Raw genomic sequence first — 41,485 nt, forward strand, 5'->3', positions numbered from 1 at the left:
TCGCGCCTGAACGGCGCTCGTCCTCAATCGCCGGACAGGCTGAAGATGCCTCCGCTCGCACCCTGCCAGGGGCGCGGGGAACTGCGCGACCAGCCACGCACGGCGGCGCGGACGAAAGCCGGCCCTTCGAGGGGCGCGAGGAACTGCGCGAAAAGCGACCACGCCCCGCACCCGAAAACCGGCCCCTCAAGGGGCGCGAGGAACTGCGCCAAAAGCGATCACGCCCCGCACCCGAAAGCCGACCCCTCAAGGGGCGCGGGGAACTGCGCGAGAGGGGTTGGTGCGGGGGGCGTCGGCAGGGGGCAAGGGGCCGGGGTGGGAGCCCGGCAGGGCTTGCGCTTAGGGGGTGTGGGCGTCAGCCCGCCAAATGGACTTCCGTGCCGCGGCCCGAGAACCGCAGGCCACTCTCCCCCGCCACCACCTTGTCCAGCTTGATACTGGCCGGCATCCCGTCGATCTTCAGGTCGTAGTCGACCGCCTTGCGCAACCGCTGGTCGAACCCGGGCACGGGCAACGTCGGCAACGACTCCGCCCGCAACTGCACCGCCCCCGACCCGTTCAGCGCGACCGTGCTGTACGCCGTCACCTTCTGCCCCTGGAGCATCGCCTTGATGGACGCCGGCAGCGTCACACCCTGGCCCTCAAGGAGGTCCGTGAGCGGGCCGGTCACCTTGACCTGGCCCTTGGCCGCGCGCTCGGCCCCGGCGTACCCCACCGTCGCCCCCTTGGGCGCCGCCTTGGACAGGTCCGCGTACGAGATGTTCGCCGCGCCGTCGGCCCGCCCCGCCACCACCGAGGAGAAGCTGCTGTCGATCCGTACCGCGTACAGCTCGGCCGTCACCTCGGTGACGTTGACCGAGTGGCCGCCCGCCGTCGCGGTGACGCCGGACAGCGAGACGTCGACCTCGTCCAGTTCCCTGCCGAGCACCTGGGTCAGGAACGGAAAACCCTTGATGTCGACATCCGGCGTCGAACCGAGATGCTGACTGTTCCGGATCTTGTCGGCCGCCTTCGACTCGGCGATGTTCACCGCGATGCGGTCCGCCGCGACGAAGATGCCGCCGAGAACGATCACGATGATCAAAAGTATTCGCAGTGCGCGCATTGCCTACGTGTCCCCCACCCGTCGGCCACCACTCGGCCGTCGGCCCTCGATGTCGTCGTCGATCGCCTCGTCCGGGGCCGGTCTGCCCGCCACCGGTCCCTCGCCTGCCCGGTCCCGCCTGATCAATCCCCCGGAATGACGATCGCGAGCCTAGCCCCGGTTCCCTAGGCCACGGCACGCCCGATGAGATACAGCACAGGGACAGCCGCGGTGAGCGGCAGGGCCACACCCGCCGTCATGTGGACGAACCGGGACGGATAGTCGTACGAGGCGACCCGCAGCCCGATCAGCGCGCAGGCGCCGGCCGCGAGACCGAGCAGCGCGCCGGACGCGCCGATGCCGGTCAGTTGGCCGACCGCGATGCCCGCTCCCGCTGCCGCGAGCAGTGCGACCGCCACGGAGGCGACCGACGGCAGCGGCAGCGCCCGGGCGAGCACGGCGACGGCCACGGCCGCGGCGCCGACGCAGACCGCGTGCGGCGGCGCGGCGAGATACCCGCCGGCCAGGATCGCCAGCGCCGCGGCGGCGACGGTCGCCATCAGGCCGTACATCCGCTCGTCGGGGTCGGCGTGCGAGCGGAGCTGGATCACCAGGGTGAGCAGCACCCAGACGCCGAGCGTGCCCAGGATCGCGGCGGGCGCGTGCTCACGGCCGAGCGCGAGCAGGGCGACATCGGCGACGAGGGCGCCCGCGAAGGCGAGCGCGATGCCCTGCCGGGCCGGCCACATGCCGTTCAGGCGGAACCAGCCGGCCGCCGTCACGGCCTGGAGGACGATGAGCGGCACCACGAGGGAGTACGTGCCGAGCGGCGCCGCCACCGCGAGGAGCAGACCGAGTGCTGCGGTGAGCGCGGCGGGCTGCATGCCGGGCGCGATGACCGGCGAGCGGCCCTCCGCGCGGGCCCGCTGGGCGTCGGTGATCCGCGCGTTGCCGACCGTGGTGGGCGGGCTGTAGGCGGGGCCCCCGGTGGCTGCCGCGGCCGGCGGCACGAAAGCCCCGGCCGGGGCGGCGTCGGGGGACGACGACGATGCAGGCCCCGATGCCGACGTCGGCATCGGGGTCGGCGTGGCCGGCTCGTACGACGGCGTCGACGCGGGGCCCGACCCCGTCATCGGCATTTCCGGCGGCAGCGGCACCGACGTCGTGCCCGCGCCATGACCCCCACCACCCTGCGCCCCGCCACTCTGCGTCCCGCCACTGTCCACGCCGTACCGCGGGCCGTTCTCGGCGCTGACCTGACCGCCATACTGACCGCCGTACTGGGCCCCGTCCTGGGCGCCGTACTGGGGGCCGTACTGAGGGCCGCCCAGCGACCCGTCCTGCGCGCCGCCGTACGGCCCGCCCCCCTGCACGCCCTCGTCCAGGCCGCCGTACGGCGAGCCGTTCTGGGGCGGCAGGTAGGCCGTCTCCTCGACGCTCCCCGCCGCGCCCTCGTGCCAGGGCTGGGCCTGCTGCGACGCGTGCCGTGCCTGGTAGGGGGCGGGTGCGGGTGCGGGCTCCGCGGGCTGCTGCGGGGGCGGGATCGTGGGCTGGTACTGGGTGTCCCAGGTCTGGCCCTCCCAGGTCTGCGTGTACTGCTGCTGGTCCTGGTACGGCTCGTACGGGAACGGCGGCTGCGGCTCGGACGGCTGCGGCTCGGACGGCTGCGGCTGGGACGGCTGCGGCACGGGCTGCCCGTACTGGTCGTACTGGGGCTGCTGCTGATGGTGGTACGGGTACTGCTCGCTCATGACGTGGGGGTCACCCTCCTGCGAACGGCGGGAGCACCTCGACCGTGCCGCCCTCGGCAAGGCGTACGGTCTCATGCTTCCGCTTCCCGACGGGGTCGCCGTCGACCAGGAAGGAACACCGCTGGAGTACGCGTGTGAGCTCTCCCGGGTGCTGTTCGCGCACCGCGTCGAGGGCTTCGGCCAGCGTCGCGGCCGCGTACGGCTCATCGGCGACACCGGCGGCGGACTTGGCCGCGGCCCAGAAGCGGATGGTTCCCGCTGCCATGGTGAGGCTCCTTTCGTCGCCCTCCATGATGGGCTACGCGGCGGGCCGCGCGGCGATCAGCCAGTCCGCGATCCGGGCCAGGAGCTCGTCGCCCGCCGCGTTCTCGGCGTGCCCCATGCCCTCCTCAAGCCACAACTGCGCAGGTCCGGCCGCCGCCAGCAGGTACGGGTGGTCCACCGGGAAGTACGGGTCGCGGTCGCCGTGCACGATGAGCAGCGGGGTCGGCGCGATCAGCGGGACCGCCTCCACGGGCGAGAGCGGCACCGGGTCCCAGTCCTCGGTGTGGATCCGGGTGGCGAAGCCGAGGCGGCCCACGAGGCGCCCGGTGGGGCGGGTGATCAGCCAGTGCACCCGGCGCATCGGGGCCGTGCCCCGGTAGTACCAGCGGGCGGGCGCGCTGACCGCCGCCACTGCTTCCGTGCGCCCCGACGCGCTCCCCCGGTGGGTCGCGGCGTGGCGCAGCACCACCGAGCCCCCCATCGAGAAGCCGACGGTCACCACCCGTGCGTACCCGAGTGATCTCGCCCACTCGACGGCCGCCGCCAGGTCCAGCACCTCGCGGTCGCCGACCGTCGAGCGGCCACCGGACCTGCCGTGCCCGCGGAAGGAGAAAGTGATCACGGCCGCGTACTGGGCGAAGACCCCCGCGGCCCTTCGTACGGCGGGGCGGTCGGCCGATCCGGTGAAGCCGTGCGCGACCACGATCGCGGTGTCGCGGGGCCCCTTCGCACAGGGTTCGTAAACCGCCTCGATCCGGACACCGTCGGACGTACGCAGGGTGGCGCGCCGGGGGCCGGGAGTGATCGAGGAAACAGCTGAAGTGTGAAATCGGCCCTCTGCCTCGGCATTCATGTGGGCTATTCTCCTGGGCAGAGGATCCGGGCACCGTAGCCCCCGGGTCCTTTTGTGTTTCCCCGTCGTTGTTACGGACGGGTGAACAAACGCTCACAAAACGGCCCGCGCCCAGCGCGGGCCCCAGCCGGACCGTACGAAGCAGTGCCGCAACACCCCCGAGCTCTCACCGAGCAGGAGGAAACGACGTCATGGGCCAGCGAACCGGGCACGATACGAAGCGGACCATCCGGGTAGGAGGAGAGCGATGAGCTCCCTGCTGCTCCTGACCAATGCCCTCCAGCCGTCGGCGGAAGTCCTTCCCGCCCTCGGCCTGCTCCTGCACAGCGTGCGCGTGGCACCCGCCGAGGGTCCCGCCCTCGTGGACACCCCGGGCGCCGACGTCATCCTGATCGACGGCCGCCGCGATCTGCCGCACGTGCGGTCGCTGTGCCAGCTCCTGCGCTCCACGGGCCCCGGCTGTCCGCTGGTCCTGGTCGTGACCGAGGGCGGCCTCGCCGCCGTCACCGCCGACTGGGGCATCGACGACGTGCTGCTCGACACCGCGGGTCCGGCCGAGGTCGAGGCCCGGCTGCGGCTCGCGACCGGCCGCGCGCAGGCCACGTCCGACGACTCCCCGATGGAGATCCGCAACGGCGACCTGTCGGTGGACGAGGCGACGTACAGCGCGAAACTCAAGGGGCGGGTCCTCGACCTCACCTTCAAGGAGTTCGAGCTCCTGAAGTACCTCGCGCAGCACCCGGGCCGGGTCTTCACACGCGCCCAGCTGCTCCAGGAGGTCTGGGGCTACGACTACTTCGGCGGCACCCGCACGGTCGACGTCCACGTACGGCGGCTGCGGGCCAAGCTCGGCCCCGAGCACGAATCGCTCATCGGCACCGTGCGCAACGTCGGCTACCGCTTCGTGACCCCCGAGAAGCCCGAACGCTCGACCGAGGACGCCAAGGCGAAGGCCGTCGTCGACGCGGCCACCGCGCAGACCAGGGAGGCCGCCGCCCGCTCCTCCAAGCGGTAGCGGGCGGTGGCGGGGCGGTGGCGGGGCGGCCGCCGAACCGGTAGGTCACGCCTGGGGTACGACCTGCGATATGCCCTGCCCAGAGGTAGGTCACCCCGCGTAGACTGCCGCGCGTGGCCAAGGTGACGCGGGACGACGTGGCACGACTTGCGGGTACTTCGACCGCCGTCGTCAGCTATGTCATCAACAACGGACCCCGGCCGGTCGCCCCGGCCACGCGCGAGCGTGTCCTCGCCGCGATCAAGGAGCTGGGGTACCGGCCCGACCGGGTCGCCCAGGCCATGGCGTCGCGGCGTACCGACCTCATAGGAATGATCGTCCCGGACGCGCGCCAGCCGTTCTTCGCGGAGATGGCGCACGCCGTCGAACAGGCCGCGTCCGAGCGCGGAAAAATGGTCCTGGTCGGCAACTCCGACTACGTCGACGACCGCGAGGTCCACTACCTGCGGGCCTTCCTCGGCATGCGGGTCGCGGGGCTCATCCTGGTCAGCCAGGGCCCGAGCGAGCGCGCCGCCGCCGAGATCGACGCGTGGGACGCCCGCGTGGTGCTGCTGCACGAGCGGCCCGAGGCGATCGACGACGTGGCGGTGGTGACCGACGACATCGGCGGCGCCCAGCTCGCCACCCGCCATCTGTTGGAACACGGCCACGCGTACGTGGCCTGCATCGGCGGCGTGGAGAACACCCCGTCCGTCGGCGACCCGGTCGCCGACCACGTCGAAGGATGGCGGCGGGCCATGCTGGAGTCCGGGCGCTCCATCGAGGGCCGGGTCATCGAGGCCCCGTACAACCGGTACGACGCCTACCAGGTCGCCCTGGGGGTCCTGGCCAAGCCCGACCGGCCGACCGCCATCTTCTGTGCCACCGACGACCAGGCGATCGGCGTGCTGCGGGCCGCCCGCGAGCTGCGCATCGACGTGCCGGGCGAGCTCGCCGTCGCGGGCTTCGACGACGTCAAGGAAGCGGCCCTGACCGATCCGCCGCTCACCACGATCGCCTCCGACCGGCCCGCGATGGCGCGGGCCGCCGTCGATCTGGTCCTGGACGACGGGCTGCGGATCGCGGGCTCGCGCCGCGAACGCCTCAAGCAGTTCCCCTCGCGGCTCGTCGTGCGCCGCTCCTGCGGCTGCGGCTAGGACGTGCGCCGCTCCCTCGGCGGCTGCGGCTGCGGCCAGGACTGACGGCCTGCGCCCGCCGCCTGAACGGGCCGCGTTCGCCGCCACCGCTGTTCGGCAACGCCGCGCCCCCGCCCTTTATTTGGGGCAAACACGGTTCTGCCGGGCTTCTTACCCGGTCCTCAGACTGCTCTCATCATCGGTGGCGAAGGTCATAGACATGACCGAGAGCCCCCGCCACAGCGGCGAGTACCCCGAGCAGCAGCCGATCCACTCTGACGAGTCCTGGCAGCGAGCCAAGGACGACGCCCGGCGAGAGGGCGAGGCCCACGCGGCCGCCTACCCGCCCCCGCCCGCCTACGAGCCGGCCGCCCCGCTGACGACCGGCCCCGGCACCACGGTGTGGCCCGGTGGCGGCGCCCACTCCGGGCCCGGCACCGCAGGGTTCCACGGCGGCGGCGACGGCGGGTTCTACGGCGGCGAGCCGGCCCACCCCGCGGGTCCGCAGGCCCAGGCACCCAAGCCCCGCCGGGCCAAGCGCTCCGTCGGCCTGGTCGCCGCCGTCGCCATCGTCGCGGCGGTCATAGGCGGCGGCACCGCGAGCCTGGTCGAGCACTACGTCGGCAACGACACCGCCTCCGTCAGCTCCGGTGTCAGCGGCACCAACGCCGCGAACAGCACCAATGGCACCGTCTCCGGCGTCGCCAAGGCCGTCATGCCGAGCATCGTCGAGATCAACGCGACCTCCAACTCGGGCGAGTCGACCGGGGCCGGCGTGATCGTCAAGTCCGACGGCGAGATCGTCACCAACAACCACGTCATCTCGGGCGCGACCTCGGTCAAGGTGAAGCTCAGCAACGGCAAGGGCTACACCGCCAAGGTCGTCGGCACCGATCCCGACAAGGACCTCGCGCTGATCAAGCTGGACGGGGCGAGCGGCCTCAAGCCCGCCTCCCTCGGCGACTCCAGCAAGATCGCGGTCGGCGACCAGGTCGTCGCCATCGGCTCCCCCGAGGGCCTGACCGGCACCGTCACCAGCGGCATCGTCTCCGCCCTCGACCGGGACGTCACCGTCGCGAAGGAGGACGGCAACCAGGGCAGCCAGGGACAGGGCCAGGGTCAGGGCCAGGGGCGTGGCGGCGGCGGCTGGCCGTTCGAGTTCGGCGGGCAGCAGTTCAACGGGGACACCGGGTCGTCGAAGACCACGTACAAGGCGCTCCAGACCGACGCCTCGCTCAACCCGGGCAACTCCGGTGGTGCGCTCATCGACATGAACGGCAACATCATCGGCATCAACTCCGCGATGTACGCGCCGAGTTCGAGCAGCCAGAGCGGTTCGTCGGCCGGCAGTGTCGGGCTCGGCTTCGCCATCCCGATCAACACCGTCAAGTCCGACCTCTCCAGCCTGCGGGGCGGCGGCAGCGGCGGCGCGGACACCGGCGGCAACGACCAGGGCGGCGACAACTCCGGCGGGGCCTTCAGCGGCAGCTACTGACACCGCCCGGCGCGGGGCAGCGAGCCGCCCCGCGCCCCACCGTCCGCATGCGAGGCTGATGGTCCCGAGCCGACAGAGAGACAGAAGAAGGAACCCGCTCATGAGCCCCGCCGAGGACGACCCGCAGCGCATCCTGATCGTCGACGACGAGCCCGCCGTCCGCGAGGCACTGCAACGCAGTCTCGCCTTCGAGGGATACGGCACCGAGGTCGCCGTCGACGGCCTCGACGCCCTGGCCAAGGCGGAGGCGTACCAGCCCGAGCTCATCGTCCTGGACATCCAGATGCCCAGGATGGACGGGCTCACCGCGGCCCGCCGGCTGCGTGCGGGCGGCTCCACCACGCCCATCCTGATGCTGACGGCCCGCGACACGGTCGGCGACCGCGTCACCGGTCTCGACGCGGGCGCCGACGACTACCTGGTCAAGCCGTTCGAACTCGACGAACTCTTCGCCCGCATCCGGGCGTTGCTGCGCCGCAGCTCGTACGCCGTCGACGCGGGGGCGGCAGGTCAGGACGCCGGGAACGTCCTGACCTTCGCCGACCTGCGGATGGACCTGTCCACCCGCGAGGTCACCCGCGGCGACCGTCTCGTGGAGCTGACCCGCACCGAGTTCACGCTCCTGGAGATGTTCCTCACCCACCCCCGCCAGGTGCTGACCCGCGAGCAGATCCTCAAGGCGGTCTGGGGCTTCGACTTCGAGCCCTCCTCCAACTCCCTCGACGTGTACGTCATGTACCTGCGCCGCAAGACGGAGGCGGGCGGCGAGCCGCGCCTCGTGCACACGGTGCGGGGCGTGGGGTACGCGCTCCGGCCGGGCGGCGCCGAGTGAACCGTCTGGTCCGCCGCTATCGCGCGATGCCGCTGCGTTCCCGACTGGCCATGCTGGTCGCCACGGCGGTCGCCGTCGCGGTCGCGGCGGTCGCCGTCACGTGCTGGCTGCTGACCCGGGCCCAGCTGCGAGCCGAGCTCGACAACACGCTGCGCAACACCAGCGCGCCCTCCAGCCTGGTGCAGGCCGCGCTCCAGTCCTGTGTGTCGGACGGCAGCCTGCCTCCCGGCAAGAAGCCGTTCGCGTACATCCAGGTGGTGCTGCCCGACGGCACCCGCTGTGTGGCCCCGGACTCCCCGCCCGTACGGGTCACGCCCCAGGACATCGCCGTCGCCCGCAGCCTCGGTCTGAAGGCCGAGGCCCTGCACACCAGCACCACCGACGACGGGATGGACGTACGGGTCCACACCCAGCGGCAGGACTTCGCGGGCAGGTGGGCCACCGTCTCACTGTCCCGCCCGCTCACCGAGATCGACTCCGCCCTCAACCGGCTCGCCCTGCTGCTGACCGGGCTCGCCGGCATCGGCGTCATCGCGGCCGGAGCGGCCGGTCTCTGGGTCGCACGGACCGGCCTCCGGCCGGTGGACAAGCTGACCGGGGCCGTCGAACATGTGGCGCGCACCGAGGATCTGACCGTACGCATCCCCGTCGAGGGCGAGGACGAGATCGCCCGGCTCTCGCGGTCCTTCAACGCGATGACCGCCGCGCTGGCCTCCTCCCGTGACCGGCAGGCACAGCTCATCGCGGACGCCGGTCACGAGCTGCGCACCCCGCTCACCTCGCTGCGTACCAACATCGAACTGCTCGCGAGGAGCGAGGAGACCGGGCGGGCCATTCCGCCCGCCGACCGCACGGCCCTGATGGCGTCCGTCAAGGCGCAGATGACCGAACTCGCTTCCCTCATCGGGGACTTGCAGGAACTTTCGCGTCCCGACGCGGTGCGCGAGGGCCCGCTCGAAGTGGTCGGGCTGCACGACATCACCCGGGTCGCCCTCGACCGGGCGCGGCTGCGCGGGCCGGAGCTGACCATCACGGCGGAGCTCGCGCCCTGGTACGTGCGGGCCGAGCCGGCCGCGTTGCAGCGGGCCGTGGTGAACGTGCTGGACAACGCCGTGAAGTTCAGCCCGCCGCACGGGACGATCACGGTCACCCTCGACCGGGGTCTGCTGGCCGTACGCGACCAGGGGCCGGGCATTCCCGCGGAGGATCTGCCGCACGTCTTCGAGCGGTTCTGGCGGTCGCCGTCGGCGCGGGCGCTGCCGGGGTCGGGGCTCGGGCTCTCCATCGTGGCCCGCACGATTCAGCATGCGGGGGGTGAGGTGGCGCTGGCCCGCGCGGAGACCGGTGGCACGCTGGCCACCATCACCCTGCCGGGCGCCCCAACCCCACCCCCCACCTGACCCCCTCCCACCCGGCTCGACCCCGGGCGCCCTACCAGGGTCACGGACCCGCCCCGGTGGTCCCGCCCGGTGCCGGGCGCCCTACCAGGGGCGCGGGGCTGTGCCCTTTGCGCGGCTCCACCGCGGGGACCTGACCGGTGCCGGGTGCCCTACAGGGGCGCGGCCTGCCCCTTTCGCGCCGCTCCGCCACGGGGGCGCGACTGCTCGACGCCGGGTGCCCTACTAGGGGCGCGGGGAACTGCGCGGGTGCCCCAGCACGGTCCGCACCCGAAAGCGGCGGGGTCGCTGGGGCTCCGCCCCAGACCCCGGGGGACGCCCCACCCCACCCCTTCCCGAAACCCTCCGGGGGCGGGAAAGGGGCTGAGGTCCAGACCCCTGGGGCTCCGCCCCAGACCCCGTTCGCGCCTGACCGGCGCTCGTCCTCAAACGCCGGACAGGCTGAAAATACCCATGCCGCCCCGCACCGAGTAGTTCAGGGGCGCGGGGAACTGCGCGAGCAACCCAGCACGGCCCGCACCCGAAAACAGGGTCGGGGGCCCGGGCCCGCACCCGAAAACAGGGTCGGGGGCCCGGGTCCGCACCCGAAAACAGGGTCGGGGGCCCGGGTCCGCACCCGAAAGCGGGATTGGAGGCCCGGGGCCGCAACGGAAAGCGGGGTCGGGGGCGTCGGGCCGCACCCGGGGCAGGGCCGGGGTTACTTCAGGAGCGTGATTCTTCCCGGCGCCGGAGGCGAAAGCGGGGCCGCCGCAGACGAGTTCGCCGCCAGGTACGCGTCGAACACGTCCAAGTCCGACGCCCCAACCACCTTGTTCGTACCGACAAGCGCCGGGAACCCGTCCCCCCCACCCGCAAGGAACTCGTTCATCGCGACGCGATACGTCTTCGCGGGGTCGAGCGCCGCCCCGTTCAACCGCACCGTGTCGGTCAGCACCCGCGCCGCCCCCGACTTCGTCATGTCGAGCGTGTAGGTGAAGCCCTTCGAGATCTGGAGGATCTTCGGGTCGGCCGCGTTCGGCCCGCTGACCTGCTGCTGGAGCGCGGTGAGCAGCTGCGCGCCGGTGAGGTCGACGACGTTCATCATGTTGGTGAAGGGCTGGACCGTGAAGGCCTCGCCATACGTCACCACCCCATCGCCCTCGCTCCCGCTCGCCTTGTGGACGAGGTCGGCACGGATGCCGCCGGGGTTCATGAGGGCGAGCTGCGCGCCGCCCTTGTCGGGTGCGGACAGCCCGGCCAGCTGGGCGTCGGCGATCAGGTCGCCGAGCGGCTTCTCGGGGGCGTCCGAGCCGCGGCCGTTGATGTCGGCGGAGATGTAGCCCTGCGGACGGTTCGCGACGGGCGCCGCCAACGCGCCCCAGCGGGCGATGAGTCGGGTCATGTCGGCCGCCTTGGCCTGGTCCCGGCTGACGATGTGGTTCGCGGACTTCGGCGACGTCACCGCCGTCCGCACGACGTCGTTCGTACGGCGGTCGTAGGTGAGCGTCGTGTCGGTGTAGAGCTTGCCGAACGAGGCCGCCGATGTGACCATGCGCGGGTTGCCCGCCGGGTCCGGGATGGTGCAGACGTACGCCTGGTGGGTGTGGCCGGTCACCAGCGCGTCCACCTTGGGCGATATGCCCTTGGCGATGTCGACGATGGGCCCGGAGATGCCGCTGCCCGGCCCGTCGGTGTCGCAGCTGTCGTTGTACGCGCCGCTGACGGGCATGCCGCCCTCGTGGATCAGCGCGACGATGGCCTTGACGCCCTGGCGGTCCAGTTCCTTGGCGTACTTGTTGATCGTCTCGATCTCGTCGGCGAACTTGAGGCCCTTGACGCCGGACGCGGTCACCACGTTCGGGGTGCCTTCGAGCGTCACGCCGATGAAGCCGATCTTGACGCCGTTCTTCTTCCACACCGTGTACGGCTTGAGGATCGGCTTCCCGGTCTTCTCGCTCGTCACGTTGGCCGCGAGGTAGGGGAAGTCCGCGCCGCGGAACTTCTTCCCCTTCTCGTAGCAGCCGTCGGTGGGGTGGCAGCCGCCGTTCTGCATGCGGGCGAGCTCGGTGGCGCCCTCGTCGAACTCGTGGTTGCCCACGGCGGTGACGTCCAGCTTGAGCTTGTTCAGCGCCTCGATGGTCGGCTCGTCGTGGAACATGCCGGACAGCAGCGGACTCGCGCCGATCATGTCGCCGCCGGCCGCGGTGATCGAGTACGGGTGGCCCTGGCGGGCGGTGCGCAGCGAACTGGCGAGGTATTCCATGCCGCCCGCGGGAACGGACTTGGTCGTCCCGTCGGCCTGACGCTCCGTCACGGTGCCTGCGGAGCCGGCCGGGGGCTCCAGGTTGCCGTGCAGGTCGTTGAAGGAGAGGAGTTGTACGTCGACGGTGCGGTCCGGCTTCGGGTGGTGTCCGTGTCCGCGGTCGTGCGCGTCGGCGGGCATCGCGGCGACGAGCGCCCCGACGGTGGCAAGTCCGGCGGCCCCCGCCCACATGCGGGTGACGGCACGCTTCCTGTGGGATTTCGCTGGCATGTGTCCTTTGTGTCCCCTGTGAGATCCCGGTGAATTCCCGGCGCAGCCTAAGGTCAACGCGCGTAGCGCAACAGGGGTTCGCGGGTTACGAGCTGGTTGCCGTTGCCCCCGCGCGAGGCGTGGTCCCGGCCACCGGGCCGGCCCCGCCGCGACGCCCCAGCCGACGACGCCCGCCTGCGCGGGCCCCCGCCGTACCCTCGTAGCCATGACAGACGCAGCCGCCCCCACGCCGTCCTCCCGTGAGATCCAGACGCTCGACGAGCTCAGCCACACCCAGGCACAGGCCGTCCTCGACCTCATCGCCGAAGCCGCCCGCACCGACGGGCAGCAGGCCGTTTCCGAGCAGGGGCGGCTCCAGCTGCGCGGGGGCCGGCGCGAGGGCGTGCGGCATTTCCTGCTGATCGTGGGCGATGTGCTCGTCGGGTACGCCCAGCTGGAGGACACCGACCCGGTGGAGGCGCCGGCCGCCGAGCTCGTCGTGCACCCCGCGCACCGCGGCCAGGGGCACGGCCGGGCGCTCGGCAGCGCGCTGCTCGGCTCGACCGGCAAGCGGCTGCGGGTGTGGGCACACGGCGGCCACGCGGCGGCGCGCCATCTCGCGCAGGTACTCGGGCTCACCCTGTTCCGTGAACTGCGCCAGCTGCGGCGCCCGTTGAGCCCGCTCGACATCGCGGAGCCCGTCTGGCCCGCGGGCGTCACCGTGCGCGCCTTCACGCCGGGCGAGGACGACACGGCGTGGCTCGCGGTCAACGCGGCCGCCTTCGCGCACCACCCCGAGCAGGGCTCCCTCACCCAGCGCGACCTGGACGACCGCAAGGCCGAGCCGTGGTTCGACCCGAAGGGCTTCTTCCTGGCCGAGAAGGACGGCGAGCTCGTCGGCTTCCACTGGACCAAGGTGCACGCCGAGCAACGCCTGGGCGAGGTGTACGTGGTCGGGATCCGGCCCGACGCACAGGGCGGCGGCCTCGGCAAGGCACTGACCGCGACGGGCCTGCGCCACCTCGCCGCCGAGGGCCTGCCGACGGCGATGCTGTACGTCGACGCGGACAACCCGGCGGCGCTCACGGTGTACGAACGCCTGGGCTTCGCCACGCACGAGGTCGATCTGATGTACCGCGCGGAGTCCTGAGACACCCGCCGGCGGGCAGGCCCCGCGCCTGTCCGCGGCGGCCGCGCGGCGGCGCCCCCGTGCGGGTCACCGCGGGGGCGGGACCAGGCCGGACTCGTAGGCGAGGATGACCAGGTGCACCCGGTCGCGTGCGTCGAGTTTGGTGAAGAGCCGCGCGACGTGCGCCTTGACGGTGGCCACGCTGATCGAGAGCTCCCGGGCCATCTCGGCGTTGGACAGGCCACGGCCGACGAGGGTCAGGACCTCACGTTCCCGGCCGGTGATGTGGTCGACCACTCCCCGGCGCGCGGCGGCGGGTTCGGGCCGGGCGGCGAATTCCACGATGAGACGGCGCATGACACTCGGAGGTGCGTCCACGTCGTTCTTCGCCACCAACGCGATGCTGGCCTCCCGCCACATCGGACTGTCGATCCACGACCCGGGCTGCCTGCGTGCGGTGACGGCCTACGCCCTGGTCGTCCCGGTCTGTGCGCTCATCGGGCCGGCCTGGGGCGCCGTCCTTCGCCACGCCACGGCCTCGATCGTCGCGGTCGTGAGCATGCTCTTCATCCTGCCCCTGCTCTTCGGCGGGGAGCGCTACCGCTTCCTGAAGGAGATCGGCAACCATCTGCCGCTCGCCGCCGAGAGCAGGCTGGCCCTGAACCCCGGCTCCCACACCGGCCTAGGGGGTGTCTGGTGGATCAGGGTCGGTCAGGGTGCGGCGCCTGGTGCGGTGCATCGCAAGGCGCCGGAACGTCGTGATAGCGGAGCTATCGGGGCGTTTCGGCAACGCCGCGAGGTGCCGTGCCAGGCGCCGCACCCCCGGCCATGATCCACCAGACACCCCCTAGGCGCGTACCCGGCCACGGTCGTGGGTTCCTGGACAGCCCTCGCGGCCTGGGCCCTCGCCTCCGTGGCCGTAGCCGTCCTGGTCCTGCGGCGCCGGGACGTCTGACCGCTGCCGCCCCGGGGGCCGCCCCCGCCCGCTCGGCGCACCCCCGCCGCGAGGCCTGCCCCGTCGGCCCGGAACGGCCAGGCCCGGTCCCCGGCACGACCCCCCGGGGCCCGGGTCCGCTCTCTCGCACGTCATGTCCTCGTAACCGGCCATTCAGACACGCTTGCGACGCTCGCGCAATGAAGCCTCCGGCGCCCGCCACCCGGAACGGACCCGTTCCCCCGCCCAGAACCGTCCGGGCGCTCACTCCCGCCCGTTCCGACGCGCCGGCCCGGGCCGGTGCGCGGAACAATGGGGACATGAGCCAGCAGCAGCCCAGCGCCGAGGACACGCTCAAGACCGCCCAGCCGTCCGTGGCCTCCATAGCCGCGCACCGCCCGCACACGCTGGCGGCCGTTGTCTCCGATCTCGAACCGGACATCGACGCCGACCTGGACGCGTACGAAGACGAGAGCGAGGGCGACGAGCTGCCCTCGGGGCGCTTCCTCGACCGCGAACGCAGCTGGCTCGCCTTCAACGAGCGCGTACTCGAACTCGCCGAGGACCCGGCGACCCCGCTCCTTGAGCGGGCGAACTTCCTCGCCATCTTCGCCTCGAACCTGGACGAGTTCTTCATGGTCCGGGTGGCCGGGCTCAAGCGCCGCATCGCCACCGGGGTCGCCACCCGCTCCGCCTCCGGCCTCCAGCCCCGCGAAGTCCTCGACCTGATCTGGACCCGCTCGCGCGAGCTCATGGCCCGCCACGCCGCCTGTTACCAGCAGGACATCGCCCCGGCGCTCGCGGAGGAGAACATCCACCTCATCCGCTGGCCCGAGCTCACCGAGAAGGAGCAGGCCCGCCTCTTCACCCTGTTCCGGCAGCAGATCTTCCCGGTGCTCACCCCGCTGGCCGTGGACCCCGCGCACCCCTTCCCGTACATCTCGGGGCTCTCGCTCAACCTCGCCGTGGTGGTGCGCAACCCCGTCTCCGGCCACCGCCACTTCGCCCGCGTGAAGGTGCCGCCGCTGCTCTCCCGCTTCCTGGAGGCCTCTCCGCAGCGCTACGTCCCCCTGGAGGACGTCATCGCCGCGCACCTGGAGGAACTGTTCCCCGGGATGGAGGTCCTGGCGCACCACATGTTCCGGGTCACCCGCAACGAGGACCTGGAAGTCGAGGAGGACGACACCGAGAACCTGCTCCAGGCGCTGGAGAAGGAACTCATGCGGCGCCGCTTCGGGCCGCCGGTGCGCCTGGAGGTCGAGGAGTCCATCGACCCGTACGTACTGGACCTGCTGGTACGGGAGTTGAAGATCTCCGACGCCGAGGTCTACCCGCTGCCCGGCCCGCTCGACCTGACCGGCCTGTTCGGGATCTCCGCGCTCGACCGGCCGGAGCTGAAGTTCCCCAAGTTCGTCGCGGGCACCCATCGCGACCTCGCCGAGGTCGAGTCCGCCTCCGCGCCCGACATCTTCGCCGCGCTGCGCGAACGCGACGTACTCCTGCACCACCCGTACGACTCCTTCTCCACCTCGGTGCAGGCCTTCCTCGAACAGGCCGCGTCCGACCCCGACGTGCTCGCCATCAAGCAGACCCTGTACCGCACGTCCGGCGACTCGCCGATCGTGGACGCCCTGATAGACGCCGCCGAATCGGGTAAGCAGGTGCTCGTCCTGGTGGAGATCAAGGCCCGCTTCGACGAGCAGGCCAACATCAAGTGGGCCCGCAAGCTGGAGGAGGCGGGCTGCCACGTCGTCTACGGGCTCGTCGGCCTCAAGACGCACTGCAAGCTCTCCCTCGTGGTGCGCCAGGAGAACGACATCCTGCGGCGCTACTCGCACGTCGGGACCGGCAACTACCACCCCAAGACGGCCCGCCTGTACGAGGACCTGGGGCTGCTCACCGCCGACCCGCAGGTCGGCGCCGACCTCTCCGACCTCTTCAACCGGCTCTCCGGATACTCCCGCCGCGAGACCTACCGGCGCCTGCTCGTCGCCCCCAGGTCCCTGCGGGACGGCCTGATCTCGCGGATCACCAAGGAGATCGCTCACCAGCACGCCGGGCGCCCCGCCTACGTCCGCATCAAGGTCAACTCGATGGTCGACGAGGCCGTCATCGACGCCTGCTACCGGGCCTCCCAGGCCGGTGTGCCCGTCGACATCTGGGTGCGCGGCATCTGCGCCCTACGCCCCGGGGTGGCCGGGCTCTCGGAGAACATCCGGGTCCGTTCCGTCCTCGGCCGCTTCCTGGAACACTCCCGGGTCTTCGTCTTCGGCAACGGCGGCGAGCCCGAAGTGTGGTTCGGCAGCGCCGACATGATGCACCGCAACCTCGACCGACGCATCGAGGCACTGGTCAGGGTCGCCGACCCGGGCCACCGCGCGGCCCTCGGCCGGCTCCTGGAGACCGGCATGGGGCCGGGCACCGCGTCCTGGCACCTGGGCGCCGACGGCAACTGGACCCGGCACGCCACCGACGCCGAGGGCGCGCCGCTGCGCCACGTGCAGGAGATGCTGATAGACGCACGGAGGCGCCGGCGTGCAACAACCTGAGAACAGCACGGGCCAGGACCCGGCGGCCCGGATACTCGCGCACTACCTCCACGCGCAGGCGGGGGAATTCCTGCGCGGCCTGCGCCTTCAGCGCGAGGCGGGACCCGACAGCCGCACGGCCGACGAGGCCGCCCGCGCGCTGTGCGCGGCAGGACGCCGCATCGCCGCGACCCTGCACACCTTCCGGCCGCTGCTCGACCCCGTGTGGGCCGACGGGCTGCGCGGCGAACTCGGCTGGCTGTGCGCCACGTTGGACGGCGAGCACACCTGTGCCGCACGCCTGGCCCGGCTCCTTGACGCCCTGCACCGGCTCTCCGGCGGCCGGGTGGCACCGGCCCGCGGAGAGGCGGGCACCCTCACGGTGGGCGCGGCACGGGCCGGCGCCCTGCTCGACCGGCAGCTGACACCCGTACGCGCCCGGGCCCACTCGGCGGCGCTCCAGGCGCTCGGCTCCTCCCGCTTCCACGCGGTGGCGGACGCGGTCGCCCTGCTGGCCAGTGAAGTACCGCTGGCACCGGTGGCCGCCGCCCCCGCCGTGGAGGTCCTGACGCCCAAGGCGCTGGCCGCCGAGGCCCGCCTCGAACGGGCCGTGGCCGCACTCCCGCTGGCCCGCGCGGCCCGCCCGTACAACGCGGAGGCCCTGGTCCAGGAGAGCGAGAGCCAGGACGACCCCTGGCACCAGGTGCGGCGACTGCTGCGGCTGCACCGGTACGCCCAGGACGTGCTGCACCCCGAGCCCGCGGGCCCCGGCACGCAGGCGCAACTGCCCTACGCCAGCCGCGAGTTGGACCGCCACCGGGAGGCGGCGGGTGCGGCGGCGGCCGCTTCGGGCGCGGCCCGCACCCCCCGCATCGCGCCCGCGACCGCGTACGCGCTCGGTGTGCTCCACGCCGACCAGCGCCATGAGGTGGAGGCGGCCCGCTTCGCCTTCCAGCGGATCTGGCAGCCTGTGGCGGTGACGACAGCACCCACGGCGACCACGGCCGCGCCATGAGCACCGCATCCGACCACACCGTCCTCGCGGCGGGCTGCGTCCTGTGGCGCCGCGCCGACCGAGGTGAACGAGCGGACCGCCCGGACCGCTCCGACCGGGGCGAACACCGGGAACTAGCGGAACGGGCCCTGGAGATCTGCCTCGTGCACCGGCCCAAGTACGACGACTGGTCGCACCCCAAGGGGAAACTGAAGCGGGGCGAGGCGGCGCTGGCGGGGGCGCTGCGGGAAGTGCTCGAAGAGACCGGGTTCGCGTGCGTGCCCGGCCCGCGGCTGCCCACCGCCCACTACACGGACCCGCAGGGCCGCCCCAAGCGCGTCGCGTACTGGGCGGCCGAGGCGGGCGAGGGGCACTTCACGCCCAACGCGGAGGTCGACCGGCTGCTGTGGCTGCCTCCGGCGGCCGCCCACGACCGCCTCACCCGGCCCCGCGACCGCCAGTTGCTGCTCAGCATGCTCGACGGGCTCGCGCCGCACCCCGCCTGACCGGGTGAAGAGGGTGCCGAGGTGAACCCGGGCGAACCCAGCCCGACCTGGCGGCGAGAGCTCCCCCGGTCACCCCGGGCGCACCCCGCCCGACCGGGCGACGAGGGCCCCCTCCGGCGATCCCGGGCGCAGAAACGGTTCCGTACTCCGCGTGAACACGAACCGGTAACGACCGGCACCGCACTGCCCGCCACGGTTCACTTTCCGTTAACTCTCCCCCGCCGACCGCTTCACCTGTTCTGTCTAATTTCGGCCTTACACGGTGCTCGGCATCCCGCCCTCACCGCCCATCCACGCACGCCGCCGTACAACGAACGGAAACCGGCGGCTCCCGGAAGGAACACCCGACAGTGCAGCTTCAGCGCAAGAACCGGCTCCGCGCCACCGCCCTCGGCGTCATCGCCGTGTCCAGCGCCCTGGCCCTCACGGCGTGCGGCAGCGACAACAACAGCGGCGGGAGCACGGGCGGCAACGGCGGTACGACCACCGGAGCCGCCTCGGCCGTGAAGTGCGACGGCGCCAAGGGCCAGCTCCTGGCCTCCGGATCCTCCGCACAGAAGAACGCGATGGACCTGTGGGTCAAGAACTACATGGCGGCCTGCAAGGACGCACAGATCAACTACAAGTCATCCTCCTCCGGTGAGGGCATCGTCGGGTTCACGCAGGGCACGGTCGCCTTCGCGGGCTCGGACTCGCCGCTCAACCCCCAGCAGGTGACGGACTCCAAGAAGGTCTGCTCCGGCGGCGGCCAGGGCATCAACCTGCCCATGGTCGGCGGCCCGATCGCGATCGGCTTCCACGTCGAGGGCGTCGACAGCCTCGTCCTGGACGCCCCGACCCTCGCCAAGATCTTCAACGGCAAGATCACCAAGTGGAACGACGAGGCGATCGCCAAACTGAACCAGGGCGCCAAGCTCCCCGACCTCGCGATCCAGGCGTTCCACCGCTCCGAGGACTCCGGCACCACCGAGAACCTCACCAAGTACCTCGCCGCGACCGCCAAGTCCGACTGGACGTACGCGCCCGCCAAGAAGTGGGCCGCCCCCGGCGGCCTGGCCGCATCCGGCTCCGCCGGCGTCGCCGCCTCGGTCAAGCAGACCAACGGCGCCATCGGCTACTTCGAACTCTCCTACGCCGCCTCGCAGTCGATCAAGACCGTCGACATCAACACCGGCGCCTCCGCCCCGGTCAAGGCCAGCTCCGCCAACGCCTCCACCGCCATCGCCGCCGCGAAGGTCGCCGGCACCGGCAAGGACCTCGCGCTGAAGCTGGACTACACGACCAAGGCCGACAACGCCTACCCGATCGTCCTCGTGACGTACGAAGTCGCCTGCGACAAGGGCAACAAGGCCGCCACCCTCCCCGCGGTCAAGTCCTTCCTCTCCTACGCCGCGAGCGCCGACGGGCAGAAGCTGCTCACCGACGCCAGCTACGCGCCGATCCCGGCCGAGATCAACGCCAAGGTCGTCGACGCCATCAACTCGCTCTCGTAAGCCGCCAGTTGAGCGGCCGCGCCGAAGACGCGGCCGCTCGCGTGCGGCGGGGCACCGCTTCGGGCCCCGCCGCACACCATCCGGTGCACCGCCGCCAGGGGACCCACAGGCCCCCGCCCACAGACCGGAAAGACCATGGCTTCTTCCATAGCAACGGACACCCCGCCGCCACCCGCCCCCGCCCCGCCGGCCCGACGCACACAGTCCACCGGCCGGGCGGGCGACAAGATCTTCATCGGGCTCTCCCGGGGCTCGGGCATCTTCCTGCTCGTCGTCATGGCGGCCATCGCCGTCTTCCTCAGCGTCCGCGCCGGCGTCGCGCTCTCGAAGGACCAGGGCAACTTCCTGACCACCTTCGACTGGAACCCGGCCGGCGACCCCCCGGCGTTCGGCATCGCGGTCCTGCTCTTCGGCACCGTCGTCAGCGCGGTCGTGGCGATGGCCATCGCGGTCCCGGTCGCCATCGGCATCGCCCTGTTCATCTCGCACTACGCGCCGCGCAAGCTGGCCGCGCCCCTCGCGTACGTCGTCGACCTGCTCGCCGCCGTGCCCTCGATCGTCTACGGCATCTGGGGCGCCCTGTTCCTCGTGCCCTACCTCGGCGGCCTCAACGAGTGGCTCGACACCTACCTCGGCTGGACCTTCCTCTTCGAGAAGACCGAGGTCGGCGTCGCCCGCTCGATCTTCACCGTCGGCATCCTGCTCGCGATCATGATCCTGCCGATCGTGACCAGCGTCAGCCGCGAGGTCTTCCTCCAGGTACCGCGCATGAACGAGGAGGCCGCCCTGGCCCTCGGCGCGACCCGCTGGGAAGTCATCCGCCTGTCGGTGCTGCCGTTCGGCCGCTCGGGCGTCATCTCCGCCGCCATGCTGGGACTCGGCCGCGCGCTCGGCGAGACGATGGCCGTCGCCACGGTCCTCTCCCCGAGCTACGTCATCTCGCTGCACCTGCTCAACCCGGGCGGCGGCACCTTCGCACAGAACATCGCGGCCAAGTTCGACGAGGCCAACGAACTCGGGCGGGACGCCCTGATCGCCTCCGGTCTCGTCCTGTTCCTCCTCACACTGCTCGTGAACGGCGCGGCCCGCCTGATCATCGCGCGCCGCAAGGAGTACTCGGGGGCGAACGCGTGAGCCCCGCCCACCCCCGGCGGACACCCGCCGGGCCAACTCCCGTACCCCCGGCCGCAGTTCAGCAGCCCCGGCCCCACCACCACCGGCCCCGCCCCGCAGGCCGAACCCCTGAAGGGAGCCCCGCGTGAGTCACGTAGCCGTTCAGGACGCCCGGGCGGCCGCCCCGGCGCCGCGCAAGGGCAGCCTCAGCCACCGCGCGCTGCCCCGCTGGGCGGGCGCCGGGTTCGCCGTCGTCGCGATCGTCCTCGCGGTCGCCATCGGCCTCGCCTTCGACCTGCACAGCAAGGTCCAGTGGGGTCTGCTGGCCGCCCTGCTCTTCGTCGTCATCTCGTACGCGGTCACCTCCGCCGTCGAGAACAAGCGGCAGGCCAAGGACCGGGTGGCGACCTCCCTGGTCTGGGTCTGCTTCATCCTCGCGGTGATCCCGCTGGCCTCGCTCCTGTGGACGACGGTCAGCCGCGGCACCCGCGTCCTCAACGGCTCCTTCCTGACCCACTCGATGGCCGGCGTCCCCGGCTTCGAGACGGGCGGCGGCGTGTACCACGCCCTCATCGGCACCCTGGAACAAGTCGGCATCGCCACCCTGATCTCCGCGCCGCTCGGCCTGCTGACCGCGGTCTACCTGGTGGAGTACGGCAAGGGGGCGCTCGCCAAGGCGGTCACCTTCTTCGTCGACGTCATGACGGGCATCCCGTCCATCGTCGTCGGCCTCTTCATCCTCACCCTGATGCTGATGTTCGACCTCCAGCCCTCGGGATTCATGGGCGCGCTCGCGCTCTCCATCCTGATGATGCCGGTCGTGGTCCGCGCCACGGAGGAGATGCTGAAGCTCGTACCCAACGAGCTGCGCGAGGCCGCCCTCGCCCTCGGCGTGCCGAAGTGGCGCACCATCGTGAAGGTCGTCATCCCGACCGCGCTCGGCGGCATCACCACGGGCGTGATGCTGGCCATCGCCCGTATCGCCGGCGAGACCGCCCCGATCATGCTGCTCGTCTTCGGCAGCCAGCTGATCAACCCGAACCCCTTCGAAGGCGCCCAGTCCTCGCTCCCCTTCTACATCTGGGAGCAGTACCGGGTCGGCAGCGACGCGTCGTACGACCGCGCGTGGGCGGCCGCCCTGGTCCTGATCGCCTTCGTCATGATCCTCAACCTGGTGGCTCGCGGCGTAGCCCGCTGGAAGGCCCCCAAGACCGGTCGCTGACGCGACCCCCGCTCAGCGACCCGTCCCCCGGAAAGACAGTGAGTCACCCCATGGCCAAGCGAATCGACGTATCCGGCCTCTCCGCCTACTACGGCGCCCACAAGGCGATCGACGACATCTCGATGACCGTCGAGCCGCGCTCCGTGACCGCCTTCATCGGGCCGTCCGGCTGCGGCAAGTCCACGTTCCTGCGCACCTTGAACCGTATGCACGAGGTGACCCCCGGCGGCCGCGTCGAGGGCAAGGTGCTCCTCGACGACGAGAACCTGTACGGGTCCGCCGTCGACCCGGTCGCGGTACGCCGTACGGTCGGCATGGTCTTCCAGCGCCCCAACCCGTTCCCCACCATGTCGATCTTCGACAACGTGGCGGCGGGGCTGCGTCTGAACGGCTCGTTCAAGAAGAGCGAGCTCGCCGACGTGGTGGAGAAGTCGCTGAAGGGGGCGAACCTCTGGAACGAGGTCAAGGACCGCCTCAACAAGCCGGGTTCGGGGCTGTCCGGCGGGCAGCAGCAGCGCCTGTGCATCGCGCGGGCCATCGCGGTCGAGCCGGACGTCCTGCTCATGGACGAGCCCTGCTCGGCGCTCGACCCGATCTCCACGCTCGCGATCGAGGATCTGATCGGGGAGCTGAAGGAACGCTTCACGATCGTGATCGTGACGCACAACATGCAGCAGGCGGCCCGTGTCTCGGACCGCACCGCGTTCTTCAACCTCGCGGCGGTCGGGCAGCCCGGCAAGCTGGTCGAGATCGACGAGACCGCGCGGATCTTCTCCAACCCGTCCGTGCAGGCCACGGAGGACTACATCTCGGGCCGCTTCGGCTAGGCCCGACCCTGTGCCGTCTGCGGTGCTGCATGGCGGTGCCACCGCAAGACGAAGGGCCCGCCCTTTCGAGGGCGGGCCCACACCCATGTCCTGGGCGGCTACTTGAGAGTGCAGCCCCTGGGGCTCCGCCCCAGACCCCGGGGGGTTTGCCCACCCACCCGCCCGTGCAGCGGGGTTGAACCGGCTGACCCCTGGGGCTGCGCCCCAGACCCCGGGGACGTTTTCCCACCCACCCGCCCGTACAGCGCATTGAATGAGCCGACCCCTGGGGCTCCGCCCCAGACCCCATGCGGGGGCTCCGCCCCCTGCACCCCCGTTCGCGCCTGAACGGCGCTCGTCCTCAATCGCCGGACAGGCTGAAGATGCCCGAGCAACCCAGCACGGCCACTGCACCAGCGCCGCCAGGGGCGCGGGGAACTGCGCGAGAAGCGAGCACGGCCGACGGACGAAAGCGGGTTTAGGGGCGCGGCGCTGTGTCATTGCGCGCCTCCGCCGCGGCGGGCGCGAGAGGCGATTCCGGGTGCCCTACAGGGGCGCGGGGAACTGCGCGAGAAGCGAGCACGGTCCGCGGTCGAAAGCGGGTTCAGGGGCGCGGGGAACTGCGCAACAAGCGGGCACGGCCCGCGGCCGAGGACGGGTTACAGGGGCGCGGGGAACGGCGCGAGGAACGGGCACGGTTCGCAGGGGGCGGCGGGGTCAGGGGCGCGGGGAACTGCGCGAGTGGCCGCCCACCCGCGGGTGGGCCCCCGGCGGGTTTCGGGAAGGGGCGGGGTGGGGGAAACCAGAACCGCACCACCTACCCGAAGCACAGCTGCACCACGAGATAGCTCAGCGCAGCGACCAGCGCCGCCGCAGGCATCGTGATGAACCACCCCAGAATGATGTTCTTCGCGACCCCCCACCGCACCGCGTTGACCCGCTTCGTCGCCCCCACACCCATGATCGCCGACGTGATCACATGCGTCGTGGAAATGGGCGCCTGGAACAGGAACGAAGACCCGAACATGATCGACGCACCCGTCGCCTCCGCCGCGAACCCCTGCGGAGGATCAAGCTCGATGATCTTGCGACCCAGCGTGCGCATGATGCGCCAGCCACCCGCGTACGTGCCAAGCGACAGCATCGCCGCACACGCGATCTTGACCCAGATCGGGATCTCGTCGCCCGCCGACTGCACATCCGCGATGGTCAGCGCCATCACCACGATGCCCATGGTCTTCTGCGCGTCCTGGAGGCCGTGGCCGAGCGCCATGCCGGCCGCCGAGACGGTCTGGGCGATGCGGAACCCGCGCTTGGCCTTGTGCGGGTTGGACTTGCGGAACATCCACAAAATCACGCACATCACGAGGTAACCGACGACCAGACCGATCACCGGCGAGATGAACATCGGGATGACGATCTTGTCGAGCACCCCGGACCAGTACACCGTGATGCCGCCCGCGAGCGCCGCCCCGACCATGCCGCCGAACAGCGCGTGCGAGGACGAGGAGGGCAGCCCGAAGTACCAGGTGGCCAGGTTCCAGATGATCGCGCCGACCAGCGCCGCGAACAGGATGCCCATCCCCTTGTTGCCCTGGGGCGTGGAGATGAGCCCTTCGCTCACGGTCTTGGCGACACCGCTGCCCAGGAAGGCACCGGCGAGGTTCATCACTGCGGCCATGGCGAGCGCCGCACGGGGCGTCAGGGCACGCGTCGACACCGAGGTGGCGATGGCATTGGCGGAGTCGTGGAAGCCGTTCGTGTACGTAAATCCGAGCGCGACGCCAATGGTCACGATCAGTGCAAAGGTGTCCACGGAGGTCAGGACTCCTTGACGGCGATGGTCTCCACCGTGTTCGCCACGTGCTCGAACGCGTCCGCCGCCTCTTCGAGAACGTCCACGATCTGCTTGAGCTTCAGCACCTCGATGGCGTCGTACTTGCCGTTGAAGAGGTGGGCGAGCAGCTTGCGGTGGATCTGGTCGGCCTGGTTCTCCAGGCGGTTGACCTCGATCCAGTACTCGGTCAGATTGGACATCGTGCGCAGGTTCGGCATGGCCTCGGCGGTCAGCACGGCCGCCCGGTTCAGGACCTCGATCTGCTGCTCGACGCCCTTGGGCAGTTCCTCCACGTTGTAGAGGACGACCAGGTCGACGGCCTCCTCCATGAAGTCCATGATGTCGTCGAGACACGACGCGAGGTTGTAGATGTCCTCGCGGTCGAACGGCGTGATGAAGGAGGAGTTCAGCTGGTGGAAGATCGCGTGGGTGGCATCGTCCCCCGCGTGCTCCGCTGCCCGCATGCGCTCCGCGATCTCGGCCCGGGAAGCGGAGTCCGCTCCCAGCAGTTCCATGAGGAGCTTCGAGCCCGTGACGATGTTGTCCGCGGATGCGGAGAACATGTCGTAGAAGCTCGTCTCCCTGGGGGTCAGACGAAAGCGCACGTGGGGTCCTCGGAGTGCTTGGGATTCGGTCAGGCTGATGCTAGGCGCATCATCCGGCCACGGCTAACCGGCGTTCTTCAGTGTCGCCCATCATGCACAGTGATCAGCACGGACCCCCGCAAGGGATTCGGGAAATTCGTTACCATATACCCATGAGGGGTATCAAACCCCTTGCCGCACCTGGCACGCCGCTTGGCACATGGCAGACAACGGGAGGACGCGATGACCACCACCGAGGCAGCCGGCCCCCCGGTCGAGACCCCTGTGCCCGACGCCCCCGCCTCTGACGCCGCCGCCACCGACCACGACCGCGGCGTGCACGGCTATCACAAGCAGAAGGACGAGCACCTGAAGCGGCTGCGCCGCATCGAGGGCCAGATCCGCGGCCTCCAGCGGATGGTCGACGAGGACGTCTACTGCATCGACATACTCACCCAGGTCTCCGCGTCGACCAAGGCACTGCAGTCCTTCGCGCTCCAGCTCCTTGAGGAGCACCTGCGGCACTGCGTGGCGGACGCCGCGGTGAAGGGCGGCGACGAGATCGACGCCAAGGTGGAGGAAGCGACCAAGGCCATCGCCCGCATGATGCGCACGTGACCGTCTCCGATCAGCCGTGACGCCCGCGTCGCCACCGGCACCGCACGTCGGCACCGGCACCGGCACCGGCGCCCGGGGGGCCCGTAACCACGACGCGCGTACGCGGGCGCGTGAACACCCGCCAGCTTCCGCCCTGCCTCGGCCCGGCCCGGCCCGGCCCGGCCCGGCCGCTTGTCCGGGGAGGCCAAGGGGACGGGCGCCCTTGCGTGCGGGGCACGCTCTGCCGGGGAACGCGCAGTGACCGCAGCGGCTCACAGGCCCCGGGCGCCCGCGCTGGACCGCCCGCCGGGCCTCAGCCTCAGCGGCCCCGGCCTGCACGACCAGACCTGGGGCGGCGCCCGCCAGCCCCTGGGGCCGCCGCCACGGCCGTACGTGTCGCACGACCGTTCCTGCGCCTACCCAGCGTGCCCGTACTGCCCGAACTGCCCGGGGTGCCCCGGTTCTCCCACGTTCAGTACTTCGTCGATCAGGTCCGGGCTGAGACGGTCGCCCTCCGCGGCGGACGCCGCGATCATCAATTCCCCGCACAGCTCGATCTCGACGAGGGCCACGTGGTCCTGGACGGTCGCACCGCGAAGCGAAGCCACGCACATCACCTCTTCCTCGACCTCTTCCCACCGTCTGGTCAACCGTCTGGTCGGCCGTCTGCTCGGCCCGCTCGCTCGGCCCCTTGACCGGTCGCTCCCGCGGCCGCTTCCGCGCCGCTTGCGCGGTCACTTGCTCAACCGCCGTTCGGTCGCTTGCCGTTCGTCTGCCCGGTCGTCCGATCGCCGCCTTCCGTCCCGCACGGCGTCGTCCGCTTCCCAGCGTAGGGAGAGAGGCACGCACCGCGCATGGCACGGACGGACCATTTCCGCCACCACAGCCCCACCTGAGGGGGCCATTTCTGGCTGATTACGGCTGGATCTTCCCGTCGAAGATGTCCCGCGCCGCCGGAAGACGTACTTCCGCGGTCACACCGAACCCGTACAACAGCGTCGTCGATGCAACCGCGACGGGTCGCCCCCGGTTGACGTAGCTGAACTGGTGACGCACCTTGCACAGGCGTCCCGCCGCGTCGAGGTACGCGTCGAAGGGCACCGCCCCCTTGGAGAACCCTTTCGCCACCTTCGCCGGCAGCTCGGCACTTCCCCGGTAGTGCCGCACCTTCACCCCGGCAAGCTCTTCGTCGCCGACGTACGTCACGTTCTGGGCGGCGCGCAGGAGTTCGGCGGCCGTGTACGGGTCGGTGGCGCCGCCCGTGACCAGGTTGCCGTCGGCGAGCGAGGCGGTGTCGACCCGGACCCACTTGTCGGCGGGCACCCCCGCGCCCCGGTTCTTCATGTAGAGCGCGCCCGGCGCGAGGAGTTCGGTGATCGGCCTGCGCTCGTCCACCCCTACGGCGTCCTGGGGCAGGAGCACCGTCAACTGGCCGGTCCTGTGCCGGAAGTCGTACGCCCCCGCGCCGCGGATCGTCACGCGGGTGCCCCCGGTGGCCATCTCCATGGAGGTCGTGACCTGCGAACTGCCCGCCGCCACCAGCCGGTCGGCGGCCGTCCGCACCAGCGCCGCCGGATCGGCGGGAGGGCCGCTCGTGATCTCCGCGCTGTTCGCACCGCACCCGGCGACGGTCGCGAGCACTCCGCCGACCACCGCGGCGGCCACCATCGCGCCCGCTCGCCCGGCTCCGTTCCGCTGCACCACCATCGCCGCCAAACCCCCAACGCCCACTGGCCTAGCCCACACCTCCTAACGACCGCGGTGGGGCCACCGTCACGCCCGCAGTACGGTGGTGCGGTGCCTCACCAGACCGCCGTCACTGAGCGCGGCAGCTTCGCGATCGCCCGCTGCTCCTGTGGTTGGGCCGGGCCGGCACGGCGCAGTCGCGACAGGGCTCGCGCGGATGCCGACGTCCATGTCGGCGGCCTGCCCCTCGCCGCGCCGGGCCTGCCCGACGGGCCCGCGGGCGCCTGACCCCGTCGCCGGCTGCGGGCCGTGGTCGCTTCTTGCGCAGTTCCCCGCGCCCCTGGATGGGCCGGCTTTCGACTGCGGGCCGTGGTCGCTTCTCGCGCAGTTCCCCGCGCCCCTCAACCCCGCCGTCACCCGCAGGTCGTGCGTGGTCGCTCGCGCCGTTCCCCGCGCCCCTGATAGACCCGCCTCCAACTGCGGGCCATGGTCGCTTCTCGCGCAGTTCCCCGCGCCCCCTAACAGACCCGCCGCCCAGCCCACCGCAGGTCGTCGTGGGGTGGTTCGGGGTGGGGTGGGGTGGGGAAGGAGCCTGCGCAGCGCCCCACACGCCCCCGGGAGCCCCCATGCGCCGCCGCACCCTCCTGACCGCCGCCACCGGTACCGCCGTGACCGCCCTCGCTGCCTGCGGCAGCACCACGCAGCCCGGGCCCACGCCGGCCCGTACGGCGACGAACCGTACGCCCGCATCAAGCTCGCCGACGCCGACGTCGGCTCCCGCGGACTGGGGCGCCCTCGCCCGCTCCCTCGAAGGCAAGCTCGTGCGTCCCGGTGACGCCGACTACGCCGCGGCCCGCCAGCTCTACAACACCCGCTTCGACAGCCAGAAGCCGGACGCCGTCGCGTACGTGGCGCACGAGGCGGACGTACAGGAGTGCCTGGCCTACGCCCGTGCCCACCGCACCCCGATCGCCGTGCGCAGCGGGGGCCACGACTACGCGGGGTGGTCGTCGGGGACCGGGCGTCTCGTCATCGACGTGTCGCGGCTGAACTCCGTGTCGTCCGACGGCACCGTCGGCGCGGGCGCCCGGCTCCTCGACGTCTACACCGGTCTCGGCAAGAGCGGCCGCACGATACCCGGCGGCTCCTGCCCCACCGTCGCCGTCTCGGGCCTGACACTGGGCGGCGGACACGGCGTAACGGCCCGCGCGTACGGGCTGACCTGCGACAACGTGACCTCGGTCGGTCTCGTCACCGCCGATGGCCGGAAACTGACGGCGGACGCGAAGCAGAACCCGGACCTCCTCTGGGCCCTGCGCGGCGCGGGCAACGGCATGTTCGGCGTCGTCACCGGCTTCACCTTCCGTACGCACGACGCGCCGCAGGGCGTGACCGCCTATCTGACCTGGCCCTGGCGGCAGGCGCAGGCGGTGCTCGGCGCCTGGCAGGAGTGGGGCCCCGACCAGGCCGACGAGATCTGGTCGGCCGCCCATGTGGCGGGCGCGGTCGGCGGGGGCGACCCGACGGTCACCATCGCCGCGTTCTCGATCGGTTCGTACGGCGATCTCCAGAACGCCCTCGACCGCCTCGCCGACCGCGCCGGCGCCCCCGCGGCCTCGGTCTCCCTGCACCGCACCGGTTTCCAGGACGCGATGCTCCTGTACGCGGGGTGCTCCACGTACAACCAGGCCCAGTGCCATCTGCCCGGCAGGACCCCGGGCCGCGCCCCGCAGGGGGTGCTCCAGCGCGAGACGTACGCGGCGAAGTCCGACTTCTACACCAAGGCGCTGCCCCAGGCAGGTATACGCCAACTCCTCACCAGCGCCCAGGAGTTCACCCGGATCGCGCCCGCCGACAACGGGGGCGCCGGCACCATCGTGCTCACCGCGCTCGGCGGCGCGATCAACCGGGTCGCCCCGGACGCCACCGCGTTCGTACACCGCACCTCGCGCGTGCTCGCCCAGTACATCGCCTCCTGGCGGCCCGGCACGTCCGGTACGACACAGCAGTCCTGGCTGACGCGCACGCACACCGCGATGCGCCCGTACGCCTCGGGCGCCGCCTACCAGAACTATCCGGACCCCGCGCTCACCGACTGGCGCACGGCCTACTACGGCAGCGCCGCACCGCGCCTGGCCCGGCTCAAGAAGCAGTACGACCCGGCCAGGCTCTTCGACTTCCCCCAGGCGCTCTGACGGGCCCCGGCCCCGTCCGACGGCGCGTCAGGCCGTGAGAGGACCAAGCCGCGAGAGGACCAGGCCGTGAGAGCGTCAGGCCGCGAGGCCGCGCTCTTCGGCTCCCGACCGCTCGACGGCGCCGCCGGGCGCGGACGGAACCACCGTCAGCGCTCTGCGCGAGTGCACGAGCAGGCCGAGCCGCCGCGACCGGGCCACGGCCGCGACCACCGGGGTCAGCAGCAGTTGGGCGAGCGGGGCGAGAAGCAGGGTGACGGCGGTGCCGAGCGCGAAGCCGCCCACGACGTCGGTCGGGTAGTGGACGCCCATGTAGACCCGGCAGAACCCTTCGAGCAGGGCGAGCCCGAGCGCGATCAGGCCGAACTTCCGGTTGGCCACGAAGAGCCCGGCGCCGATCGCCATGGCGAGGGTGGCGTGGTCGCTGACGAACGAGAAGTCGGTCTTGCCCGCGACCAGGACGTCGAGCCCCTTGTGGTCGAGGAAGGGCCGCGGCCGGTGCACGAAGTCGCGGATGGGGATGTTGACGAGGACGGCGATGGAGGCGGCCAGCGGCGCCCAGACGATCCCGGCGACGGAGACGACCGCCGACTGCCGGTCCTCGGCGCGCCGCACGCTCCACCAGCACCACAGCACGACAAGCACGAGACCGAGCAGGATCCCGTACTCCCCGACGAACGCCATGACATGGTCGAGCCAGGACGGGGCGTCCTTGGCCAGGCCGTTGATGTCGTAGAGCAGGCCGACGTCGGGATTCGCTCCGTCGAATGCGAGTCCAGCCATGCCGCGGCCCCTTGCCTTGATCCGTCCTGCTACCAACCCCCGTGGTCAGTACGTACACCAGTCACTGTCCAGGGAACGCCCTTCACGGCCGCCGCGTTCCACTCTCCACTGAATGATCACCTCGACGTTATCGAAGAGAGATTCATCGTCGCAGCTCAGGGCCTTGGCTTCACGGTGAGTTCAAGCCACCGCAGCGCCTGGTTCAGGCCCCCGGTTTAAAGGTGGGCAGCGCGGCGGCGCCGTCCTTGGTGACCCGGGTCGCGCCGAAGTAGTCCGGCGCGTCGATCTTGTCGAACCGGATGACGGCGCCGGTGTAGGGCGCGTTGATCATGTACCCGCCACCCACGTAGAGGCCCACGTGGTGAATGGCCCGCGAGTTGGTGAGGTCGGTCGAGAAGAACACCAGGTCGCCGGGGAGCAGCTCGCCCCGCGCGGGGTGCGGGCCGGCGTTGTACTGGTCGTTGGCCACGCGCGGCAGCGTGATCCCGACGCTCTGGTACGCCGCCTGCGTCAGCCCCGAGCAGTCGAACCGGCCCCCCTGCTCGGCCGTCCCCTCCCCGCCCCAGAGGTAGGGGGTCCCGAGCTTCTGCTGCGCGTAGTAGATGGCCCCGGCCGCCTGCTGCGAGGGCTGCACCCGGCCCACGGGGGCGGCGAAACTCTTCTCCAGGGAGCGGATGGTCTTCACATAGCCCTGGGTCTCCGCATAGGGCGGGACACCCTTGTACGTGATGACGGCGTACGCCCCGGCGTTGTACGCGGCGAGCATGTTGTCACTCGCGTCCCCGGGCACGTCCTTGACATATTTGGCCAATTCACAGTCGTACGAGGCGGCTGACGGAATGGCATCGGCCGGGTCCCAGATGTCCCGTTTGCCGTCGCCGTTGCCGTCGATGCCGTGCGTCGCCCATGTCGCGGGCATGAACTGGGCGATGCCCTGCGCATTGACCGGGCTGACGGCGCTGGTCTTCCAGCCGCTCTCCGAGTAGAGCTGCGCCGCGAGCATCGCGGGATTGAGACTGGGACAGTAACTGCCCCACTTCTGCACGAGCGGCTGGTAGAGCGCCGGAACCGCGCCCTTGGCCAGTCCGACCGTGCTGCCCGCGGCGGAGGCGAGGCCCGCGGCGGCCGAGTACGTGCCGACAACGAGCAGCGCGATGAAGCTCAGGCACACCCCGAACCCGATCCCGCCGACCATCCAGACTCTGCGCACCCCCCAACCCTCCCCCATCGAGGCCCGGTTCACCGCCCATTCGACCGCACTCGTGTCGGAACATCGCTCATTCAGCCACGGCCTGCCCGGCCCGGCCCCCGGCGGGCAAGGTGACCGGTCAGGGCAACAGGCAGGCGCAGACCACGGCCTGAGCCCTCAACACCTGGGCGGGATCGACGGAAGGCGCGGCGTCGCTCCCCGCCCCGGCCGCACTCGCCGCCGGGGCGGGCGCGCCCGCCGCCTCCGCGAGTTCGTACAGCGACTTGGTGACCGTCCCGAAGACGACGCTGTACGAGACGTCGGGGTCGTCGCCGCCGAACTGGTACCCGCCGATCACCCCCGCGACCGCCCCGCCCGCGACCACCCACGGGCTGCCGCTGGTGCCGCCGGGGTAGTCGGGGCAGTCGATGCGCTGCTGGGTGGACCCGTACGCGACCGACGTGTTCGTGCAGACCTGGGGGACCTCGGTGTCCGACGGGTACCCGGTGACGGTCACGGGCCCGCCCGTCGCGCGGCCGGTGAACAGCGGGGCGCCGCCCACCACGTCCTCGACCTGCTTGCCGCCGTCCGAGCCAGGACCGAGCACCGCGAAGGCGACGTCGCTGTCCTGGTCGCCGTCCTCGTTCCAGCTGTCGTCGGCGAAGACGGACTCCACCGGCCACGTCCCGTACGGCGCCGAACCGTCCCGGTAGGCCGGCGCGAACACCGTCCCGCCGCCCTGCGAATCGTCCGTGGAAAGGCAGTGCGCGGCCGTCACGATGAGGTCGCGGCCCGGACTGTGCACCACGGACGCGGTGCAGTAGTGCCCCCCGTCCAGGTCCTCCTTGAACAGGGCCCCCACCCGGGCGTCGGCCGCCGTCGCGGGCGCCGTCGTGGTCAGGTTCCTCGCCGCCGTGTCGTGGTCGCCGTACGTCGGCATGACCAGGAGGACGGCCGCCGCCGACAGGGCGCTGAACCTGCCGCGCCTGAACGCGAGCTTCGTCCCAAAGATGCCAGTGCGCTTCATGCCTGCGGCTCCTGGTGGTCGGCGGCCGTGCTTGCTGACTGCGAACACTGTGACTCTCGCGGGCCCGGCTGAGAACGACCATGAAGCTTTTCTTAGAAGTTTCTATGAAGCGGCCCCGCCGCCTCGGCCCCACCACTGACCAGCCACGTCGTGCGCCGACACGACAAACGGCCCAAGGGTGTAACAACGACAGTCATTGCCCGGAGTCACCCTGCGTGATACACAGAGTGACCATACGCGTTTCCGCATACACCGGTTCACCGCAGGTCAGGGCGGTGCGACCGGCACTGCCGTGCGGGGCGGGTAAAGAGGGGGCGTGAAGGCGTCCCACTCCGGCGGTTTCATCAGCGAAGATAGAACCTGACCCATGCCACGGGGCAGGGGCTTCGAACTACCCGACAGGGGCGGTGAGTTACATGTACCTGGCAGCCGGCAAAGGCGACATCACCACCATCATCGGCGGAATCGCCCCCAACTGGGGGCCGTTCGGGACGCTCGGAAACGAGGCCCGCATCATGGTCGAGGTGGTGATGGCGGTAGCCATCCTCCTCTGCCTCGGCATCGCGGTATGGGGAGCGGCCAAACAGCGGATCGGAGCGACGGCGCTGCGCGACACGTTCAGCGCCGAGCAGGGCAAGGGCCTGATCGTGGCCGGCCTGACCGGAGTCTTCATCATCGGGTCACTCGGCACCCTCTTCACCATCGTGTACGGAATGGCCGTCTGACCTCCAGTCAGGCCCGGCCGCTGTCCCTTCCGTCCCCCTCACACCATCCATCCGTCGTGCCCACCGGCAGAGGTTGCGTCCCCCTGATGTCGAGTCATTACACCGCGCCCGCGCGGGAACCAGCACGGCTACCGTCGTATGACGTGGAACCGCACACGGTCGAGGGGGCGCAGGCATGAGTTTCGACGACGAGCCGGGCCACGGCGGGGGCGATTCGGGCCCCGCCGACGACCGCTTCAGCACGCTCGGAGGCACCCGCCAGACCCGTACCCGCCTCCCCGAAACCGCGGGCGACGCCCACGGCGGCCCCCGCCGGCCCCCTCGGACCTCGCGGTCCCTGGTGATGGTGGTCGGCGTCGTGGTCCTGCTGATCGCGGCGATCGCCTTCGCGAACCGGGGCGGCGACGACGGGGGAGGCTCCCCCGACAACGCGTCCAAGCCCGGCGCGGGCCGGTCCACAGCGGCCACCGGCACGAAGCCGGTCCCCGGCAAGCAGGCCGGAATCGCCTCGGGCTTCGCTCAGAGCGAGCAGGGGGTGCAGTCGGCTGCGGCGAATTACGCGGTGGCGCTGGGGTCCACGGGCATGTTCAACAAGGACACTCGGCATCAGATCGACGACTCCGTATACACGGCCACGACTGCCGCCAAGCTGAAGGGCCCGCAGGACAACGCGTACTCGGCGGACTTCCTGAAGAAGCTGGGTCTGGACGCCGAGGGCCGGACCCCACCAGGCAATACGTTCGTCTCCCGCACGATCCCCGTCGGTACCAGAGTCCTGGACTACCACCCGGACCACGCGAAGGTTTCTGTCTGGTACACCGGCCTCATCGGTATGTCCGGGCCCGGCTCGACCGATCCGGTGCGTACGGCGTGGAAGACGTGGACCTTCGAACTCCAATGGTCCGACAACGACTGGAAGATCACCGACGACAACCAGACGGACGGTCCGGCGCCCGTCCCTGGGGACATCGCGGCTTCCAGCGCCGATGACATCAGCAAGGCCGTCGAGGAGTACGGAGGCTTCACCTATGCCCGGTAAGCCACTCCGTCGGCCTCTCTCGATCGCTGCCGCGTTCACCGCGGTCCAGACGTCGGCCATCCTGCTCGCGAGCCGGGCGTACGCCGCCCCGTCGCCTACGCCGAGCGGGTCGCCGGGTGCGAGCCCAAGCCCGAGCCCGAGCAACGACCCCTGTGACCTCCTGATCGGGCCGGCCAAGCAGTACTGCACCAGCGGCTCCGGCACGAGCAAAGGCGGCGGCAACACCGTGGGCCCCGCCGACCCCGCCGACCCCCTCACCTCCCTGGCCAAGGGCTGCGCCGACGCCGCCGCCTGGATCGTCGGCAAGCTCTCCGACGCGGTGAAGTCCACCGCGACCGTGGACTTCACCAACCCCAGCTTCCGCACCCAGTACGCCGTCGTCTTCGCCGCCGCCACCTTCCTCACCCTCGTCCTGTGGCTCCTGGCCGTCGCCAAGCGCGCCATCCGCGGCGTGCCGCTGTCCACCGCCATCTCGGAGGCCGTCGGGTTCCTCTGGCTCACCGTGCTCGCCTCCGCGTTCACCCCGCTGATCCTCTACACCGTCGTATCGGCGACGGACGCCGTCACCGAGGCGATCGCGAACGCGACCGGCAACCAGTCGGACGTCTTCTTCGGGTCGTTCTCGACCGCGCTCAAGAAGGGCACGGACATCGGCGGCGGCCCGATCATGCTGATCGTCGTCGCCCTCGTGTCGATCCTCGCCGCAGGCATCCTCTTCCTCGAACTGGTCATCCGCGCCGCCCTGTTGTACGTCGGCGCGCTGCTCGGCACCGTCGTGTACGCGGGGCTCGTCGACAAGAACATGTGGGGCCATGTGCGCCGCTGGGCCGGCATCATGATCGCCGTGATCATGGTGAAACCGGTCATCGTGATCGTGCTCGGGCTCGCCGGCGCGCTCTCCTCCGGCAAGGGACCCGACTCGTTCTCGGCCGTCGTGTCCGGCCTCGCCATCATCCTGCTCGCCATCTTCGCCTCCGCGATGATCTACCGCTTCGTCCCCGGCTTCGGTGACGAGATCGCCTCCGCCCGCACCAACCGCAAGCAGGCCACCGACGGCTCCCAGGCCGCCGCCCTGGTCTCCTCGCCCGCCGCCCTGGTCTCGCAGGGCATCAAGACCCACAGCAGCCGGGGCAACCAGGGAGGCGGAGGAGGCGGCGCCGCCCAGGCCCGCCCCGCCAACCCCCTGTCCGGTGGCGTGGCCGCCCACAGCAGCCGGGGCTCCGGCTCCGGCGGCGGAGTCGGCGGCGGAACTGTCCCCTCCGCCGCACCTCCGCCACGCAGCGGCAACGGACCCACATCCGGCACGCCGCACACCCACCGCCGCAATTCCGGCGGGCCCGCAGGTAACAAGAGCACTGGAGGTGGAGGGCGTTGACGACCCAGTCCCAGCCGGTCACGCCCCGCCGTACGTATCTGATCGGCCGCGCCCGGCCGTCGGCCGTCGTCGGCAAGAACCGCGAGACCGGCGAGATCGCCCTGATCATCGGCGGCGCGTTCCTCGGCATGATGTGCGGGCTGCTCGTCCCCGTCCTGTCCCTGCGGATCGTGCTCCTGATGGGCTTCCCGTTCCTGGCCCTCGCCGCGGTGTACCTGCCGTACAAGCACCGGACGTTCTACAAGTGGTTCGAAATCAACCGCAGTTACAAGCGCTCGCTGCGCCGCGGCACCGCCTACCGCTCGGGTTCGGCAGAGGCGGGCGTACGCCTCGACGGGCGTGAGGTGGAGGTCGGCCCGCCGCCCGGCATCGGCCACATCACCTGGCTCGCCGCCCCCTTCGGCCCGGACGAGATCGCCGTCCTGCTGCACGCCGACCGGCGTACGGTGACCGCCGCCATCGAGATCGAGGGCCCCGGCGTCGGCCTGCGCGACAGCGAGGACCAGGAGGCCCTGGTCGACCGCTTCGGCACGCTGCTCAAGCACGTGGCCAACGGCGACGGCTTCGTGACGCGCCTCCAGATGCTGGCCCGCACCCTGCCCGCCGACCCCGACGCGCACGCCAAGGACGTCGCCCAACGCGGCGACACCAAGGCCCCCGGCTGGCTCCAGGAGTCCTACGAACAGCTCCAGTCCATGGTGTCCACCTCCAGCGAGCAGCACCGCGCCTACCTCGTCGCATGCATGCAGTACAGCCGCGAACTCGCAGCCGAAGCCAACGCGATGGCCCGCGCGGCCAACCCGCACGGCCGCAAACTCGACCGCGACGCCGGCCTCGCCGTCGTCATGGCGCGCGAACTGACCGACATCTGCGCCCGGTTGGCGGAGGCCGACATCCGCGTACGCCAGCCGCTCGGCCAGAGCCGCCTGGCCTCACTCGTCCACTCCATGTACGACCCCGACCACCCCATCGACCACATCCAGGCCATGACCAAGCGCAACGCCTGGCCCGCCGAGCTCGACGCCATGGAGCCCACCTTCCTCCAGGCCAAGACCCGCGAGTCCTCCACCCGGGCGCCCTGGTGCCACGCCACGGCGTGGGTCAAGGAGTGGCCGATGACCCCGGTCGGCGTCAACTTCCTCGCCCCGCTGCTCGTCCACACCCCGGACGTGATCCGTACGGTCGCCGTCTGCATGGACCTGGAACCCACCGAAGTCGCGATCGAGCGCATGCTCACGGAGAAGACCAACGACGAGGCGGAAGCCTCCCGCGCCGCCAAGATGAACCGCACCGTCGACCCCCGCGACATCGCCGCCCACGGCCGCCTCGACCAGCGCGGCGAGGACCTGGCGAGCGGCGCCGCCGGCGTCAACCTGGTCGGCTACATCACGGTGTCCTCGCGTTCACCTGAGGCCCTGGCCCGCGACAAGCGGACCATCAGAGCCTCCGCGGGCAAGTCGTACCTGAAGCTGGAGTGGTGCGACCGCGAGCACCACCGGGCCTTCGTCAACACCTTGCCGTTCGCGACCGGCATCCGCCGCTAGTTGAGAGGCAGTACCCGCCATGCGAGATCCGCTGTCTCTCGTCTCCGACGCCTTCACCGCCCTGCTGTTCGGCAAGGTGGAAACCACCCGGCTGCCCGTCCGCACCTCCACGGGCCAGGCCCAGGCCGTCTACCTGCCGACCGCCGCCCCCGGCCTCGGCGACTCCGGCGTGATCATCGGGCGCGAGGTGTACAGCGGCAAGGGCTACATCTACGACCCCTTCCAGCTGTACGGACAGCAGCTCCCGGCCCCGCACTGGCTGGTACTCGGCGAGTCCGGCAACGGCAAGTCGGCCCTGGAGAAGACGTACGTCCTGCGGCAGTTGAGGTTCCGCGACCGGCAGGTGGTCGTCCTCGACGCCCAGGGTGAGGACGGCGTCGGCGAATGGAACCTCATCGCGCGCGAGCTGGGGATAACTCCCATCCGGCTCGACCCGATGACCGCGATGGACGACGGCATCCGGCTCAACCCCCTGGACCCGGCGATCACCACCACCGGCCAACTTGCCCTGCTCCGCACCATCATCGAAGTCGCGATGGGGCACGGCCTGGACGAACGGTCGGGCTTCGCCCTCAAGGTGGCGCACGCCTACGTCAACGCGACGATCACGGACCGCCAGCCCGTCCTCACCGACATCGTGGAACAGCTGCGCCACCCCGAGGCCGAGTCCGCCGAGGCGATGAACGTCGACATAGACGACGTACGGGCCTGGGGCCTGGACGTCGCCCTGGTCCTGGACCGCCTGGTCGACGGTGACCTGCGCGGCATGTTCGACGGCCCGACCTCGGTCGGCATCGACCTCGACGCGCCCCTGATCGTGTTCGACCTCTCCCACATCGACCGGAACTCGATCGCGATGCCGATCCTGATGGCGATCGTGGGCGTCTGGCTGGAACACACCTGGATCCGCCCCGACCGGAAGAAGCGCATCTTCCTGGTCGAGGAGGCCTGGCACATCATCAACAGCCCGTTCGTGGCGCAGCTCTTCCAGCGTCTCCTGAAGTTCGGCCGCCGGCTCGGCCTGTCCTTCGTCGCGGTCGTCCACCACCTGAGCGACGTGGTCGACGGCGCGGCGGCACGGGAAGCGGCCGCGATCCTGAAAATGGCCTCCACCAGGACGATCTACGCCCAGAAGGCCGACGAGGCGAGGGCCACCGGCCGGGTGCTCGGCCTGCCACGCTGGGCCGTGGAGATCATCCCCACGCTGACCCCCGGCATCGCGGTGTGGGACGTCAACGGCAACGTGCAGGTGGTCAAACACCTGATCACCGAGCGAGAACGCCCCCTGGTCTTCACCGACCGCGCCATGACGGAATCCGCGGCGACCGACGACGTCCTGGCCTCCGAGCTGAACTCCCAGCTCGAATCGGAGACGGAACGCCGGGCGGCACGCAGGGAACAGCATCTGTCCGCCGCCCCCGACTCCTCCGAGTCCACGGTGGCCTGACGTGAGCGGAGCCGGAGCACCGAGAGACACCCAGCGCGGCATCCCGGACTCACTCCTGGTCGGGCTGCTGGCCTTCCTGCTCGGCCTGACCCTCCTGGTGTGGACGGCCACGGGCCTGGGTGGTCTCTTCACCCAGGGTGCGTGGCCGCCGGGCGTATCGTTCACGCACAGCCCGATGGCCCTGCGCGCCCTGGTCACCGCGCCCCACGACCTCCCGGCCGCGTGGCCCGACACCCCGCCCCAGTCCCTTTCGGGCTACGGCCTGTTCTGGGGGCTGCTGATCGGCGAGCTGCTGATCGTGATCGTCCTGACGGTCTTCGCGCTGGGAACGTTCACGCGGTGGAGAGCGGTCCGCGCGCGAACCAGAACCGCGCTCCAGCCAACCGCGGGCCCGGCGACCCACCCCGCAGGAACGGACACCCCCTCAGGCACGCACCCCGCCGGAGCGAGCGCCGCCGAAGGCCGGCCTCCGCACCCCGCTGCGAACGCCCCCACAGGCACGTCTTCCCCCTACCCCGCCGCACCGGGAGCCACTTCAGGTACGCCCCCGCACCCCGCCGCCCCCGGAGAAGACCCGGACCCGCACACCCGGGCCCTCCCGCTCCCGGCGACTGCGCAGCCCGCGCAGCCGGCCGTTCCGCTGTACGAGCAAGCCCCAGGCCACCCGGTGTACGTACCGACCCCCCAACTCCACACCGGGACACGGGAGTCCGCCCAAGACCCGGCAGAGAACATCCCCACCCCCCGCACCGAAGAGCCCACGCCGCGCGTGCTCTTCGGCTCCCCCGATACCAGACGACCGCGGGCCCTCCAGGCCATCCAGGACGCCGAGGGTGCGGCCCTCGTGGTCACATCGGACCCCGTCCTGTGGGCAGAGACGAAGGACGCCCGGGCCAAGCTCGGCCCCGTGCACGTCTACGACCCGACCCACCGCTGCGACACCCCGGCCCGCCTCCACTGGTCCCCCACCGCCGGCTGCGAGGACCCCGACACCGCTGCTGCCCGAGCCGTCGCGCTGCTGGCCCCCGTACGCCCACAGGCCCGCGTGGATGCCGCCATGGCGGACACCGCGGAAACCCTTCTGCGCTGCTGGCTGCACGCAGCCGCCCTGGAGAGCCGCGACGGCAGAGCCACGAAGCAGCTGCACCGCTGGGTCCAGGGCACGGCAGCCCACGAAGCCGTACGCGTCCTGCGCACCCACCCCAAGGCACAGAGCGGCGGCGCGGGGCTCCTGGAATCCGCGCTCACCGGGCACCCCGAACGCCGGGAAATCGCCCAGGAGTTGACGGCCCGAGCCCTCACCTGCCTCTCCTCGATCCACATCCGCGACGCCTGCACACCGAACCGAGCAGATTCGCTCGCTCTGGAATCATTTATGAACGAGGGGGGCACTCTGTATGTGGTGGGGGAAGCGATCGAGGATCCCCGGTCCCATCCCGCCGCGATGCCGTTGCTCACGGCACTCGCCTCAGACGTGGTCGAGCGCGGCCGCCGCATGGCCGAACGGTCATCTGACGGTCGCCTCGACCCACCAATGACGCTCGTCCTGGACGACGTCGCGGCCGTGGCTCCGCTTCCCCGCCTGCCGGAGCTGCTGTCGACCGGTCAGGACCAGGGCCTGAAGACCCTGGTCCTGCTCCGCTCCCCCGAGCAGGCCCGGGCCCGCTGGACCGAAGCCCTGGCGTGAGGGCGTACGGCACGGTCAGGCGCGTACGAGCTCCATCTCCCGGTCCACGCCGCCGGCCTTGTTGTCCAGGGGCGCGGTGAGCCCCGTCGGCACGAAGCCGATCTTGCGGTAGAAGCCCTGGGCCCGCGGGTTGTCCTCGTGGACGTAGAGCCTGACGCGCTCGACGGGCGGCGCGTCCAACGACCAGGCCCAGTCGATGGCGGACGCGAAGAGCCGCTCGGTGAGGCCGATCCCGCGGTGCTCGGCGCGTACGAACACCCCCACCAGGTGCGCCTGGGGGGCGGTGATCTCCACGCCGAAGATGTCCTTCGCCCCGATGTCCTCGACGAGCACGACGACCGTGCCCACCAGCTCTCCGTCCGGCGTCTCGGCGACGAACTGCCGGGCTGCGGTGCCGTGGGAGACACCGGCGGTCCGCTCCTGCCAGAACGAGTCCGGGCGGACGAGGGCCTGCGCCGTGGTCTCAAGGAACGCGACAGGGGCAACCGGGTCGGCCAGCGCGACCAGGCGCAATTCCTTCATCCGCAGCCATTCGTCGGCGCGGACAGGGCGAATCAGATAGTCCATGGGCCCATGCTGACCAGGCCTTTCATCACCCGCAAGGTGTTTTGGGGCACGGCCGGCGGCACCTGGACGCGCCCGCCCATCGACCCCGGAACGCGAAAAAGCCCCGCACCGTGACCGTATTTCTACGATCTGGTGCGGGGCTTTCCCCACAATTTGTTCGGCGGCGTCCTACTCTCCCACAGGG

General features: G+C 71.2%; 37 protein-coding genes. 23 read left to right on the forward strand and 14 right to left on the reverse strand.

Features of this window, described 5'->3' with window-relative positions; translation table 11 throughout:
* Positions 1–355: 355 nt before the first annotated feature.
* The 4 genes from ACGFW5_RS33320 to ACGFW5_RS33335 form a co-directional block, all read right to left on the reverse strand.
* Positions 356–1,105 (reverse strand): DUF2993 domain-containing protein, encoded by a 750-nt coding sequence (locus ACGFW5_RS33320; protein ID WP_393838070.1) that lies wholly within the window; start codon positions 1,103–1,105, stop codon positions 356–358.
* 164 nt (positions 1,106–1,269) lie between these two features.
* Positions 1,270–2,835, reverse strand: a complete 1,566-nt coding sequence (locus ACGFW5_RS33325; RefSeq protein ID WP_393838071.1) for a hypothetical protein — start codon at positions 2,833–2,835, stop codon at positions 1,270–1,272.
* A gap of 10 nt (positions 2,836–2,845) precedes the next feature.
* Positions 2,846–3,100: a MoaD/ThiS family protein gene (locus ACGFW5_RS33330; protein WP_393838072.1), complete on the reverse strand. Its 255-nt coding sequence runs from the start codon at positions 3,098–3,100 to the stop codon at positions 2,846–2,848.
* 33 nt (positions 3,101–3,133) lie between these two features.
* Positions 3,134–3,952, reverse strand: a complete 819-nt coding sequence (locus ACGFW5_RS33335; protein WP_393838073.1) for an alpha/beta hydrolase — start codon at positions 3,950–3,952, stop codon at positions 3,134–3,136.
* Between the two features lie 247 nt (positions 3,953–4,199).
* On the opposite strand from ACGFW5_RS33335, the gene ACGFW5_RS33340 reads away from it, so the two are divergent.
* The 5 genes from ACGFW5_RS33340 to ACGFW5_RS33360 all read left to right on the forward strand — a co-directional run bounded on the left by ACGFW5_RS33340 (position 4,200) and on the right by ACGFW5_RS33360 (position 9,809).
* Complete coding sequence (locus ACGFW5_RS33340) at positions 4,200–4,967, forward strand: response regulator transcription factor (protein WP_393838074.1); 768 nt, start codon at positions 4,200–4,202, stop codon at positions 4,965–4,967.
* A 113-nt stretch (positions 4,968–5,080) separates the two neighbouring features.
* On the forward strand, positions 5,081–6,103 hold the full coding sequence (locus ACGFW5_RS33345; protein ID WP_393838075.1) for a LacI family DNA-binding transcriptional regulator: 1,023 nt from the start codon (positions 5,081–5,083) through the stop codon (positions 6,101–6,103).
* 199 nt (positions 6,104–6,302) lie between these two features.
* Positions 6,303–7,577, forward strand: coding sequence for a S1C family serine protease (locus ACGFW5_RS33350; protein WP_393838076.1), 1,275 nt, complete (start codon positions 6,303–6,305; stop codon positions 7,575–7,577).
* A gap of 100 nt (positions 7,578–7,677) precedes the next feature.
* Positions 7,678–8,409: a response regulator transcription factor gene (locus ACGFW5_RS33355; protein WP_393838077.1), complete on the forward strand. Its 732-nt coding sequence runs from the start codon at positions 7,678–7,680 to the stop codon at positions 8,407–8,409.
* 5 nt (positions 8,410–8,414) lie between these two features.
* Positions 8,415–9,809 (forward strand): sensor histidine kinase, encoded by a 1,395-nt coding sequence (locus ACGFW5_RS33360; protein ID WP_393838103.1) that lies wholly within the window; start codon positions 8,415–8,417, stop codon positions 9,807–9,809.
* A gap of 694 nt (positions 9,810–10,503) precedes the next feature.
* Here ACGFW5_RS33360 and ACGFW5_RS33365 read toward each other — a convergent pair.
* On the reverse strand, positions 10,504–12,318 hold the full coding sequence (locus ACGFW5_RS33365; RefSeq protein WP_393838078.1) for a bifunctional metallophosphatase/5'-nucleotidase: 1,815 nt from the start codon (positions 12,316–12,318) through the stop codon (positions 10,504–10,506).
* 205 nt (positions 12,319–12,523) lie between these two features.
* Here ACGFW5_RS33365 and mshD point away from each other — a divergent pair, with 205 nt between their 5' ends.
* On the forward strand, positions 12,524–13,447 hold the full coding sequence (mshD, locus tag ACGFW5_RS33370; RefSeq protein ID WP_393838079.1) for a mycothiol synthase: 924 nt from the start codon (positions 12,524–12,526) through the stop codon (positions 13,445–13,447).
* A 66-nt stretch (positions 13,448–13,513) separates the two neighbouring features.
* Here the strand turns inward: mshD and ACGFW5_RS33375 are convergent, their stop codons facing one another.
* On the reverse strand, positions 13,514–13,783 hold the full coding sequence (locus ACGFW5_RS33375) for a response regulator transcription factor (protein WP_393838080.1): 270 nt from the start codon (positions 13,781–13,783) through the stop codon (positions 13,514–13,516).
* Here ACGFW5_RS33375 and ACGFW5_RS33380 point away from each other — a divergent pair.
* The 8 genes from ACGFW5_RS33380 (at position 13,782) to pstB (ending at position 23,043) form a co-directional block, all read left to right on the forward strand.
* On the forward strand, positions 13,782–14,258 hold the full coding sequence (locus tag ACGFW5_RS33380; RefSeq protein ID WP_393838081.1) for a hypothetical protein: 477 nt from the start codon (positions 13,782–13,784) through the stop codon (positions 14,256–14,258). The two genes, ACGFW5_RS33375 and ACGFW5_RS33380, sit on opposite strands and share 2 nt — an antisense overlap.
* A gap of 422 nt (positions 14,259–14,680) precedes the next feature.
* Complete coding sequence (locus ACGFW5_RS33385; RefSeq protein ID WP_393838082.1) at positions 14,681–16,909, forward strand: RNA degradosome polyphosphate kinase; 2,229 nt, start codon at positions 14,681–14,683, stop codon at positions 16,907–16,909.
* Positions 16,896–17,903, forward strand: coding sequence for a CHAD domain-containing protein (locus ACGFW5_RS33390; RefSeq protein ID WP_393838083.1), 1,008 nt, complete (start codon positions 16,896–16,898; stop codon positions 17,901–17,903). Before ACGFW5_RS33385 ends, ACGFW5_RS33390 begins: the two co-directional genes overlap by 14 nt.
* On the forward strand, positions 17,900–18,388 hold the full coding sequence (locus tag ACGFW5_RS33395) for an NUDIX hydrolase (protein ID WP_393838084.1): 489 nt from the start codon (positions 17,900–17,902) through the stop codon (positions 18,386–18,388). Before ACGFW5_RS33390 ends, ACGFW5_RS33395 begins: the two co-directional genes overlap by 4 nt.
* A 350-nt stretch (positions 18,389–18,738) precedes the next feature.
* Positions 18,739–19,881: a phosphate ABC transporter substrate-binding protein PstS gene (gene pstS / locus ACGFW5_RS33400; protein WP_393838085.1), complete on the forward strand. Its 1,143-nt coding sequence runs from the start codon at positions 18,739–18,741 to the stop codon at positions 19,879–19,881.
* Between the two features lie 135 nt (positions 19,882–20,016).
* The gene (pstC, locus tag ACGFW5_RS33405; protein ID WP_393838086.1) at positions 20,017–21,015 is read left to right on the forward strand and encodes a phosphate ABC transporter permease subunit PstC; all 999 of its coding nucleotides are present in this window, start codon (positions 20,017–20,019) and stop codon (positions 21,013–21,015) included.
* A gap of 124 nt (positions 21,016–21,139) precedes the next feature.
* On the forward strand, positions 21,140–22,216 hold the full coding sequence (pstA, locus tag ACGFW5_RS33410; RefSeq protein ID WP_393838087.1) for a phosphate ABC transporter permease PstA: 1,077 nt from the start codon (positions 21,140–21,142) through the stop codon (positions 22,214–22,216).
* 50 nt (positions 22,217–22,266) lie between these two features.
* The gene (gene pstB / locus ACGFW5_RS33415) at positions 22,267–23,043 is read left to right on the forward strand and encodes a phosphate ABC transporter ATP-binding protein PstB (RefSeq protein WP_393838088.1); all 777 of its coding nucleotides are present in this window, start codon (positions 22,267–22,269) and stop codon (positions 23,041–23,043) included.
* A gap of 796 nt (positions 23,044–23,839) precedes the next feature.
* Here pstB and ACGFW5_RS33420 read toward each other — a convergent pair.
* Entirely contained in the window at positions 23,840–24,838 is a 999-nt protein-coding gene (locus tag ACGFW5_RS33420; RefSeq protein WP_393838089.1) for an anion permease, read from the reverse strand.
* 5 nt (positions 24,839–24,843) lie between these two features.
* Positions 24,844–25,464 carry a DUF47 domain-containing protein gene (locus tag ACGFW5_RS33425; protein ID WP_053729022.1) on the reverse strand — a complete coding sequence of 207 codons (621 nt, stop codon included), beginning with the start codon at positions 25,462–25,464 and terminating at the stop codon, positions 24,844–24,846.
* Between the two features lie 222 nt (positions 25,465–25,686).
* Between ACGFW5_RS33425 and ACGFW5_RS33430 the strand changes: the two genes are divergently transcribed.
* Positions 25,687–26,061, forward strand: coding sequence for a metal-sensitive transcriptional regulator (locus tag ACGFW5_RS33430; protein ID WP_393838090.1), 375 nt, complete (start codon positions 25,687–25,689; stop codon positions 26,059–26,061).
* Positions 26,062–26,456: 395 nt separating this feature from the next.
* Here the strand turns inward: ACGFW5_RS33430 and ACGFW5_RS33435 are convergent, their stop codons facing one another.
* Both ACGFW5_RS33435 and ACGFW5_RS33440 read right to left on the reverse strand, forming a co-directional pair.
* Positions 26,457–26,654 carry a hypothetical protein gene (locus ACGFW5_RS33435; protein ID WP_393838091.1) on the reverse strand — a complete coding sequence of 66 codons (198 nt, stop codon included), beginning with the start codon at positions 26,652–26,654 and terminating at the stop codon, positions 26,457–26,459.
* 301 nt (positions 26,655–26,955) lie between these two features.
* Positions 26,956–27,747 carry a hypothetical protein gene (locus ACGFW5_RS33440; RefSeq protein ID WP_393838092.1) on the reverse strand — a complete coding sequence of 264 codons (792 nt, stop codon included), beginning with the start codon at positions 27,745–27,747 and terminating at the stop codon, positions 26,956–26,958.
* Positions 27,748–27,801: 54 nt separating this feature from the next.
* Between ACGFW5_RS33440 and ACGFW5_RS33445 the strand changes: the two genes are divergently transcribed.
* Positions 27,802–28,014, forward strand: coding sequence for a hypothetical protein (locus ACGFW5_RS33445; RefSeq protein WP_393838093.1), 213 nt, complete (start codon positions 27,802–27,804; stop codon positions 28,012–28,014).
* 338 nt (positions 28,015–28,352) lie between these two features.
* Complete coding sequence (locus tag ACGFW5_RS33450; RefSeq protein ID WP_393838094.1) at positions 28,353–29,921, forward strand: FAD-binding oxidoreductase; 1,569 nt, start codon at positions 28,353–28,355, stop codon at positions 29,919–29,921.
* Positions 29,922–29,996: 75 nt separating this feature from the next.
* Here ACGFW5_RS33450 and ACGFW5_RS33455 read toward each other — a convergent pair whose 3' ends face one another.
* From ACGFW5_RS33455 to ACGFW5_RS33465, 3 genes are all read right to left on the reverse strand, one after another.
* Positions 29,997–30,701: a phosphatase PAP2 family protein gene (locus ACGFW5_RS33455; RefSeq protein ID WP_393838095.1), complete on the reverse strand. Its 705-nt coding sequence runs from the start codon at positions 30,699–30,701 to the stop codon at positions 29,997–29,999.
* A gap of 202 nt (positions 30,702–30,903) precedes the next feature.
* A complete protein-coding gene (locus ACGFW5_RS33460) occupies positions 30,904–31,896 on the reverse strand; it encodes an NlpC/P60 family protein (RefSeq protein ID WP_393838104.1) in 993 nt (330 codons plus the stop codon).
* A 133-nt stretch (positions 31,897–32,029) separates the two neighbouring features.
* On the reverse strand, positions 32,030–32,917 hold the full coding sequence (locus ACGFW5_RS33465; protein ID WP_393838096.1) for a trypsin-like serine peptidase: 888 nt from the start codon (positions 32,915–32,917) through the stop codon (positions 32,030–32,032).
* 416 nt (positions 32,918–33,333) lie between these two features.
* Between ACGFW5_RS33465 and ACGFW5_RS33470 the strand changes: the two genes are divergently transcribed.
* From ACGFW5_RS33470 to ACGFW5_RS33495, 6 genes are all read left to right on the forward strand, one after another.
* On the forward strand, positions 33,334–33,642 hold the full coding sequence (locus ACGFW5_RS33470) for a hypothetical protein (protein WP_053729027.1): 309 nt from the start codon (positions 33,334–33,336) through the stop codon (positions 33,640–33,642).
* Between the two features lie 175 nt (positions 33,643–33,817).
* The gene (locus tag ACGFW5_RS33475; RefSeq protein ID WP_393838097.1) at positions 33,818–34,681 is read left to right on the forward strand and encodes a hypothetical protein; all 864 of its coding nucleotides are present in this window, start codon (positions 33,818–33,820) and stop codon (positions 34,679–34,681) included.
* On the forward strand, positions 34,671–36,056 hold the full coding sequence (locus ACGFW5_RS33480; protein ID WP_393838098.1) for a hypothetical protein: 1,386 nt from the start codon (positions 34,671–34,673) through the stop codon (positions 36,054–36,056). The genes ACGFW5_RS33475 and ACGFW5_RS33480 overlap by 11 nt, the downstream gene beginning before the upstream one ends.
* Entirely contained in the window at positions 36,053–37,600 is a 1,548-nt protein-coding gene (locus ACGFW5_RS33485) for an SCO6880 family protein (protein ID WP_393838099.1), read from the forward strand. The genes ACGFW5_RS33480 and ACGFW5_RS33485 overlap by 4 nt, the downstream gene beginning before the upstream one ends.
* 19 nt (positions 37,601–37,619) lie before the next feature.
* A complete protein-coding gene (locus ACGFW5_RS33490; protein ID WP_393838100.1) occupies positions 37,620–39,047 on the forward strand; it encodes an ATP-binding protein in 1,428 nt (475 codons plus the stop codon).
* 1 nt (position 39,048) lies between these two features.
* A complete protein-coding gene (locus tag ACGFW5_RS33495) occupies positions 39,049–40,734 on the forward strand; it encodes a type VI secretion protein (protein ID WP_393838101.1) in 1,686 nt (561 codons plus the stop codon).
* A 15-nt stretch (positions 40,735–40,749) separates the two neighbouring features.
* Here ACGFW5_RS33495 and ACGFW5_RS33500 read toward each other — a convergent pair whose 3' ends face one another.
* Positions 40,750–41,301 carry a GNAT family N-acetyltransferase gene (locus tag ACGFW5_RS33500; RefSeq protein WP_393838102.1) on the reverse strand — a complete coding sequence of 184 codons (552 nt, stop codon included), beginning with the start codon at positions 41,299–41,301 and terminating at the stop codon, positions 40,750–40,752.
* Positions 41,302–41,485 lie beyond the last annotated feature (184 nt).

It is taken from the genome of Streptomyces sp. NPDC048416 (assembly GCF_043200435.1).
GTDB lineage: Bacteria > Actinomycetota > Actinomycetes > Streptomycetales > Streptomycetaceae > Streptomyces.

What these genes read in the sequence shown, in the direction of transcription:
- ACGFW5_RS33430 (WP_393838090.1), top strand. Translation starts at nt 25,687, where the DNA reads ATGACCACCACCGAGGCAGCCGGCCCCCCGGTCGAGACCCCTGTGCCC.
- ACGFW5_RS33330 (WP_393838072.1), bottom strand. Translation starts at nt 3,100, where the DNA reads ATGGCAGCGGGAACCATCCGCTTCTGGGCCGCGGCCAAGTCCGCCGCC.
- ACGFW5_RS33455 (WP_393838095.1), bottom strand. Translation starts at nt 30,701, where the DNA reads ATGGCTGGACTCGCATTCGACGGAGCGAATCCCGACGTCGGCCTGCTC.
- ACGFW5_RS33395 (WP_393838084.1), top strand. Translation starts at nt 17,900, where the DNA reads ATGAGCACCGCATCCGACCACACCGTCCTCGCGGCGGGCTGCGTCCTG.
- ACGFW5_RS33355 (WP_393838077.1), top strand. Translation starts at nt 7,678, where the DNA reads ATGAGCCCCGCCGAGGACGACCCGCAGCGCATCCTGATCGTCGACGAC.
- ACGFW5_RS33320 (WP_393838070.1), bottom strand. Translation starts at nt 1,105, where the DNA reads ATGCGCGCACTGCGAATACTTTTGATCATCGTGATCGTTCTCGGCGGC.
- ACGFW5_RS33500 (WP_393838102.1), bottom strand. Translation starts at nt 41,301, where the DNA reads ATGGACTATCTGATTCGCCCTGTCCGCGCCGACGAATGGCTGCGGATG.
- pstC (WP_393838086.1), top strand. Translation starts at nt 20,017, where the DNA reads ATGGCTTCTTCCATAGCAACGGACACCCCGCCGCCACCCGCCCCCGCC.
- pstB (WP_393838088.1), top strand. Translation starts at nt 22,267, where the DNA reads ATGGCCAAGCGAATCGACGTATCCGGCCTCTCCGCCTACTACGGCGCC.
- ACGFW5_RS33385 (WP_393838082.1), top strand. Translation starts at nt 14,681, where the DNA reads ATGAGCCAGCAGCAGCCCAGCGCCGAGGACACGCTCAAGACCGCCCAG.
- ACGFW5_RS33365 (WP_393838078.1), bottom strand. Translation starts at nt 12,318, where the DNA reads ATGCCAGCGAAATCCCACAGGAAGCGTGCCGTCACCCGCATGTGGGCG.
- ACGFW5_RS33465 (WP_393838096.1), bottom strand. Translation starts at nt 32,917, where the DNA reads ATGAAGCGCACTGGCATCTTTGGGACGAAGCTCGCGTTCAGGCGCGGC.
- ACGFW5_RS33480 (WP_393838098.1), top strand. Translation starts at nt 34,671, where the DNA reads ATGCCCGGTAAGCCACTCCGTCGGCCTCTCTCGATCGCTGCCGCGTTC.
- ACGFW5_RS33335 (WP_393838073.1), bottom strand. Translation starts at nt 3,952, where the DNA reads ATGAATGCCGAGGCAGAGGGCCGATTTCACACTTCAGCTGTTTCCTCG.
- ACGFW5_RS33470 (WP_053729027.1), top strand. Translation starts at nt 33,334, where the DNA reads ATGTACCTGGCAGCCGGCAAAGGCGACATCACCACCATCATCGGCGGA.
- ACGFW5_RS33325 (WP_393838071.1), bottom strand. Translation starts at nt 2,835, where the DNA reads ATGAGCGAGCAGTACCCGTACCACCATCAGCAGCAGCCCCAGTACGAC.
- ACGFW5_RS33490 (WP_393838100.1), top strand. Translation starts at nt 37,620, where the DNA reads ATGCGAGATCCGCTGTCTCTCGTCTCCGACGCCTTCACCGCCCTGCTG.
- ACGFW5_RS33340 (WP_393838074.1), top strand. Translation starts at nt 4,200, where the DNA reads ATGAGCTCCCTGCTGCTCCTGACCAATGCCCTCCAGCCGTCGGCGGAA.
- ACGFW5_RS33450 (WP_393838094.1), top strand. Translation starts at nt 28,353, where the DNA reads ATGCGCCGCCGCACCCTCCTGACCGCCGCCACCGGTACCGCCGTGACC.
- ACGFW5_RS33435 (WP_393838091.1), bottom strand. Translation starts at nt 26,654, where the DNA reads ATGTGCGTGGCTTCGCTTCGCGGTGCGACCGTCCAGGACCACGTGGCC.
- ACGFW5_RS33475 (WP_393838097.1), top strand. Translation starts at nt 33,818, where the DNA reads ATGAGTTTCGACGACGAGCCGGGCCACGGCGGGGGCGATTCGGGCCCC.
- ACGFW5_RS33440 (WP_393838092.1), bottom strand. Translation starts at nt 27,747, where the DNA reads ATGGTGGTGCAGCGGAACGGAGCCGGGCGAGCGGGCGCGATGGTGGCC.
- ACGFW5_RS33460 (WP_393838104.1), bottom strand. Translation starts at nt 31,896, where the DNA reads ATGGTCGGCGGGATCGGGTTCGGGGTGTGCCTGAGCTTCATCGCGCTG.
- ACGFW5_RS33380 (WP_393838081.1), top strand. Translation starts at nt 13,782, where the DNA reads ATGACACTCGGAGGTGCGTCCACGTCGTTCTTCGCCACCAACGCGATG.
- mshD (WP_393838079.1), top strand. Translation starts at nt 12,524, where the DNA reads ATGACAGACGCAGCCGCCCCCACGCCGTCCTCCCGTGAGATCCAGACG.
- ACGFW5_RS33350 (WP_393838076.1), top strand. Translation starts at nt 6,303, where the DNA reads ATGACCGAGAGCCCCCGCCACAGCGGCGAGTACCCCGAGCAGCAGCCG.
- ACGFW5_RS33375 (WP_393838080.1), bottom strand. Translation starts at nt 13,783, where the DNA reads ATGCGCCGTCTCATCGTGGAATTCGCCGCCCGGCCCGAACCCGCCGCC.